Annotated in this window: 23 protein-coding genes; 16 read left to right on the top strand and 7 right to left on the bottom strand. The window is 74.4% G+C overall.

Annotated elements, in window-relative coordinates; all coding sequences use genetic code 11:
* Positions 1 to 192: 192 nt before the first annotated feature.
* Positions 193 to 978 (top strand): glucosamine-6-phosphate deaminase, encoded by a 786-nt coding sequence (nagB, locus tag BM237_RS23660; RefSeq protein WP_093851759.1) that lies wholly within the window; start codon positions 193 to 195, stop codon positions 976 to 978.
* A 183-nt stretch (positions 979 to 1,161) separates the two neighbouring features.
* On the opposite strand, the gene BM237_RS23655 is transcribed toward nagB, so the two are convergent.
* From BM237_RS23655 to BM237_RS23630, 6 genes are all read right to left on the bottom strand, one after another.
* The gene (locus tag BM237_RS23655; protein WP_093851758.1) at positions 1,162 to 1,866 is read right to left on the bottom strand and encodes an N-acetylmannosamine-6-phosphate 2-epimerase; all 705 of its coding nucleotides are present in this window, start codon (positions 1,864 to 1,866) and stop codon (positions 1,162 to 1,164) included.
* Positions 1,863 to 2,819: an ROK family protein gene (locus BM237_RS23650; RefSeq protein ID WP_093851757.1), complete on the bottom strand. Its 957-nt coding sequence runs from the start codon at positions 2,817 to 2,819 to the stop codon at positions 1,863 to 1,865. Before BM237_RS23650 ends, BM237_RS23655 begins: the two co-directional genes overlap by 4 nt.
* A complete protein-coding gene (locus BM237_RS23645) occupies positions 2,816 to 3,775 on the bottom strand; it encodes a dihydrodipicolinate synthase family protein (RefSeq protein ID WP_093851756.1) in 960 nt (319 codons plus the stop codon). The genes BM237_RS23650 and BM237_RS23645 overlap by 4 nt, the downstream gene beginning before the upstream one ends.
* A gap of 84 nt (positions 3,776 to 3,859) precedes the next feature.
* Positions 3,860 to 5,359, bottom strand: a complete 1,500-nt coding sequence (locus BM237_RS23640; protein WP_093851755.1) for an exo-alpha-sialidase — start codon at positions 5,357 to 5,359, stop codon at positions 3,860 to 3,862.
* Between the two features lie 25 nt (positions 5,360 to 5,384).
* Positions 5,385 to 6,407 carry an acetylxylan esterase gene (locus BM237_RS23635; RefSeq protein ID WP_093851754.1) on the bottom strand — a complete coding sequence of 341 codons (1,023 nt, stop codon included), beginning with the start codon at positions 6,405 to 6,407 and terminating at the stop codon, positions 5,385 to 5,387.
* Between the two features lie 229 nt (positions 6,408 to 6,636).
* Positions 6,637 to 7,407: a FadR/GntR family transcriptional regulator gene (locus BM237_RS23630; RefSeq protein ID WP_425443735.1), complete on the bottom strand. Its 771-nt coding sequence runs from the start codon at positions 7,405 to 7,407 to the stop codon at positions 6,637 to 6,639.
* A 164-nt stretch (positions 7,408 to 7,571) separates the two neighbouring features.
* On the opposite strand from BM237_RS23630, the gene BM237_RS23625 reads away from it, so the two are divergent.
* The 8 genes from BM237_RS23625 (at position 7,572) to BM237_RS23590 (ending at position 18,874) form a co-directional block, all read left to right on the top strand.
* Positions 7,572 to 9,125, top strand: a complete 1,554-nt coding sequence (locus BM237_RS23625; RefSeq protein ID WP_093851752.1) for an ABC transporter substrate-binding protein — start codon at positions 7,572 to 7,574, stop codon at positions 9,123 to 9,125.
* Positions 9,126 to 9,203: 78 nt separating this feature from the next.
* The gene (locus BM237_RS23620) at positions 9,204 to 10,154 is read left to right on the top strand and encodes an ABC transporter permease (RefSeq protein WP_093851751.1); all 951 of its coding nucleotides are present in this window, start codon (positions 9,204 to 9,206) and stop codon (positions 10,152 to 10,154) included.
* Positions 10,154 to 12,136 (top strand): dipeptide/oligopeptide/nickel ABC transporter permease/ATP-binding protein, encoded by a 1,983-nt coding sequence (locus BM237_RS23615; protein WP_093851750.1) that lies wholly within the window; start codon positions 10,154 to 10,156, stop codon positions 12,134 to 12,136. Before BM237_RS23620 ends, BM237_RS23615 begins: the two co-directional genes overlap by 1 nt.
* Entirely contained in the window at positions 12,133 to 13,167 is a 1,035-nt protein-coding gene (locus tag BM237_RS23610; protein ID WP_093851749.1) for an oligopeptide/dipeptide ABC transporter ATP-binding protein, read from the top strand. The genes BM237_RS23615 and BM237_RS23610 overlap by 4 nt, the downstream gene beginning before the upstream one ends.
* Before the next feature lie 49 nt (positions 13,168 to 13,216).
* A complete protein-coding gene (locus BM237_RS23605; protein ID WP_093851748.1) occupies positions 13,217 to 15,004 on the top strand; it encodes a sigma-70 family RNA polymerase sigma factor in 1,788 nt (595 codons plus the stop codon).
* Positions 15,005 to 15,130: 126 nt separating this feature from the next.
* Positions 15,131 to 16,498, top strand: a complete 1,368-nt coding sequence (locus BM237_RS28830) for an LAETG motif-containing sortase-dependent surface protein (protein WP_107415253.1) — start codon at positions 15,131 to 15,133, stop codon at positions 16,496 to 16,498.
* Positions 16,499 to 16,566: 68 nt separating this feature from the next.
* A complete protein-coding gene (locus BM237_RS23595; protein ID WP_093851747.1) occupies positions 16,567 to 17,511 on the top strand; it encodes an RNA polymerase sigma-70 factor in 945 nt (314 codons plus the stop codon).
* Positions 17,512 to 17,662: 151 nt separating this feature from the next.
* On the top strand, positions 17,663 to 18,874 hold the full coding sequence (locus tag BM237_RS23590) for an NAD(P)/FAD-dependent oxidoreductase (RefSeq protein WP_093851746.1): 1,212 nt from the start codon (positions 17,663 to 17,665) through the stop codon (positions 18,872 to 18,874).
* A gap of 64 nt (positions 18,875 to 18,938) precedes the next feature.
* On the opposite strand, the gene BM237_RS23585 is transcribed toward BM237_RS23590, so the two are convergent.
* The gene (locus BM237_RS23585; RefSeq protein WP_093851745.1) at positions 18,939 to 19,511 is read right to left on the bottom strand and encodes a pyridoxamine 5'-phosphate oxidase family protein; all 573 of its coding nucleotides are present in this window, start codon (positions 19,509 to 19,511) and stop codon (positions 18,939 to 18,941) included.
* Positions 19,512 to 19,752: 241 nt separating this feature from the next.
* Here BM237_RS23585 and BM237_RS23580 point away from each other — a divergent pair, with 241 nt between their 5' ends.
* The 7 genes from BM237_RS23580 to BM237_RS23550 form a co-directional block, all read left to right on the top strand.
* Complete coding sequence (locus BM237_RS23580; protein ID WP_093851744.1) at positions 19,753 to 20,397, top strand: dihydrofolate reductase family protein; 645 nt, start codon at positions 19,753 to 19,755, stop codon at positions 20,395 to 20,397.
* A 169-nt stretch (positions 20,398 to 20,566) separates the two neighbouring features.
* Positions 20,567 to 21,367, top strand: coding sequence for a VOC family protein (locus BM237_RS23575; RefSeq protein ID WP_093851743.1), 801 nt, complete (start codon positions 20,567 to 20,569; stop codon positions 21,365 to 21,367).
* A gap of 1,430 nt (positions 21,368 to 22,797) precedes the next feature.
* Positions 22,798 to 24,600 (top strand): fatty acyl-AMP ligase, encoded by a 1,803-nt coding sequence (locus BM237_RS23570; protein ID WP_245793982.1) that lies wholly within the window; start codon positions 22,798 to 22,800, stop codon positions 24,598 to 24,600.
* 168 nt (positions 24,601 to 24,768) lie between these two features.
* Entirely contained in the window at positions 24,769 to 25,023 is a 255-nt protein-coding gene (locus BM237_RS23565) for an acyl carrier protein (protein ID WP_093851742.1), read from the top strand.
* Between the two features lie 116 nt (positions 25,024 to 25,139).
* Positions 25,140 to 44,051: a non-ribosomal peptide synthetase gene (locus tag BM237_RS23560; RefSeq protein WP_093851741.1), complete on the top strand. Its 18,912-nt coding sequence runs from the start codon at positions 25,140 to 25,142 to the stop codon at positions 44,049 to 44,051.
* Positions 44,048 to 50,473 (top strand): non-ribosomal peptide synthetase, encoded by a 6,426-nt coding sequence (locus tag BM237_RS23555; protein WP_093851740.1) that lies wholly within the window; start codon positions 44,048 to 44,050, stop codon positions 50,471 to 50,473. Before BM237_RS23560 ends, BM237_RS23555 begins: the two co-directional genes overlap by 4 nt.
* A partial coding sequence (locus BM237_RS23550; RefSeq protein WP_139238160.1) for a non-ribosomal peptide synthetase occupies positions 50,473 to 57,671 on the top strand: 7,199 nt, incomplete at its 3' end. The genes BM237_RS23555 and BM237_RS23550, both read left to right, overlap by 1 nt.

Below are 57,671 nucleotides of genomic sequence, written 5' to 3'. Positions count from 1 at the left end.
GCCGCCGTGTCCGGCCGAAGCCCCGGGCGGTCCCACCGGGGGCGGTGGCCCGCCCGCCGCGGACGGCGATGCCGTGCGTCCACCGCCCGGTTCCGCGGGTGCGGCGGGGTGCGGCGGGGTACGGGGCGGAGCCGCCCCCCTGCTATGGTGGTCTATACCACTGATGTTCACTCTTGGATCGGCAGGCCCAGCGTGGAAGTTGTCATCGTTCCGGACGCCGACGCAGGCGGGGAGATCATCGCCGAGGCCATGGCCGGCCTCCTGCGGCGCAAGCCCGAGGCGCTGCTCGGTGTGGCCACGGGCTCGACACCGCTGCCCGTCTACCGGGCGCTGGCCGCCAAGGCCGCCGCGGGCGATGTGGACGTCTCGCGCGCCCGGATCTGCCAGCTCGACGAGTACGTCGGCCTGCCGGCCGGACACCCCGAGTCCTACCGCTCGGTGGTACTGCGCGAGGTGGTGGAGCCGCTCGGGCTGGACGAGGCGTCCTTCATGGGGCCCGACGGCTCCGCGGGGGACGTCCCGGCGGCCTGCGCGAGGTACGAGAGGGAGCTGGCCGAGGCCGGCGGTGTGGACCTCCAGCTGCTCGGCATCGGGACCGACGGGCACATAGGCTTCAACGAGCCGTGCTCCTCGCTGGCCTCCCGCACCCGCATCAAGACGCTCACCCGGCAGACCCGCGCCGACAACGCCCGCTTCTTCGGCGGCGACATCGACCAGGTGCCGCACCACGTCATCACCCAGGGCATCGGCACCATCCTGGAAGCCCGTCATCTGGTGCTGCTCGCCACCGGCGAGAACAAGGCGGAGGCCGTCGCGCAGACCGTCGAGGGGCCGCTGTCCGCGATGGTCCCGGCCTCCGCGCTGCAGACGCATCCCCACGCCACGGTCGTGGTGGACGAGGCGGCCGCGTCCGGGCTGAAGCTCGCGGACTACTTCCGCGCCACCTACGAGGCCAAGCCGCACTGGCAGGGACTCTGACGGCCGTGACCGGTTCCGCGCCCCCGGTGCGTCCGCGCGGACGCACCGGGGGCGCGGAACCGGTCACGGAAGCCGCACGCCGTGCGGCCCCGGCCGGAGGGGAGGGTCCGGCCGGAGGGGAGGGTCCGGCCGGGGCCTGCGAAGGACCGCCGAAGGTCCGCTCCCGGCGCCCGGAACTTCCGGTCAGCCCGCGAGCCCGTCGGCGAAGCGCCTGGTCAGCGCGGTCGGCGCCGTGATGGCGGTGCCCACGACGACGCTCAGCGCGCCCGCCGCGAGCGCCTCGGCGGCCTGCTGCGGTGTGGCGATACGCCCTTCGGCGACCACCGGGGTGTCAACCGAGGCGGCGAGTTCGGCGACGAGCCGCAGGTCCGGCGCGGTCTGCCGGGGCGATCCCGCCACATAGCCCGACAGGGTGGTAGACACCAGATCGGCCCCCTGCGCGGCCGCTTCCCGCCCCTCGTCCAGGGTCGAGACATCGGCCATGACCAGGGCGCCCGCGCCGTGGACGGCCGCGACGAGTTCGGCGAAGGTGCTGCCGTCGGGGCGCGGCCGGGCGGTGGCGTCGGCCGCGACGATCGCGGCTCCCGCCTCGGCGACGGCGAGCGCGTGGCGCACGCCCGGGGTGATGTAGACACCGGTGTCGCCGTCCTTCCACAGCCCGATCACCGGCAGGCCGACGGCCGCGACGGTGGCCGCGACGACCTCCGGTCCGTTGACGCGTACGGCCGCGGCGCCGCCGGCCCGCGCCGCGCGGGCCATGCGCACGAGGGTGCCGGTGTGGCGCATCGGGTCGCCGGGCGGCGCCTGGCACGACACGATCAGACGGCCCTGGAGGGAGGCGATCAGGTCGTGGGGCCGGGGCCGGGGCCGGGGCGCGGGCGAGGTCATGGCGTGGCTCCAGAGGTGCGGGGAGGGTGCAGGGGCAGCGTGCGGGTCAGCTCGGCGGCCCCGAGGACCGCCGCGTCGTCCCCTCCGCCCGGCGGGACCGGACGCAGTGCGCGAAGCGGGGGCATGAGTTCGGCGGCGAAGGCCGCGCACAGGACGTCCCAGTACAGCGCCCCGATACGGGGCACTCCTCCGCCGACGACGACGCGGTGCGCTCCCAGCGCGTTGGCGAGGCCGCCCAGAACGCGGCCGGCCGCCCGGGCGCCTGTGGTGATGGCCGAGACCGCGTGCGGGTCCTGGCGGGCCGCGCGCTCGGCCACGGTCTCCAGACGGCCGGCCGGGCTGCCGCTCAGCCGTGTGTACTGGGCGGTGATGGCCGGCCCGGCGGCGATCGCCTCGAGATGGCCGGTGGCTCCGCAGGTGCAGGGCAGCCCGTCCGCCTCGGGGCTCGGCAGATGGCCGAGGTGCCCGGCGATTCCGGCGGCGCCGTGCAGCACCCGTCCCGAGGCGGCGACGGCGCCGCCGACGCCGGTGCCGACGGCCGCGTAGACCAGGGTGGGGCCCCCGCCACCGCCGTCCATGGCGGCGAGTTCCGCGGCGGCGGCGGCCCGTACGTCGTTGTCGCAGGCCACGGGGAGCCCGGTGCGGGTGGCGAGGCCGCCGGCCAGGGCGGTCCCGGCCCAGCCGCGAAGGGTGTCCGTGGCGCTGACGACGGTCCCGGAGGCGGGATCGATCACTCCGGCCGCGGCGACGCCGATCGCGGCGGCGTCCTGTGTCCGGACGGCGCGGGAGGCCTCGGCCAGCGCGTCCAGCACCGCCTCGGGGCCCAGGGCCGCCGGGGTGGGCAGGGTGTGCCGGGCCAGGACGGTGCCGTCGCCCGCGACGAGGGCGGCGGCGATCTTCGTGCCGCCCAGGTCGAGGCCGATCACCGGGGCGCCGGGATGCGGTGCCGTCATCGGGTCTGGAGCAGTCCGGCCTCGCGCAGCCGCTGCTCGACGAGGGCGACCGACGCGTCGCTGAGCTGGATCTGCGGGGCGGCGGTGGTGCCGTGGGCGAACACCCCGAGCAGCCGCAGCGCGTGCTTGAACGCGCCGATGGCCGAGGAGTTGCGGCCCATCTCCTCCTCGGGGCCCGCCTCGACCATGCCGAACAGCTTCACCAGCCGCTCCTGCTCCCCGGCGGCGCGCTCGAAGTCTCCGTCCCGCGCGGCCTCGTAGAGGCGCACGTATCCGGCGGGGTCGACGTTGCCGAGGCCGGGCACGACGCCGTCGGCGCCGGCCAGCACAGCGGCGTCCACGGTCAGTTCGGATCCGGTGAGGACGCTGAAGGAGGGGGCCGGGCCCTCGGCCCGGCCGTGGCGTCCGCCGAGTTCGACGAGGAGTCTGCGCAGGGAGCCCTCGTCACCGCTGCTGTCCTTGAGGCCGGCGAGCGTGCCGTCCTCGGCCAGTTCGCGTACCAGGGGGACGGAGAGCTTGCTGTGCACGGAGACCGGGAGGTCGTAGGCGTACAGGGGCAGGCCGGCGCGGGCGCGGACGGTGCGGAAGTGGCGGGCGATCTCGGCGGGGTGGGTCCGGGCGTAGAAGGGCGCGGTCGCCACCAGTGCGTCGGCGCCGGCCGCGCGGGCGGTCTCCGCGTGGGCGAGCACACGGGGCGTGGTCATGTCGATGACACCGGCGAGCACGGGGACGCGTCCCGCGACGGCCTCGATGACCGTCTCCAGGGCCACCGCCCGCTGCCGGTCGGTGAGGAAGGCGACCTCGCTGCTGGAGCCGAGGGCGAACAGGCCGTGCACCCCGCCGTCCAGGAGGTGTTCGACGAGCCGGGCGAGCGAGGCGGTGTCGACCTCGCCCGATGCGTCCAGGGGGGTGCAGACGGGCGGCACGACGCCGCGCAGGGGCAGGGACGAGGACATATAGGGGCTCCTGGGTGATGCGGTGCTCGGCAGGGAGGGGACGGGCCGCCCGCACGGGCGTCGTGCGGGCGGCCCGGGTCGGGCCTAGGGCGCGGTGACGGTGAGCGTGCCGTCACCGTAGGACCGCTGCCAGCCGCGTACGAGGTAGGTGGCGGTCGTCGGCACGGCGCCCGCGGTGGCGTCGGCGGGAACGGTGACGGGGATCCTCATGTTCGCGCCCTGGCCGGGCCTGAGCGCGGGCACGGTCACGCTCGGGGCGCTCCAGCCGGCCGGCAGCTTCAGGGAGACCGTGCCGGAGGGCAGGTCCACGTCGTTCTGGCTGACGACGCGGACGGTGACCTCGGTGGTCCTCCCCGCGGGCAGGGAGGCGGGCGGGGTGACGGTGACCGGGGCGCAGACGCCCGCCAGCCACCGCAGGTCCAGGGACGAGTAGGTGATGTGCCGGTAGTTGTCGCGCTCCCACAGCAGGCCCACCCGGGGGTTGGCCGCGGTGCCGTCGCTGAGCGGGGTGAGTGTGGAGTAGGCGGCCGAGCCGGCCTCGACGGTCTTGCGCACCGGCCAGTTCCGCCCGTTGTCGCAGGAGAGGCGGACGGTGAGGTTGCTGCGGCTGCCCGTGGTGGCCGTATTGCTGAACATCAGCCAGGAGGCGCGCGGGTGGGAGGCGGGCACGTCCGGCGCGAAGCGCATGATCGAGCCGTTGTTGGCGGGATCGGGCAGTTCGGTGTCCTGCTGGAAGGGGGTGTAGGTGACGCCGCCGTCGGTGGAGTAGGCCACCGTGCGGTACGGCCTGGAGCGGTTGTTGAGCATGACGCGGCCGTCGGACAGCTCCACGGTCTTGTTCTCGTCGCCGCCGGGTCCGACAGGGGTGCCCATCCTCCAGGTGTCGCCGTGGTCGTCGCTGTAGGCGCTGACGGCGTAGTTGGCGCCGTTGTGGCGGATGGCGTACTGCTGGATCAGCCGGCCCGCGTACCTGCCGTGGCGCAGTTGGATGCCCTCGCCGGAGGCCGCGAACATGCCGGCCCAGGCCGGGTTCTTGATCTCGGCGGTGATCCGTTCGTGCTTCCAGGTCAGGCCGTCGTCGTCGGAGTAGCTGTAGTCGGCCTGGAGTACGTTCGGGTCGCTCTCGTCGTTGCCGGTCGCCGAGCCGAAGAAGCCCTGGTTCACGGAGGCCGCGTAGAAGAGGAAGATCCGCCCGGTCTGCCGGTCGACGAGGAGGCTGGGGTCGCCGTATCCCTTGGGGGCGGGGTCCTTGCGTACGACCTGCTGGGGCTGCCAGGTGGCTCCGCCGTCGGTGCTGCGGCGCAGGACGATGCCGAGGTTGCCGGGCAGGTCGGCGAGGGTGGGGCGGGCGTCGTAGGCGGCGATCAGGGTGCCCTTGACCGTCGTGGTCAGGGCGGGGATGCGGTAGTGGGGGGAGCCGGTGCCCGCGGTGGCGATGTCCTGCGAGACGAGGGCGCCGGAAGCGAGGACGGTCTGCTGGTCGCCGGCCTGCCGGCCCGCGGTGTGCGCGGCGGGCGTGCCGGCGGCCAGCAGGGCCAGAGCGGTGACTGCGGTGGCGGTGGCCAGAGTGGCTCTGCGCTGCATGAACGGGCCTCTTCTCAGGTGGGGGTCAGACGGGCTGGGGAGCGTGCAGGGTGGAGGGACCGGACTCGTCCGGAAGGCGAGGCGGGGAGAGCAGTTCCCGAACCCAGGCGAGTTGTTCGCGCCGGTGGTGGCCGCCGCCGCCCTCGTGGCCGTTGAACTCGTAGACGCGCAGGTCCTTGGGGCCGCCGTAGCGGTGGTAGGCGGCGAAGCAGGTGGAGGGCGGGCAGATCTCGTCCATCATGGCGATGGAGAAGAGCGACGGGGCGGTGGCGCGGGCGGCCAGCAGGGCCGCGTCGACGTAGGAGAGTGTGGTGAAGACGGCCTCGGCGCGGTCGCGGTGCAGGCGCAGGTACTCCGCGATCTCGGTGTAGGGCGGTGCGCCGGCGATCGTCGCCCCGCGCCGGATGTCGCACAGGAACGGGACGTCGGGCATCACGCCCGCCAGGCCCGGCACGAGCCCGGCCACCGCGAGACTGATGCCGCCGCCCTGGCTGACGCCGGTCACGACGGTCCGGTCCGGATCGACGGCCGGATGTGCGCGGGCGGCCTCGGTGAAGCGCACGGCGTCGGTGAACACGCGCCGGTAGTAGTGGTCGTGGGGGTCGCCCACGCCGCGGGTCAGGAAGCCGGGGACGTCGCCGTTCAGGGAGGCCGTGTCGGGGGTGTCGCCGCCGGCCGTGGACCAGCCCTGGCCGCGGGTGTCCATGATGAAGTGCGCGTAGCCGGCGTTCGCCCAGAGCACCTGCTCGTGCGGCAGGCCGCGTCCGCGTCCGTAGCCGAGGAACTCCACCACGCAGCCCAGCGGGCCGCCGGCCCCGGCCGGCAGGTGCAGCCAGCCCCGGACGGGCTCGCCCGCGAAACCGGGCACGGTCATGTCGTAGGTCGTCACCTGCGTCAGACCGGTGTCCACGGGTGTGTAGCGGGGGGCGCCGCCGGCCGCCCGGGCCGTTCGCAGGGTCTGGTCCCAGAACGCGTCGAGGTCGGCGGGTTCTTCGAGGTCGGGCCGGAGCGCGAGGCATTCGGCGAGGGTGAGGTCCGTCAGTGGCATGGAGGGGCCCCGGTGGGTGAGGCGTGCGCGCGGCGCAGCGCGGGAGGTGTGGAAGGGGGGATGTCGATCTCCGACAACAGACGTCTGATGTCTGTCGTCCTGGGACCTTAGAGATCCGGGGGAGGGCCGTCAAGTACTCGGCCCGCCCGCCGGATGGAGCCGGACGTTCCGTACGGCACAAAGGAGGCGACCCCGGCGTGGGGCCGCCTCCTTTGGGGGAGCGAGCGGGTCAGCGGCGGGCGCGGGCCTCCGCGATGCGCTGCCGCACGGGTGCGTAGTGCTCGCTCAGCGCGGCCGCGAACTCCACCGGGTCCCGGTCCCGCACGGCGTCCACGATGCGCTGGTGGTTGGCGATGGTGGCCGCCTCGTGCTCGTGGGTGAAGACGTCGAGGTGCGGCGCGACGATGACGTAGACGTCCCAGAACGCCGCGGAGAGCTGCCCGATCAGGTCGTTGCCGAGGGGGGCGACGAGCAGGGTGTGGAAGGCCCGGTCGGCCTCGATGAAGCCGTGCCCCTCCCCGGCGCCGGCCCTGCGCATCTCGTCGACGAGCGCCGCGAGGCGGTCGGCCTGTTCGTCGCTCAGGGACCGCACGAGCCGCTCCGCCATGCCGCGCTCGAACAGCTCGCGCACCTCGATGAGGTCGGACATCACCTGGAAGTCGTCGTCGGGGCTGAGCAGGCCGCGGAAGGCCAGGCTCTCCACCAGGGCGGACAGGCTCAGCCGGCCGACGTAGGTGCCGTGGCCGTGCCGCACCTCGACGATGTCGAGCGCGGTGAGGATCCTGATCGCCTCCCGCACGCTGGAGCGGCTGGCGCCGAGCGCCTCGCACAGGGCGGGCTCGGTCGGCAGCGGATCCCCCGGGCGCAGCTGGTTGCGCAGGATGTAGGACTTGATGCCGTCCACGACCTCCTGTCGCAGTGGTTGTCGCGCCACCTTCGGCTCCGGTGTCGCACTTCGGATCCCACCTTGTCCCACCGCCACCTCTTGACCCCTCTCCATTGCCGGGCTACGTTCCCACGCTATCAAGCATCAGACATCAGACGTCTGATGCATCTCGGTGGGGTACATTCACGCCCACCTCTTCCCATAACGCCCATCATGTCTCCCGCCTGGAGGAACTCTTGTCCGCGCGCAGTGCATCAGGCGTCGATCGCCGCACCTTCATGAGATACACCGGCGCCATCGGTGTGGCGACCGCGATCACCGCGGGCCTGTCCGCCTGCGGCGGCCCCGGCAGCACCGGAAGCGAGTCCGGCGGTTCCGGCAGCGGCACCGACACCATCGAAGCCGGCCTCTCCTACCCCCTCTCCACGGGCTTCGACCCGATGATCACCTCCGGCGCCACACCGTACGCCGCCAACATGCACATATTCGAGGGGCTGGTGGACCTCGACCCGGTCACGCTGGCCGCGCGGCCGACGCTGGCCACCGAGATGCCCAAGAAGATCAACGCGACCACCTACCGGGCCACCCTGCGCAAGGGAGCCACCTTCCACGACGGTTCGCCGGTCACCGCGGACGACGTGGTGTTCAGCTTCGAGCGCGTCCTCGACCCGGAGAACGCCTCGCTGATGGCACAGTTCGTGCCCTTCATCGACCAGGTCAAGGCGGTCGACGCCACGACGGTCGAGTTCAAGCTGAAGCACCCCTTCGCACTCTTCCCGTCGCGCATATCCGTGGTGCGCGTCGTGCCGAAGAAGATCGTCGAAGCCGACGCCAAGGCCTTCGACGCCGAGCCGGTCGGTTCGGGCCCGTACCGCTTCGTGTCGGCGGTCCGCGAGGACAAGATCGTCATGAAGGCGTACGACAAGTACAACGGGCCGCACCCGGCCAAGGCCAAGAAGATGGTCTGGCACCTGATGTCCGACCCGTCCGCCCGGGTCAGCGCGCTCAAGTCCGGTCGCGTGCAGGCCATCGAGGACGTGCCCTACATCGACATCGAGGGCTTCACCGGCAAGGACAAGGTCGAGTCGGTCCAGTCCTTCGGTCTGCTCTTCCTGATGTTCAACTGCAAGGACAAGCGCTTCGCCGACAAGCGGGTCCGCCAGGCACTGCACTACGCCCTCGACACCGAGAAGATCATCTCCACAGCTCTGCTGGGCAACGCCTCGCCCGCCACCGGATACGTGCCGACCACGCACCCGGACTACCACAAGGCCGCCACCGTCTACGGCCACGACCCGGCCAAGGCGAAGAAGCTGCTGAAGGAGGCGGGCGTGGACAAGCTCTCCTTCACCCTGCTGCTCACGGACACCGGCTGGGTCAAGGACATCGCGCCGCTGATCAAGGAGAGCTGGGCGGCGGTCGGCATCGACGCCAGGCTGGACATCGCCCAGTCCCCCGCCCAGTACTCCAAGATCGACAAGGGGGACTTCGACGCCCTGGCAGCGCCGGGCGACCCGTCGGTCTTCGGCAACGACGCCGATCTGCTGCTGCGCTGGTTCTACTACGGCTTCTGGCCCGAGAAGCGCTACGGCTGGGCCGGTTCCGGCGCCTACGGGAAGACCAGGTCGCTGCTCGACAAGGCCGCTTCGGAGGCCGACGCCGCCAAGCGCAAGGAACTGTGGGGCCAGATCACCGACCTGGTCGCCGAGGAGGCGGCCCTGTACCCGGTGCTGCACCGCAAGCTGCCCACCGCCTGGCGGGAGGGGACGCTGCCGGGCTTCAAGCCGCTGCCCACCACCGGTCTGTCCTTCATCGAAGTCGGCCGCGCCTGAGCCCGTACGCCCGTCCCCGGGCAACCGCCGCTGCCCGGCAGGCAGCGGCGGCCGGCCCCGATCCCTAGGAACCTCACGATGGTTGCATTCCTCCGGCTCGCGCTGCGCCGCCTGGCGATGATGCCGGTGATGGTGCTCGGCATCGCGCTGCTGGTCTTCGTGGTGCTGCAGTTCTCACCGGCCGACCCCGCGTACAACGCGCTCGGCGACAGCGCGAGCCCCGAGGCGCGTGCCGCGTTCGCCGAGGCGCACGGTCTCAACGACCCGCTGCCGGTGCGCTACGTCGCCTTCCTGGCCAATCTGGTGCAGGGAGACCTCGGTGTCACCGTGCCGCCCAGCCAGCCCGTCGCCGACCGGATCGCCACCGCCTTCCCGCTGACCCTGCAGCTGACGATACTCGGACTCACGCTGGCCGTCGTGCTGGCCCTGGTCTTCGGCGTCGTCAGCGCCATGTACCGGGACCGCTGGCCCGACCAGGTGTTCCGGGTGCTGTCGATGGCCGGGATCGCCCTGCCCTCGTTCTGGCTCGGTGTGCTGCTCATCCAGCAGTTCGCGCTGAACATCCCGATCTTCCCGACCGGTGGCTACGTCAATCCGGCCGACTCCTTCACCGGCTGGCTGATGAGCCTCGCACTCCCGGCGTTCGCGCTCGCCGTGCCCGTCGCCGCGTCGCTGGCCCGCCTGGTGCGCACCTCGATGGTGGCCGAACTCGACCGCGACTACGTGCGCACCGCCCACGGCAGCGGCCTGCCGCCCTTCCTGATCACCCGGTCGGTGCTGCGCAACGCCCTGGTCACCCCGCTGACCGTGCTCGGCGTCAAGGTCGGCTACCTGCTCAGCGGCGCCGTGGTCATCGAGGCGATCTTCGACCTGCCCGGCATGGGCAAGCTGATCCTCGAGGGTGTCACCGGAGGCGACGTCGCGCTCGTCCAGGGCACCGTGCTCTTCATCGCGGTGGCCTTCCTCGTGGTCAACGTCGTCGTCGACCTGCTCTACCTGCTCGTCAACCCGCGCATCAGGACGGTGTGATGTTCGCCCCACGCTCCCTCGCCGAGCGGCTGTCCCGGCCCGGCACCCGCCTGCGCCGTCTGCCCGTGCCCTCCCGGGTCGCCCTCGCGGTGCTCCTCGTGGTCGTGCTGGGCGCGGTGCTCGCCCCGCTGCTCACCCAGGATCCGCTCACCACCGGCACCCCCGCCCAGCCGCCGGGCGCCGACCACTGGTTCGGCACCGACCGGGCCGGCCGCGACGTGTTCGCCCGGGTCGTGCACGGTGCGCGCTACTCCCTCGTCATCGGTCTCGGCGCGACCTTCCTCGCGCTGGTCATCGGCTCGGTCCTGGGCGCCCTGGCGGCCACCTCGCGCAAGCTCGCCGACGAGTCGGTGATGCGCACGCTCGACATCGTGATGTCGTTCCCGCCGATCGCGCTGGCCGCCGTGCTCGTCGCCGTGTTCGGGCCCAGCATCCCGGTCATCATCTTCACCATCGCCTTCGTCTACTCGCCCTCGCTCGCTCGTGTCGTACGGGCCAACGTGCTGGAGCAGTACGGCGAGGACTACGTCGCCGCGGAGAAAGTCGTCGGCGCCCGCCGCGGCTACATCGTGGCCCGGCACGTCGCCATCAACTGCGCGGCGCCGGTCATGGTGTTCGCGACGGTCATGGTGGCCGACTCCATCATCTTCGAGGCGAGTCTGTCCTTCATCGGCGCCGGTGTGCAGGACCCCGACCCGAGCTGGGGCAGCGTCCTGGCCTACGGCCGGCAGATCCTGCTGTCCGGCGGCTGGTGGGCGACCCTCTTCCCCGGCCTGTGCCTGCTGGTCACGGTGCTCGCCCTGAACGTCCTGTCCGAGGGGATGACGGACGCCGCGGCGTCCCCGGGCAAGACCCGTGCCGATGACGGCGAATCCGGCGGGAAGGCCGCCGCGCCCACCGCCGTCGAGGCGGACACCGATGCCGGTGTGGACACCGCGCTCGCCGAGCTCGCCGTCCGGCTCGAGGCCATGGAACCCACCGTTCCGCCGCTTCCCGAGGACACCCCCGAACTGCTCGCCGTGCGCGACCTGACGATCCGTTTCCCCGACCGATACGGGGACACCCGCGTCATCGACGGCATCTCCTTCACCGTCCGGGAGGGCGAGACCCTCGGTCTGGTCGGCGAGTCGGGCTGCGGCAAGTCGATCACGAGCCTCGCGATCATGGGCCTGCTCGCCCGCAACGCCGAGGCCGACGGCGAGATCCTCTACCGGGGCCGCGACCTGCTGACGCTGTCGCCGAAGGAGCGCCGCGCGCTCATGGGCCCGGAGATCGCCATGGTCTACCAGGACGCCATGTCCTCCCTCAACCCGTCCGTGCTGATCGGCACGCAGCTCAAGTGGCTCACCTCCCGCGGCGGCACCCGCACCCCCGCCGAACTGCTGGAACTGGTCGGTCTGTCACCCGAGCGCACGCTGCGCAGCTACCCCCACGAGCTCTCCGGCGGCCAGCGCCAGCGAGTGCTGATCGCCATGGCGCTGTCCCGCAGCCCGCGTCTGCTCATCGCCGACGAGCCGACGACCGCGCTCGACGTCACCGTGCAGGCCCAGATCGTCGAGCTGCTGGTCGCGCTGCGTGAGGAGTTCGGTTTCGCGATGGTCCTCGTATCGCACGACCTGGCCCTGGTCGGCGACCTCGCCCACCGGGTCGCGGTGATGTACGCCGGTCAGGTCGCCGAGGCCGGAGACACCCGCTCCCTGCTGACCGACCCGGCGCACCACTACAGCCGGGGACTGCTCGGCTCCGTGGTCTCGCTGGAGGCGGGCGCCGGGCGGCTGCACCAGATCCGCGGTGTCGTGCCCGCGCCGAGAGCGTTCGGCCCCGGCTGCCGGTTCGCCTCCCGGTGTGCCGCAGCCACCGGCCTGTGCGCCACCACCCCGCCGCCCGCGGCCGACCGCGACACCGGGCGGGACCACCTGTTCGCCTGCCACCATCCGGCGCCCGCGCACCGGCCGGCCCAGCCACTGGAAAGCGCCCGATGACCGCCCCGGAGGACACCACCATGGAACCGCTCGTCCGGCTCGAACACATCCACGTACGACACAAGGCCCGCAGCGGCGGCATCCTGCGCCGGGACGCGGTGCACGCGCTGACCGACGCCTGTCTGGAGGTCCGGCGCGGCGAGATCCTCGGCCTGGTCGGCGAGTCGGGCTGCGGCAAGTCCACCCTGGCCCGGGTGGTCACCGGGCTGCAGCGCCCGACGGAGGGCTGTGTGCACTTCAAGGGCCAGGATCTGTGGAAGATGCCCGCCGCCGAGCGCCGTACCCGTTTCGGCGCCTCGATCGGCGTGATCTTCCAGGACCCCTCCACCGCCCTGAACCCGAGGCTGACCGTGCACCGGATCCTGCGCGACCCGCTGGACGTGCACGCCCGGGGGACGCGGGCCGAGCGCGAGCGGCGCGTCGAGGAACTCCTCGACCTGGTCGGCCTGCCCGGACACACCCTCCAGGCGCTGCCCGGCCAGCTCTCCGGCGGCCAGCGTCAGCGCGTGGCCATCGCCCGCGCCCTCGCCCTGGAACCGGAGCTGATCGTCGCCGACGAACCCACCAGCGCCCTGGACGTGTCGGTGCGCGCCCAGATCCTCAACCTCCTGGTGGACCTGCGGTCCCGGCTCGGGCTCGGCATGGTCTTCATCTCCCACGACGTGCAGACGGTGCGCTACCTGGCGGACCGCATCGCGGTGCTGTACCTGGGCCGCATCGTCGAGGAGGGAGGGGCCGCGCAGGTCACCGGCGACTCCCGCCACCCGTACACCGAGGCCCTGCTCTCCGCCACGCCGAGTCTGCTGGAACACCCGGAGCGGATCGTCCTGCACGGTCCGGTGCCCTCGGCGACCAACCCGCCCTCCGGGTGCCCGTTCCGCACCCGCTGCTGGAAGGCGGACGACGCGTGCGCCACCGCCTTCCCGGCGGCGACGGACGGCCCCGGCGGACACCGCTGGCACTGCGTACACCCCCAGCCGGGCGCGGACACCGCGCAGCCCCTGTCGGGGGCGGCCGCGCACGGTGGCTGACCGGGGCCGCCCGGGGCCGCCCGGGCAGGTGGCCGTGTACGGTCCGCGCATGACATCGACGGCGGCGAACGGCGGCTTCGGCGCTCCGGCGGACCCCGCCGGAGCGCCGGCGGAGCCCTCCGACGCGGAACTCACCGCGGCGGTACGGCGGACGGGCGACGAGAGCGCCCTGGCCGAGCTGTACCGCCGCCACCACTCCGCGGTGCTGGCCTACGCCCGTACCTTCGCCCGCGACGCGCACACCGCGGAGGACCTGGCCTCCGAGGCGTTCACCCGGACCATCCAGGCCGTCCGGTCCGGCCACGGTCCGACGCAGGCATGGCGCCCGTATCTCCTGGGCGTCGTACGCCACACCGCCGGGGACTGGGCCGCCTCGGCCCGCCGCACGGAACTCTCCGCCGACTTCGACCGGCGGCTCGACGAACTCCACGCGGCGCGCGGCGCGTACGCCCAGAGCGCCGAGGAGCGGACGATCCGCCGGGAGGACGGCAGCATGGTGCTGCGCGGCTTCCGTTCCCTGCCGGAGCGCTGGCAGGCGGTGCTGTGGCACAGCGTCGTCGAGGGCGAACCCGCGGCGAGGACCGGCGCGATCCTCGGCGTCAGTCCCAGCGGCGTGGCCTCCCTCACCGCCCGCGCCCGCGAGGGGCTGCGGGAGGCGTTCCTCAGCGCGCACGCCGAGTCGGCGGGACGCAGCCAGGAGTGCCGCCGCTACGGCACGCTCCTGGGATCCGCCGTACGCCGCCCCGGCCGCCGCATGCCCCGGCATCTGCGGCGGCACCTCGACGACTGCGACGGCTGCCGGCGCGCGCTGGCCGAACTGACCGACATCGACCAGCGGCTGAGGGCCGTACTGCCCGCCGCGCTGCTGCTGTGGGGCGCGCCCGCCTATCTCACCGCCCGGCTCGCCGAAGGCGCCGCGGCCGGTGGTACGGGGGCGGCTCCCCCTTCCGGCTCCTCCGGCTCCTCCGGCTCCTCCGGCTCCTCCGGCTCCTCCGGCTCCTCCGGCTCCTCCGGCTCCTCCGGCTCCTCCGGCTCCTCCGGGTCCGGCGCCCCGCATGAGCCCGTCACCGCGCCGCCGCCGGCCACGGCCGCGTCCCCCTGGGGCATCACGGCCGCGGCCGTGGCCGTGACGGCCGCCGTCGCAGGCGGCCTCCTGCTGCTCCCCGGCGGGGACGAACCCGCGAGGACGGCGCCCGCCCCGGCCGCCTCCGCTCCCTCCGACTCGCCCGACGCCACCGTGCCGGAGCCCGCCTCCCCGTCCACCGTGCCGCCGAGCGCCTCCGCCGCCCCCTCGCCGTCCGGCGCCTCCGCGACACCGGGCGCGCGGGCGGTGCCCGGCGCCGCGGCGCCGGGCCCGGCGGCCGAGGACCGCACCCGGCTGCGACCGGCGTCCACCGGGCGGTGCATGGAGATCCCCGGCGGCAGCGCGGCCACCGGTGTCCAGGCCCGGGAGGCCGCCTGCGACGGCGGGGAGCACCAGCAGTGGGACCTGCTCCGTCCGGGCGGCGACGGCCGGGTGCAGCTGCGCAACACCGGCACCGGGATGTGCCTGGCCAACCAGGGCACGCAGATCGACGACGCGCCGGTCACACAGGCCGTCTGCGATCCTTCCGACACCCGCCAGCTGTGGGGTCTCTACGCTCCGGAAGGGTCGGGCGAGGCGCGGTTCGTCCAGGCCGGCGGCACGATGTACCTGGGCCTGGACGACTGGGCGAACGCCGCGGACGGAAAGCCCCACACCGACGAAATCGCCACCAACCACCACTACTACGGCTCGCCGTCCTTCGCCTTCCTCTACGACGGCGCCCTCTTCGACGGGAAGTTCGCGGGCGGCTGACCGGGCGGCCTCCTCTCCCACCTGCCCGAACGACACCCGGGTAAAGTATCGGCAAAGTCGCGGGACGGATCCGGGACAGCCCACTCCTCAGGAGTGAGAAGTTCCCCCGGACCCGAAAGGCTCCCCATGCACACGCGCATCCGCGCCGCCGCCGTCGCCGCCGCCACCGGCGCCGCCCTGGCCACCGCCTTCGCCACCGGCACCGCCCACGCCGCGGACCCGGTCACCGGCGAGCGCAGGACCCTCGTGGTCGTCGTCGGCTTCCAGGACGCGAAGTTCCCGGACACCGACCTGGTCAAGGAGTACGCGGCGAGCAGCTACTTCGGCGGGCGCAAGTCCCTCGCCGGCTACTTCGACAAGGTCTCGCAGGGCGCCTTCACCTATGTACCGGCCGTACCGGAGAAGGTCGTCGGCCCGTACGAACTCGACCTCACGCAGAAGCCCTGCAACGCCGGCCAGGTCAACTCGGCGACACAGAAGGCACTGGAAGCCGACGGGTACGTCAGGGGCGAGGACTACGACAGCCTCTCCGTCGTCCAGCCGGGCAAGGGCAGCGACTGCAACTGGTCCGGCCTCGGTTCGATGCCCGGCCCCTACACCTGGGTCAGTCTGGTCGGCCAGGAGATCGGAGAGGACCTGCTCGTCCACGAGTTCGGCCACAACCAGGGCTTCGCCCACCACCTCCGCGAGAAGTGCGCCGGCGGCGACCTGGGCGACTGCACCACCGGCGGAACCAGCGGCAAGACCCCGATGGGAGGGGGCGGCGCCGGCGTCGGTTTCACGGCGCCCGAGCTCATCAGCAGAGGATGGCTGCCCGACGGCCAGGCGGTCACGGTGGAGAGGTCCGCCACCTACGAGCTGGCCCCGCTCTACGGAGCGAAGGACGGGGTGCGCGCGCTCGACATACCGATGGGCGAGGACCGCCTGGTCATCGAGTACCGCCATGAGGACGCGAGTTACACCAACCGGTACGGCACGCTCGATGCCGGGGTCGAGGGCGTCCACGCCTACCGGGTGCCCAAGGGCTCCTACACCGCCTCCCGCCTCATCGACACCACCGAGGAGGACGGCGGCGGCGACACCGACGCCATCACGCGGCTGACCGACACCGCCCACCGGATCGACGTGGAGGTCAGGGCGTCGGGCGGCGGGTCCGCCACGGTGGCCGTGAGCCTGAACGGCACCCCGGCTCCGTCCGGCGTGGCCACCGCTCCCGGGAAGGGCGCCGAGGCCCCGGTCCCGCAGCAGCGCTCCGGAGAGGGCGAGCCGGTCTCGGAGGACGGCACCGACGCCGACGCCGGCACCCCCGCCGACTCCGGCAGCGGGAACGGCGACGGTGACGGGACCCGAGCCGCCGCGGCCGCCGCTCAGGACGGAGAGAACCTGGCCGACACCGGCGGCGACTTCGCGACGCCGTTCGTCGCCGCGGGCGGCGCCGCACTCGTCGTGCTCGGAGCCGCGGTCGTCCTCCGCGTCCGCCGCAACCGCGCCTGACACCCCCGCTCGCCGGGCCGGGCGACCGGTCGCCCGGCCCGGCCCGGCCCGGCACTAGGATCCGGGCCATGCCGCTGACCGTGAAGGACGTGGACCGCTTCGAGGCCGCCAGGCCCCGTCTGGAGGCCATCGCCTACCGCCTCCTCGGCTCCGCGAGCGAGGCCGAGGACGCCGTGCAGGAGACCTTTCTGCGCTGGCAGGCCGCCGACGTCGGGCGCATCGAGGTTCCCGAGGCCTGGCTGACGAAGGTGCTCACCAACCTGTGCCTCAACCAGCTCACCTCGGCCCGTGCGCGGCGCGAGACCTACGTGGGCCAGTGGCTCCCCGAGCCGCTGCTCGAAGGTGACCCGATGCTCGGCCCGGCCGACACCGCCGAGCAGCGCGAGTCGGTCTCGTACGCGGTCCTCGCCCTCATGGAGCGGCTGTCCCCCCAGGAGCGGGCGGTGTACGTGCTGCGGGAGGCCTTCGGCTACCCGCACCGGGAGATCGCCGGGATCCTCGGTGTCAGCGAGGCGGCCAGCCAGCAGATCCTCCACCGCGCCAGGAAGCACATCGCGGACGGCAGGGCCCGTACCGAGGTCGACGAGGCCGCCGCCCGGCGGGTCGTCGAGGAGTTCCTGGCGGCCGCCGCCGACGGGAGGACCGAGCCGCTGGTGCGGCTGCTCACCGCCGACGCCGTCTCGGTCGGCGACGGCGGCGGGAAGGTCCCGGCCCGCCCCAGGCCGGTCGAGGGCGCTCTCGCGGTCGCGAAGTTCATGCGGGGGCTGTTCAAGCCCGCACGGGCCAAGCGCGCCCTGGTCGGGGGGTCGCCCGGTCTCCACGTCACGACCGCCAACGGCGGACCCGCCGTCGTGGCGGTCGTGGGCGGCCGGGTCGTCGGCGTCGTGTGCCTGGAGGTCACTGCCGAGGGCATCGCCGCGATCCGCAGCCAGGCCAACCCCGACAAGCTCGGGCGTGCGACCGAGGTGTGGGCGACCACCGACCACGGAGAGCCCCTGTTCCACGCCTTCTGACCACGAGACGAGGCCCCCGGCCCCGCCGCCGGGGGCCTCCGGTCCAGGTGTGACCTGCCTCACTCCCCGTTCCTGTCAGGAAACGGCTCGCTCCCCGGTTCAAGGGGCGAAACCGCGCAGAAGACGGACCGCGCAGACAGGAGCCAGGGAAATGAAGCACCGCATCATCGTCCTCGGAGCCGGGTACACCGGAGCCGCCGCGGCCGGCCGCCTCGCCAGGCGACTGCACCGTGACGAGGTCGCCATCACCCTCGTCAACGCCGACCCCGACTTCGTCGAACGCGTCCGGCTGCACCAGCTCGCGGTCGGCCAGGACCTCAGGGACCGGCCGCTCGTCGAGATGTTCGCGGGCACCGGCGTCGAGCTGGTGACGGCGAAGGTCACCGGCGTCGACGCCGACCGCAAGGCCGTGACCGTCGCGGGCACCGTCGCAGGCACCGGCGCGGACGTCCGGGAGCTGGAGTACGACACCCTGGTGTACGCCCTCGGCAGTGGCTGGAACGACCAGGACGTCCCCGGTGCCGCCGAGCACGCCTTCGAGGTCGCGAGCCGGCCCGGGGCGCTCCGGCTGCGCGAGCGCCTGGCCGGTCTGGCCGCCGGGCAGCCCGTGGTCGTCGTCGGCGGCGGCCTCACCGGCCTGGAGACCGCGACCGAGATCGCCGAGGCCCGCCCGGACCTCGCGGTCGCCCTCGCCGTCCGCGGCGGGCTCGGCGACGACCTCTCGGACAAGGGACGCGGCCACCTGAGGAAGGTCTTCGGCGGGCTCGGCATCACCGTGCACGAGCACACGGCCGTCACCGGGGTCGAGGCCGACCGCGTCACCACCGCAGGCGGAGAGGCCATCCCGGCCGCGGTCACCGTGTGGGCCACCGGTTTCGCGGTCCACCCCGTCGCAGGGGCCACCACCCTGGAGACCACCGGCACGGGCCAGATCGTGGTCGACGCGACCATGCGCTCGGTCTCGCACCCCGAGGTGTACGCCGTCGGCGACGCCGCCATGGCGACGGGCCCCGGGGAGAAGCCGCTGCGGATGTCGTGTGCCTCGGGCAACCCCACCGCCTGGCAGGCCGCCGACGCCATCGCCGCGCGCCTGACCGGCGGGAAGCTCCCGAGGATCCCGATCCGCTACTTCAACCAGTGCGTCTCGCTGGGCCGCCGGGAAGGACTGATCCAGTACGTCACCGCCGACGACCGGGCCACCGGCACGGCTCTGACCGGCCGACTCGCCGCCGTCTACAAGGAACTGGTCTGCAAGGGCGCGGCCTGGGCCGTCGCCAACCCGACCCTCGGCCTGCCGGTCCGCCGCCGCCGTGTCGTACGGGAGACGGCCCGGACGGGCCCGTCCGCCCGGGTGTCGGCCTGACCGGCACGGTGGGGCGGGCGCCCGCGATACGGGGCGCCCGCCCCACCGCCGGTACGGGGCCCCCTCACCCCCGCCCGAGAGGCCGGGCGCGGCCCGTGCCCCAGGTCAGGACGGAACCAGCCGGGGCGAGCTTCGAGTCGTCGGGCGCGTAGACGGTCATCCAGTGCGGACGCAGCCGGTAGTAGACCACCTCCTCGTCCCAGTCGAAGGCGTCCTCGCCGTAGAAGTCCTTGAAGTACGAGAGCAGGTCCGGCCAGTCCGCGGCCGGTTCGCCGCCGTGGGGGTTGAGGATCTCCACCGTGCCGTGGGCGAACACCCCCAGGTCCTCGCCCCGCATGTGCGCGGCGCTGAGGGCGGGCCGCGCGGCGAGGTGACGGGCCTTGGCTGCGCCGCGTGCCGTGCCGAAGTGCCACTTCCCGTGCAGGAAGTGCCCGTCCGCGCCGCTGATGCGCGGCTCGCACTTCGCCGTCACGGTGGCCAGGGAGAGGGTGCACATGCCGGTGAGGACCTGGGTGAGCCGCTTTGCGGTCAGTGTGCGCTCGGTGTTGATGATCGAGCGGAGGTGCGGGGTGGAGCGGGAGAGCGAGGAGTCGAGAAGAGCCTGGAGCTCTTCGAGCTCTTCCGGTGTTTCGCGCATGGGGATCCTTGTCTGCCGGTGGGACTTCGGCCCGCGTCCACCGTCGACGCCGGCCGGTGAGGCCATGATCGACCCGAAACTCGACATCTTCTGTCGGGTTTTACCGGCTCCATCACCCGCCACTCGCCACCCACTCGTCACCCGCCTCCGCCGGAACCGGGCGGCGACCGGCGGGGCGGGTGGCGATGAGTTTCTCCGGCCCGGAGAGTCAAACCACCGTCCGACACCACGGGAGGAACGCATGACCCAACTGCTGAGGGTCCAGAACTTCAACGTCTCCAGCGACGGCATCGGCGCCGGAGAGGACCAGAGCCTCGAGAGTCCGTTCGGGCTCGCCGGAGCCGAGAGCCTGTTCGCCTGGGCCGGCGCCACGGCGAGCTGGCCCGGACGCACCGGTCCCGGAGGGAGCCGGGGCCTGGACGACTACTTCACGCGGGACTACGCCCACAACATCGGCGCCGAGATCATGGGCCGCAACAAGTTCGGCCCCCAGCGCGGGCCCTGGCAGGACCATCAGTGGCGCGGTTGGTGGGGGGAGGAGCCCCCGTTCCACACCCCGGTGTTCGTCATGACCCACCACGAGCGTCCTTCGTTCACGCTCTCCGACACCACGTTCCACTTCGTCGACGGCTCCCCGTCCGAGGTCCTGAAACAGGCGCGGGAGGCGGCGCGGGGCGGGGACGTCCGGCTCGGCGGCGGGGTCACCACCATCCGGCAGTTCCTCGACGCCGACCTCGTCGACACCATGCACATCGCGGTCTCGCCGGTGAGGTTCGGATCCGGTCTGCGGCTCTGGGAGTCCCCCGACGAACTGCTCGACCGGTTCCACCTGGAGACCGTGCCCAGCCCGAGCGGGGTGACGCACCACCTGTTCTGGCGGAAGTGACGAATCTCGGGACGGGCACGGGGGGCGGCACCGGCGCCTCCCGTGACGGACACCCGGCAGCCGCGGTGGCGGCAGACCGCCGCCGCCACCCGAACGACCGGGCCGGCGGGCGAGTGCCGGTGCCGGGTGCCACGCTGATGTCGTACAGGACTCGTGAAAGGGAAGCGCCGTGACCACCACCGACCTCGTCCCCGGCTCCCCCTGCATGCTCGACCTGGGCACCCCCGACGTCCGGGCCGCCGCGGCCTTCTACGGCGCGGTGTTCGGCTGGGACTACGAGCCCATGGGGGAGGAGGGTGAGGGTGCCGGGGGCGGGATGCTCCGGAAGGACGGCAGGACCGTGGCCGGGCTCGGCAGGCTGACCGAGGAGGGCGCGCGCTCGGCGTGGATGATCTACTACCGCGTCGCCGACGCGGACGCCACGACCCGGGCCGTCGAGCGGGCGGGCGGCACCGTGCGCGTGGCGCCGACGGACCTGGGGGAGTGGGGCCGGATGGCGCAGTACAGCGATCAGCTGGGCGGTCAGTTCGCCGTCTGGCAGCCGGGGGAGAGCGCCGGCGTCGAACTGACGGGCCGGCCGGGCTCACTGCTGTGGACCGAGCTGTACACCAGCGACACCGCGGCGGCGAAGGAGTTCTACGGGGACGTCTTCGGCTGGCGGTTCAGTGACGTGGATCTGTCGGACGGCGCGGGCACGTACTCCGTCATCACGCCCGCCGGGCTTCCCGAGGAGCGTGCGCAGGGCGGCGTCATGGGGTTGCGTACCGAGGACCTCTCCCTGGCGAACGGACGGCCCTACTGGCATCCGGTCTTCCAGGTCACCGACTGCGACGCCGCGGTCGCCGCGGTCACCGGGAACGGCGGAAGCGTGCAGATGGGACCGCAGGACGCAAAGGGCGTCGGCCGGATGGCCGTCTGCCTCGACCCGTCGGACGCGGACTTCGTCGTACTCGCCCCGGACCCGGGCTGAGCCCGTGCCCGCACAGCCGGCGGGATGACACGCGCGGCTGTGCGCGCCCGCCGCCGCGCGGCCGGAACGGACAGGCCACCGCAGGGTCGCCGGACGCACACCGGTGCCGGTGCCGGCCGCCGGAGGAATCGCGTGGACGGCAGTGCGACAGTCGCGGCTCCGAGTGCGCAGAACATGATCGAGGACCGGAATCGCACTGGACGTCGCCCGGGGCGGTATCGCTGATTCCGGTACGTGCGGTGTGTTGATTCCCGCGGCCGAGAGACTCGTGTGCGCCACCTGTACGCCACTCTGTTCTTCCCCGCGCTTCACGGAAAAGGGTTTCGCGGAAGAGGGGGGATATTTTGACCGGATAATTCGCTTCCTTCCTCGGTGATTTCAGTGGCCTGGACATGAGGAAATTTCCTCCGGGTGTGCGTGGGGGCCGCTTCCCGCGGGGTTTCCGCATTCGGCCGGTTTGAGCCGGGAGCACCGAGTGGTCTGTCCGCCGGGCCCGGTGTGGCCGAGACCGGGTGCGCGGGGCGGCCGGAATCTTCCGGCGGCGCGGCGAATCCGGCGCGCGGGACCGCCGGAGCTGTCCGGCGGAAGGCTGTGGGGCCGGGTGGGCCGGGTACCGGGTGGGCCGGGTAGGGGTGCGGAAGCCGTCTTGGGTCGCCACCGGCGTGGCAATGACCGGGTGCGGGCCGGCGCGTGGCACGTTCAGGCCTTTCCGGGCCGGGCGGCCGGTGGCCTCGCCCGCGCCATCCGCCGCGCCATCCGCCGTCCTCGCGCGGCGGATGGCCGCTCCCCGGCCCGCCGCGTCCACCCCACGGCCGTCCCGGCAGCCCGGGAGTTCCGGCTCGATAACCGCCGCGGAGAAAGCCTGACTCGTAAGAGCATTCTGATTGTCTTGTCAAGACCCACTTCGCCCGACGCCCTCTTGCGATGGCCTCGAAGATGTGCATGGGCGATTATTCGAACATCGCTGCGGCCGCTGAAATCGGAAACGGACAAAGAGGTTTTATCATGGTTTACGGCGCAGCCGCTGATGAATTGTAAATATTTGACGCGAAGGCTTGCGGGGAGGATCGGATCACAATCTGTTCGGCTGCGGACTCTAATCAAAACGGGTTCGGGTCTGTATGCTTGCTGCCATCGGCCCTCTTTCTGTGTGGGCATATATAGGGCTTGGAGCTCTTGTCAAGAGGGCAAAGTGCGTGCGCGACCTGTGGAAGAACTTCCTATGGGGAAGGTCGGCGAAGGATGCACAACCAGGAAGGCCTGCGGCGCGCAGGCGCTCGATCGACAGGCGGAAGGCCGTCGGAAGGGCTCTTCCGGACCCGGGCGGGGCGCGGCGATGCCTCCGTGGCACCGGAGAACCGGAGGAGCGCGGGCCCGCGCCCCGGTGGAGTGGACGCCCGCCGGGGCGGTGAGGGGGGACAGTGGAGCCTGTGAACGGAGTGGGGGCCGCGGAGGACGTGCTGGCGGGCCCTCATCTGGTGGCCGCGATCTCGGCGACGGCCGAGTCCGACCCCGAGCGCAAGGCGGTCGGCCTGGTGCGGGATCCCGAGCACGAGGGGGAGGAGGCGCTGCGGAGCTACTCCTGGCTCGACGGCAGGGCCCGCCGCATCGCCGTCCTTCTCCGCAGGGCGGGCCTGGGCGCAGGATCACGGGTGCTGTTGCTTTTCCCGCAGTCCGCGGAGTTCGCCGCAGCCTACGCGGGATGCCTCTACGGAGGCATGGTCGCAGTCCCCGCGCCGCTGCCCACGGGAACTTCCCTGGAGACTACGCGCGTTGCGGGCATCGCCCGGGACGCCGACGCGGGCGCCGTCCTCACCGTCTCCGACACCGAGGCCGAGGTCAGGCAGTGGGCGGCCGGGGCCGGGCTGGACGATCTGCCACTGCTGTCCGTCGACGAACTGCCCGACGACGCCGAGCCGGAGCAGTGGCGAAGACCCGAGATCCGGGCCGACACCGTGGCGGTGCTCCAGTACACCTCCGGCTCGACCGGCGACCCCAAGGGCGTCGTCGTCACCCACGGCGCGCTCGCCGACAACGTGCGGAGCCTGCTCTCCGGCTTCGGTCTGGGGGCCGCCCCCCGGCTGGGCGGCTGGCTGCCGATGTACCACGACATGGGGTTGTTCGGGCTGCTGAGCCCGGCGCTGTTCAGCGGCGGTGCCGCCGTGCTGATGAGTGGTGGCGCCTTCCTGCGCCGGCCGCACCTGTGGCTCGTACTGATCGACCGCTTCGGCCTGACCTTCTCCGCCGCACCCGACTTCGCCTACAACTACTGCGTGCGGCGGGTGAAGCCCGAGCAGATCGACCGCCTCGACCTGTCGCGCTGGCGCTGGGCCGCCAACGGCTCGGAACCGATCCGGGCCGGGACACTCCGCGCCTTCACCAAGGAGTTCGCCCCCGCGGGGCTGCCCCCTGACGCCATGACCCCCTGCTACGGACTGGCCGAGGCCACCTTGCTGGTGTCCCTGTCCACGGGTGAGCCGCGCACCCGGCGGGTGGACGCCGCGGAACTGGAGAACCACCGCTTCGTCGAGGCGGCGGCGGGGCACCCGGCGCGCGAGGTCGTCTCCTGCGGCCGGCCCCCGGCACTGGAGGTCTCCGTGGTCGATCCCGTGACCGGGGAGCCCGTCTCGGGCGTTGCGGTGGGCGAGATCCGGGTGAGGGGCGCGAGTGTGGCAGCCGGGTACTGGCGGAAACCGGAGGCGACCGCCGAGACGTTCGCCGTGGCCGAGGACGGCTCGGGGCCGTGGCTGCGCACCGGTGACCTCGGCATCCTGTACGAGGGCGAGCTGTACGTGACCGGCCGTACCAAGGAACTCCTCATCGTGCACGGCCGCAACATCTACCCGCACGACGTCGAGCACGGGCTGCGCGTCCACCACGGTGAACTCGGCATGACCGGGGCGGTCTTCACCGTCCCCGCGGAAGAGGGCGAGGCCGTCGTGGTCACGCACGAGGTGGCCCCGTCCGTCCAGGGCGACCGCTGCACCGAACTGGTGACGGCGATGCGGGCGACGCTGGCGCGCGAGTTCGGCCTGGCCCCGGTGGGCGTGGTGCTGGTGCGCCGCGGCGGCATCCCGCGTACCAGCAGCGGCAAGGTACAGCGCCGCCTGGCCGCCCGGCTCTTCCGGGCCGGTGAACTCCTCCGCGTCCACGCCGACCCCGGCGCGCACCGGCTCATGGCGGCGTTCCGGGAAGGCGATCCACTCCGTGGCGCCTCCGCCCCCACCGCATGACGACGCCATCGTTCTGATCCGCTCACCGTGTCGGGAAGCTCCCCGGACCCCGGACCCCGGGGAACCCGGAAGCACCGGTCGGCCCCGGAACAGGGCGCCGGCCGTCCGGACCGCCTCCCCGGCGGCCGACGGTCGTCCCTCATACCGAAGACGAAGGTCGTAAACCTCATGTCCCCGTCCCCGTCCCCCGATCACCTACGGCAGTGGCTGCGCGAACAGTGTGCGGACTGCCTCGGCGTTCCCCCGGAATCCCTCGCCACCGACATCCCCCTCACCGATTACGGCATGACCTCCGTGACCGGGACCGCCCTGTGCGGCATGGTCGAGGATCATCTGGACGTCGAGTGCGACCTGGGCCTGCTCTGGCAGGAGCAGACGATCGACGCGATCACCTCCCGGCTGGCCTCACGCGCCGAACGCTGACGCCCGGCCCCGGCCCCGTCACATCACGCGCACGCACGCGCCGAGCTCCCGTGCGTGCGAGCGCCGCCGCGCGACCGGGCGCGCCGACAGACTTTCAGACCTAGGGCAGGAGAAGCATGCTGGAGCCCCCGGTAGACCGCGTGGCCGCCACCTCGGCCCAGTCCGGGATCTGGACCGCACAGCGTCTGCGATCGGACGACGGACTCTACACCTGCGGCCTCTACCTCGAACTCGACCACGTGGTGGAGGAGATACTGGGCGAGGCGGTTCGCCGGGCGGTCGCCGACACCGAGGCGCTGCGCACCGCCTTCCGGGAGGACGGGGACGGCGCACTGGAGCAACTCGTGCTCACCCGGCCGCCGAGCACGCAGACAGGGCTGTCCAGGCTGGACCTCCGCGGCCGCGGCCACCCGCGCTCCGAGGCCCTGGACTGGATGGACCGCCGACAGGCGGAGCCGTGGGACCTCGCCGCCGGTGACACCTGCCGGCACACCCTGATACTCCTCGGCGACCACCGCGGCATCCTGCATCTGCGCTACCACCACCTCGCCCTCGACGGGTTCGGCGCCGCGCTCTACCTGGACAGACTCGCGGCGGTGTACCGCACGCTGCGCGCCGGCCAGGAGCCGCCCCCCTGCACCTTCGCGTCGTTGGCCCGCCTCGCCGAGGAGGACCGCGACTACCGGCGCTCCGCCCGCCACCGCGCGGACGCCGACCACTGGCGGAGGCGGCTCGGCGACCTCCCGTCCCCCACGAGCGTCGCCGGCGCCGCCGCACCCGGTGCGTCCGGTACGTACGCCGCGTCCGACGCGCTGCGGTGCTCGGTGCACGTCTGTGCCGCCGACACCGCCGCGCTGGGCCTGAGAGTGGAGAAGAGCGGCAGCACCTGGTCGGTGTTCGCCACCGCGGCGGTGGCCGCCTTCCTGAGCCGCCACGTGCCCGGGGAGGACCTCGTCCTCGGGTTCCCGGTCGCCGCCAGGGTCACGCCCGCCGCGGTGCGCACCCCCGGGATGCTGGCGAACGTCGTGCCGCTCCGGCTCAGGGTGAGGCAGGGGATGCCGTTCGCCTCGCTGCTGGAGCGGACCGCGGCCGAGCTCGGCACCGTGCTGCGGCATCAACGTCACCGCACCGAGGACATCAGCCGTGCGCTCGGGCTCTCCCCGCACACCGCCTCACTGACTCCGACGCTGGTCAACGTCATGGCCTTCGCCCCGGTGCTCGACTTCGGCGACTGCCTGTCGCCGGTGCACGAGCTGTCGGCCGGGCCGGTCGAGGACCTGGCGGTCAATCTGCTCGGCGCTCCGGGGGACGGGCGGCGGCTGACGATCACCGTCACCGCCAACCCCCGGCTCCACTCGAAGGAGGCGGTGGCGTCGCTGGCCGGGCGGCTGGCGGATTTCCTGACGCGCACGGGCGAGAACGCCGACGCCCCGATCGGCCGAGCGCGCCTGCTCGACGCGCCGGAGGAGGCCAGGGCCCTGGCCTCCGGGCGGAGCCCGAGACGGGACCTCCCCGCCCGGACCCTGCCCGAACTCTTCGCCCGGCAGGCCGCCCGCACCCCCGGCGCCCCGGCGGTCGAATCGGACCGGGAGGTCTGGACGTACGCCCGGCTCGACGCGCGCGCCGACCGGGTGGCCCGGCGGCTGGCCGCCCGGGGCGTGGGGCCCGAGAGCATCGTCGCCCTCGCGGTGCCGCGGGGGGTGGAACTGGCGGCACTGGTGCTCGGAGTCCAGCGGGCCGGGGGCGCCTACCTCCCCGTCGACCCGGAGTATCCGGCGGAGCGCATCGAGTTCCTGCTGCGCGACGCCCGTCCCGCCCTGGTGGTCGGCGAGGCCGGAAGGGGGCTTTCGGACACCGGCTGCCCGTGGGTGTCGAGCGGCGACCTCCTCGGCGACGGAGCGTGGCACGAGGAGGCGGAGGCGCCCCCGGCCGGAGAGCTTCCGGCGGAGCTGCCCGCGTACGTCGTCTACACCTCCGGCTCGACCGGGCGCCCCAAGGGAGTCGTGGTCACTCACGCCGGCATCGCCGCACTGGCGGCCGAGCAGACCGACCGCTACGGGCTGGGCCCCGGTTCCAGGGTGGCGCAGCTCGCGGCCCTCGGGTTCGATGTCGCGGTCGCCGAACTCGCGATGGCGCTGACGTCGGGGAGCTGTCTCGTCATCCCGCCGCACGGACTCGCCGGCGAGGAACTGGCCGGTTTCCTGCGCACCCGGCGCGTCACGACGGCCCTCGCACCGCCCACCGTGCTGGCCACGGTGCCGCCCGGCGATTTCCCCGACCTGGCCGTCCTGGTCACCGGCGGTGAGCAGCCTCCGCCCGCGCTGATCGCCCGATGGGCGCCCGGTCGTTCGATGTTCAACGTCTATGGGCCCACCGAGGCGACCGTCCAGGCCACCTCCGGACGCTGCGCGGCGGGCGGCGACCGGGCGCCGGACATCGGGAACACCGAGGCCGGTGTGGACGCCTACGTCCTGGACGCCGCGCTCAGACCCGTTCCCGACGGGGTGACGGGAGAGCTGTACCTGCGTGGTGCGGGACTGGCACGCGGCTATCTGCGCCGCCCCGGCCTCACCGCCGCACGCTTCGTCGCCGACCCCTACGGCGGAGCGGGCGAGAGGATGTACCGCACCGGGGACCTGGTGCGCCGGGTACGGGGAGAGGGCCGTGCCGTGCTGGAGTTCGCCGGCCGGGCGGACGACCAGGTGAAGATACGGGGCTTCCGGGTGGAGCCGGGCGAGGTCGAGGCGGCCCTCACCGAACTCGACGGGGTCGCGCAGGCGCTGGTGACCGTGCGCGAGGAGCGGCCGGGCGACCGCAGGCTCGTCGCCTACCTGGTGCCCGAACCCGCCGGCCGGGACCGTCCCGCGGAGGAGCCCGACGTGGAACGGTGGCGCAGGCTGATCGCCGCCCGGCTCCCCGCCCACCTGGTCCCCTCGGCACTGGTGGCGCTGGCGGAGATCCCGCGCACGGCCAACGGCAAGGTGGACCGCACGGCGCTGCCCGCCCCCGGCGCCGCGCCCCTGCCCGCGGGACGGGAACCGCGCGACGCCCGCGAGGAGGCCCTGTGCGAGCTGTTCGCGCAGGTGCTGGGCGTCGAACGGGTCTGCGCCGACCACGACTTCTTCGCACTGGGCGGCGACTCCCTGCTGGCCGCCCGGCTGGCGAGCCGCATCCGCGACAGGCTGGGGAGGGCGGTCACGGTACGGGAGGTCTTCCGGGCCCCGACCGTCGCCCGGCTGGCGGAGGAGCTCGGCGGCCGGGCGGAGAGGGGCAGCCGCGTCCGCCCGGTCCGCCCGAGGCCGGACCGGGTACCGCTGTCGTCCGCGCAACGCCGGCTGTGGTTCATCGACGAACTCCAGGGAGCCTCGGCCGCCTACAACATCCCGACCACCCTGCGCTTCGACGGGCCGCTGGACGTCCCCGCGCTGCACGCCGCGCTCGGCGACGTGGTGGACCGGCACGAGGCGCTGCGGACCACCGTCCGGCCCGCCGCGGAAGGCGCCGCCGGCGCGGAGGCCGTGCCCGAACAGCACATCGCACCCCCCGGCGGCCACCGCCCCGGGCTGCCGGTGCGCGACGTCGCGCCCGAGGAACTCGCCGGGGAACTGCGCGCCGCCGCGGGCCACGTCTTCGACCTCACCGAGGACCTGCCGCTACGCGCCCGGCTCTACCGGACCGGCGAGCGGGAACACGTACTGCTGCTGCTCGTCCACCACATCGCCGCCGACGGGGCGTCGATGGGACCGCTGGTCGGGGACCTGGCCGCGGCCTACGCGGCCAGGCTCGCCGGGCGGGCCCCCGGCCTCCCGGAGCCGGAGGTGACGTACGCCGACTTCGCCCTGTGGGAGCACGGGAACGAGGAGCGCGCCGCCGCCTTGGCCGAGGGACTCGACCACTGGCGCCGGGCCCTGGCCGGGCTGCCGGACCACATACGGCTTCCCGCCGACCGGCCCCGGTCGCGGGAACCGCTCCGCCGGGGCGCGGCGGCGCGGTTCGAGGTGCCGCCCGAGCTCTACGCCCGGCTGGAAGAGCTGGCCAGGAGCGTACGGGCCACTCCCTTCATGGTGCTGCAGACCGCGGTCGCCCTCCTGCTGAGCCGCATGGGGGCCGGCTCGGACATCCCGCTGGGCACGCCGGTGGCCGGCCGCGGCGACGAGGCGCTCGACGATGTCGTCGGCTGCTTCGTCAACACCGTGGTCCTGCGCACCGACGTCTCGGGAACCCCGTCCGTCGCCGAACTGCTGGCACGGACGCGGGACGGCGACCTCGCGGCCCTCGCCCACCAGGACGTGCCGTTCGACCGGGTCGTGGACGCGGTCAACCCCGTGCGCTCCACCGCACGACACCCCCTCTTCCAGGTCATGCTGGTCCTCAACGGCACGGAGCGGCGCCGGGCACGGGCCCGGTTCCCCGGGCTGGAGACCCGGATCGGGGCGGTGGAGTCCGGCGAGACGAAGTTCGACCTCTCCTGGCACTTCACGCACCCGGGCGAGCGGGGGCAGGCGCTGGAGGGAGCGCTGGTGTACGCGGCCGACATGTTCGACGCCGCCACCGCGCACCGGCTCACCGAGCGGCTGCTCGGCGTGCTGACCGCGATGGCCGACGGCCCCGACCGGCCGATCGGGGCCGTCGACGTCCTCAGCGCCGCCGAACACCGCACGGTGCGCGAGTGGGGCACGGCAAGGGCCCGCGGCCACCGCGCCGGGCCGGTGGCGGAGAGAATCGCCGCCCGGGCGGCCCTCGTTCCGGAGGCCACCGCGGTGGCCGAGCCCGGCCGGGTGTGGACGTACGCCGAACTCGACGCCCGTGCCAACCGGCTGGCGCGGGCCCTGGCCGCCCGGGGCGTGGGGGCCGAGGACCTCGTCGCCGTGCTTCTGCCGCGCGGAGCGGATCTGGTCGCCACCCTGCTCGGGGTGCTGCGGGCCGGCGCCGCCTACCTCCCGCTCGACACCGGGCACCCGGTCGACCGCAACCGGTGGGCCGTCTCGGACTCCGCTCCGGCGACGGCCGTGACCGACGGCGCGCACCTGGGCGCGCTCCCCGCGGGGACCGGACACGCCGTGCTGGTGCTGGGGGAGGAGGACACCGAGGCCGAACTCGCCGGTCACGACCCCACCGTGCCGGACGCGACGGACCTCGCCCGGCCGGTGACCGGGAAAAACGCCGCCTACACGATCTACACCTCGGGTTCGACGGGCCGCCCCAAGGCCGTCGTCGTACAGCGGGACTCGCTGGACGCGTTCGTCGAGCGGACCGTCGAGACCTACGGGGAGGCGCTTCGAGGCACCTGTCTGCTGCATTCACCGGTCGCCTTCGACCTCACGGTCGCCACCGTCTACGGGCCGCTGGCCGCGGGCGGGCGGATACGGGTGGGAGAACTCGACGAGGCCGGGATCGCGCAGTGGGAGGAGGAGTGTCCGGACTTCCTCAAGGCCACGCCCTCCCACCTGGCGCTGCTGGAGGAGTTCGGCGGCTCCGCGGCCCCCGGGACGGTCGTCCTGGCGGGCGAGCCGCTGCTGGGCGCGCGGCTGGACCGCTGGCGGGGCGGCCGCCCCGGCACCACCGTCTTCAACAGCTACGGGCCGACGGAGACCACCGTCAACTGCCTGGAGTTCAGGATCGCCCCGGGGACGGGGACCGGCACGGGCCCGGGGCCCGTGCCGGTCGGCCGCCCGGTGGCGGGCGCCCGGGTGCACCTGCTCGACGACCGTCTCCACCCGGTCGCCCCGGGCGTGACGGGCGAGCTGTACGTCTGCGGGCCCGGGGTCGCCCGCGGGTACCGCGGCAGGGCGGCGGCCACCGCGGAGCGGTTCGTGGCCTGCCCGTCCGGGGAACCGGGGGAGCGGATGTACCGCACCGGCGACCTGATGCGGTGGACCGCGGACGGCGAACTGGTCTACGAGGGCCGGGCCGACGCCCAGCTGAAGGTGCGCGGCTTCCGGGTGGAGCCGGGCGAGGTGGAGGCCGCGCTGCTGGAACTGCCCGGCGTGCGCGAGGCGGCCGTGGTCCTCACCGGGGGCACGGGCGGCGGCCCCGGGGCCGCGGACACCCCCGCCGCCCCCGCCCGCCTGGTCGGCTACACGGTCGGCGGAGGGCCCGACCCGGCCGCCCTCCTGGAGCGGCTGCGCTCCCGGCTGCCCGGGTACATGGTGCCCGCCACGCTCGTGGAACTGGACCGCCTGCCGCTCACCCCCAACGGCAAGCTGGACCACCGGGCTCTGCCGGCGCCCGACTTCGGCCGGCGCCCGGAGCGCCGGGCGCCGCGCGGAGCGCGGGAGGAGCTGCTGTGCGCGCTCTTCGCCGAAGTGCTCGGACTGCCCGGGGCCGGACCGGAGGACGGCTTCTTCGCGCTCGGCGGCGACAGCATCGTCAGCATCCAGCTCGTCGGCCGCGCCCGCAGGGCCGGACTGCGCTTCACCGTGCGCGACGTCTTCGAGCACCCCACGGTCGCCGAGCTGGCGACCGTGGCCCGGGACGCCGGTCCGGCCGGGGACGAGGATGTCCGGCCCGAGCCGGAGCGGCTCGCCCCCAGCGGGCCGCTGCCGTACGTCCCCGCCGCCGCACGGCTCGTCGCCAGGACCGGGTCGCTCCGCACCCGCGGCGCCGACCGGTTCAACCAGTCGATGGTCCTCACCACTCCCGCGAAGGCCGGCCCGGACGACGTCCGGCGCGTGCTGCAGGCGCTGATCGACCACCACGGAGCGCTGCGGCTGCGGGCCGCCGCGGACCGGAGCGGCTCGCCGGACGGCCTGGTGGTGGGCGAGCCGGGCTCTGTCGCGGCCGCGGACCTGCTGTGGCACCGCGACGCCGCGGACCTGCCGGAGACGGCGCTGCGGGAAGCGGTGGAGCAGGAGGCCCGGCGCGCCCGGGACGGTCTCGACCCGAGCGCGGGCGCCGTGCTGCGGGCCGCATGGCTGGACCGCGGTCCGCAGCGAGGCGGCCTGCTGGTGCTGGTGGCCCACCACCTCTGTGTGGACGGCGTCTCCTGGCGGATCCTGCTGGACGACATCCGTCAGCTCTGGGACACGTCCGCCGCCCCCGCCGCGCGGACGTCCCCGCTGCCGGAGGGCACCTCCCTGCGGGAGTGGGCCACCCGCGCCGCCGCGTTGGCCGCCGGGCCCGCCGTGACCGGCAGTCTCCCCCACTGGCGGGAGACCCTGACGGGCCTGGAGGACCCGGACGGCGAGGTGGCCGCCCTCAAGGTGCGGCTCGACCCCGACGCCGACACCCACGGCTCGGCGCGCGAGACCGAGCACAGACTGCCGGCCGGCCTGACCGACGCGCTCGTTGGCACCGCTGCGGCGGCGCTCCGCGCGGAGACCGGGGAACTGCTGCTGGCCGGTTACGCGCTGGCCGCCTCCCGGGTGCTGGGCGACCGGCCCGTGTTCGTCGTGGAGACCGAGAGCCACGGCCGGCAGGACGCGCTCCTGCCGGAAGTGGACCTGTCCCGCACCGTCGGCTGGTTCACCTCCGTCCATCCGGTGCGGCTGCGGCCCGGTGCCGGGGCCGCGCGGCTGCTGAAGGACACCAAGGAGCGGCTGCGCACCGTGCCGGACGCCGGGCTGGGCCACGACCTGCTGCGCCACGGCGGCGCGGGACCGTCCCCCGGTGAGGGCGGCCCCGCACTGCCCCGCCCTCAGTTCGGCTTCAACTACCTCGGGCGGGTGGCCGTTGCCTCCGCCGTCGCCTCCGCCGCGGACGGCGCCGGCGGAGGCGGGGCGTGGGCCGTCGCGGGCCACAGCGTCGCCCCGCAGCCACCGGAGCTCCCGCTGGCGCACGAGGTGGAACTGACCGTCCTTCTGGAGGACGGCCCCGGGGGGCCCGTACTGGCGGCGCGCTGGAACGCCTCCGCCCGCTCGATGTCCGAGGCGCGGCTGACCGAGCTGGCGCGGGAGTGGGAGGCGGCGCTGCACGAGCTCGTGGCACTGTCCGGCACCCCCGAGGGCAGCGGCCTGATCCCCTCGGAGACCGGCGCCGGCGGTCTGGAGCAGCACGAGATCGAGGAGTGCGAGGCGGCGGCGGACTTCCGGGTGGCCGACCTGCTCGGACTCGGACCCGCCCAGGAGGGCCTGCTCTTCCACAGCACCTTCGACGACGAGGCGGAGGACGTCTACGTCGGTCAGCTGGTTCTGGAGATCGACGGAGAGCTGTCGGCCGTCCGCCTGCGGGACGCCGCCCAGCGGGTCGTCGACCGGCACCAGGCACTGCGCTCGGCCTTCCTCCAGCGCCGCTCCGGCGAGTGGGTGCAGGCGGTCGCCGCACGGGTGCCCGCCGACTGGGAGGAGCACGACCTGACGGGACCGGCCGAGGAGGAGCGGCAGCGGCGGCTGGAGGACCTGCTCGTCGAGCAGCGCGCCCGCCGGTTCGATCTCTCCAGGCCGCCGCTCGTGCGGTTCCTGCTCGTGCGGACCGCGGCGGACCGGCACGTCCTGGCCCTGACCAACCATCACCTGGTGCTGGACGGCTGGTCGCTGCCGCTGGTGGTGCGCGACCTCATGGCGCTGTACGGGGCGGACGGCGGCGACTGCCTGCCCCCCGCCCGGCCGTACCGCGACTACCTGGCCTGGCTCGGCGGACAGGACCGCGAAGCGGCCCGGGAGGTGTGGGCACGGGCGCTCGCCGGGCTCGAACCCTCGCTGATCGCCCCGAACGCCCCGCGCGGCGGCGCGGCGCCCCTCCCGCACCACCGCGCCATGAACCCGGAGGTCGTCTCCCGCCTCACCGGCTGGGCCAGGCGGCACGGCGTCACGCTCAACTCGGCGATCGAGACGGCCTGGGCCCTTGTGCTGGGCCGCCTCACCGGCCGGGACGACGTGAGCTTCGGCATCGCGGTCTCCGGCCGGCCCACCGACCTGCCCGGCTCCGCGGAGGTCGTCGGCCTGCTGATGAACACCGTGCCGGTGCGCGTCGTCCTGGACCCCGGCGAGCCGCTGGACGCACTGGTGCGGCGCGTGCAGCGGGAGCAGGCCGGACTGCTGGACCACCAGTTCGTCCCGCTGGCGGAGGTGCAGCGCCGGCTGGGGACGGGCGACATCTTCGACACCACGCTCGTCTTCGAGAACTACCCGCTGGACCCCGCCGCCGGCCTCCTCGACGGTGAGGGGGGCGACGGGCTCGCACTGCGCGACGCGCACGGCCACGACAGCAACCACTACCCGCTCAGCGTCACCGTCGGCCCCGCCCCAGGCTTCCGGCTCCGCTTCACCTACCGTCCCGACCTGTTCACCCGGGAGTGGGTCGACGACCTGGCGGCGCGGTTCGAGCAGGTGCTCGACACCATGGCGACCTCCGGCGCCACCCCGGCGGGACGGCTGGACGTGCTGCTCCCGCACGAGCACGCCACGCTGCTGGGCGACTGGGCGCGCGGGGAGGCGACGAGCGGGCGGGAGTGCCCCGTCGCCCTCTTCGAGGAACAGGCCGCCCGCACCCCGGACGCCCTCGCGCTGGTCGAGGGCGGTACGGGAGGACTCCGCCTGACCTACGCCGAGTTCGACGCGCGCGCCAACCGCATGGCGCGTTTCCTCATCGCCCGCGGGATCGGGGCCGAGGACCTGGTCGGCCTGGTCTTCCCGCGCGGCGCCGACCTGCTCACCGGGCTGTGGGGGGCGCTCAAGGCCGGTGCGGCGTATCTGCCGGTGGACGTGGACTACCCGGCCGAACGGATCGGGCTGCTCCTGTCCGACGGCGCCCCCGCCCTCGTACTGACCACCTCCGCCCACGCCCACCTGGTGCCCAGGGTGCCGGGGCGGCGGATCCTCTGCGTCGACCTGCCCGCAACCGCGGACGAACTGGCCCGGACCCCGGGCGGACCGGTGACGGACCGGGAGCGCCCGCGCCCGGTCGGACACGACACCCTCGCCTACGTCCTCTACACCTCCGGCTCCACCGGCCGTCCCAAAGGGGTGGCGATCGGCCGCGGTTCGCTGGCCGCGCACGCCGTCCGGTCCCGCGACCGCTACCCGGACGCCGCCGGGGTGTCGCTGCTGCACTCACCGGTGGCGTTCGACCTCACGGTGACGGCCCTGTTCACCACGCTGATCTCCGGCGGGACCCTGCTGCTGGCGGAACTCGACGAACACGTGCAGGAAGCCGGCGTCACCTTCGTGAAGGGCACGCCCTCCCACGTCGCGCTCCTGGACGAGCTGCCCGGCGTCCTCGGCGCCGCCGGCGAGCGCCCCGGCACTCTCGTGCTCGGCGGCGAGCCGCTCACCGGCGAGATGCTGGAGCGCTGGCGCGCCCGCCACCGGGAGGCCGCGGTCTTCAACGACTACGGGCCGTCGGAGACCAGCGTCAACTGCTCCGACCTGTTCCTCGGCCCCGGCGAGGAGGTGCCGGCCGGCCTGCTGCCGATCGGCCGGCCGCTGCCCGGCAACCACATGTTCGTGCTCGACCACCTGCTCCAGCCCGTGCCGGTCGGCGTCGTCGGCGAGATATACGTCTCCGGCGTCGGCGTGGCCCGCGGCTACCACGGGAGGCCGGGCCTGACCGCCGAGCGCTTCCTGCCCTGCCCGTTCGACACACCGGGTGAGCGGATGTACCGCACCGGGGACCTGGGCCGCTGGCGGCCCGACGGGATCATGGAGTGCCTGGGCCGTACCGACGACCAGGTCAAGGTGCGCGGCTTCCGGGTGGAGCTGGGCGAGGTGGAGACCGCTCTCGCCGGCCGCGCCGGCGTCGCCCGGGCCACCGTCGTCGTGCGCGAGGACGAGCCGGGGGACAGGAGGCTGACGGGGTACGTGGTGCCCGAGGAAGGGGCGGAGGCGGACTTCGACACGGCCGCCGCGCTGCGCGACCTCGCCGCGGAACTGCCGGAGTACATGGTCCCGGCCGCGATCGTGGTCCTGGCGGAGTTGCCGCGCACCGAGAACGGCAAGCTGGACCGCAGGGCGCTGCCCGCGCCCGCGTACGGCGCCCGATCCACCGGACGGGCGCCGCGCACCGCCGCCGAGAGAGCCCTGTGCACGCTGTTCGCGGAGGTCCTGGGCGTGCCCGAGGCCACCGTGGACGACGACTTCTTCGCCCTGGGCGGCCACTCGCTGCTGGCCGTCCGCCTCGCGGGCCGCATCCGGGCCGAGCTCGGTCTGCGGCTGGACATCCGCACGATCTTCGACCGCCGCACCGTCGCGGACCTCCTGGCCGACCCGCAGATCGCCGCGCAGCTGACGGGCGGCGGGGAACCGGTGGAACCGGCGGAGCCCGCTCCGTACCGGGAACCCCCGGCCGCGGGGCCCGCCGGCCCCGGTGCCCGGCCGGCGCCGGAGCGTCTGCCCCTGTCCCACGCCCAGCGCAGGCTGTGGTTCCTCAACCGCTACGACAAGGAGGCCGGCGGCTACCACATCAGCGTCGCGCTGCGGCTGACCGGAGACCTCGACGCCGGCGCCCTGCACGCCGCGCTGGGCGACCTGGCCGCCCGGCACGAGAGCCTGCGCACGGTCTTCCGCGAGGACGAGGAGGGGCCGTACCAGATCGTCCTGCCCGCGAGGCCCCCCTCCGCGCCGGCCGCCGTCCCCGCGTCCGCGGAGGAACTCGACGGACTGGTGCGCGAAGCCGTCCGCCTGCCCTTCGACCTCGCCGAGGACGTTCCGATGCGGCACGTCCTGTTCGCGCTCCCGGGCAGCGAGCACGTCCTGCTCCTGGTCATCCACCACATCGCCGCCGACGGCTGGTCGATGGGGCCGCTGGCCCGGGACCTGGCCACCGCCTACCGGGCCCGCGCGGCCGGTGGCGAACCCCGGTGGGCGACGCCCGCCGCGAGCCACACCGACCACGTGCTCCGGCAGCACCGCGCGCCGGGCTCCGGGGAGGGCGCGGACGACCCGGCGGCCCGCCGGCTCGCCCACTGGACCGAGGAACTGCGCGGCCTGCCCGACGAACTTCCGCTCCCCTACGACCGGCCGCGGCCGACGGCGCCCCCCGCACACGCCGAACGGGTCGACTTCCGGATCGACGCCGCACTGCACCGGGGGATCCTGGCGCTGGCCGCCCGCGGCCGGGCCACCGGGTTCATGGTCCTGCACGCCGCCCTGGCCGCCCTGCTGACCAGGCTCGGAGCCGGCACCGACGTCCCCGTGGGCACCCCGTCGGCCGGCCGCGACCGGCCCGAGACCGCCGACCTCGTCGGCTTCCTCGTCAACACCCTGGTCCTGCGCACGGACACCTCGGGCGACCCGACCTTCGAGGAACTGCTGGAGCGGGTGCGCGAGACCGACCTGAAGGCGTACACCCACCAGGACGTGCCGTTCGAACGGCTGGTGGAGGCGGTCAACCCCGCCCGCTCGCCCGGCAGGCACCCGCTCGTGCAGACGATGCTCACCCTCGACAACGCGGCCCGGGGAGCGCTGGACCACCTCCTGGACCTGCCGGGCCTGCGCGTGGAACCGCTGCCGACCGCCGAGGGCACCGCGCACACCGACCTCGACCTGACCTTCACCGAGCCCGGCGGTGCCCCGTCCACAGGTGGAACAGGACTCGACGGAACCCTGCGGTACCGCCCCGACCTGTTCGACCGCGCGACCGCGAAGGCCCTGGCGGAGCGGCTCGTGGCGGTGCTGCGCGCGGTGACGCACGAGCCCGGCCTGCGGCTGGGACAGCTCGACGTCATCACCGGGGAGGAACGCCGGCTGCTGGCGGAGGCCGAAGCCGCCGCCCGGCGGGCACGGACCGGATCCACCGTCACCGACCTGCCCGCGCTGTTCGCCGCCCAGGCCGGACGAACCCCCTTCGCCCCCGCCCTCACCGCGGGCGGGACGACCATGGACTACGCCGAGCTGGACGACCGGTCCAACCGTCTGGCCCGCATGCTGCTGGAACTCGGCGCGGGACCGGAGGACTTCGTAGCCCTGGCCATACCCCGCTCGGCGGACCTGGTGCCGGCCATGCTCGCCGTGCTGAAATCGGGCGCCGCCTACCTCGCGCTCGACCCCGACCACCCGGCCGAGCGCACCTCCTACATCCTCCGCGACAGCCGGCCGGTCGCGGTGCTCTCCACCCGTGCGGGACGGGCCGCCCTGCACGACACGCTCGGCGGGGCGGTCGGCGAGGCGCCCTGGCTGCTCCTCGACTCGCCCGGGACCGAGGCCGCGGCGGCCGGGCTGTCGGCGGCACCGGTCACCGACGCCGACCGCCGTGCGCCCCTGCTCCCCGACCACCCCGCCTACACCATCTACACCTCGGGCTCGACCGGACGGCCCAAGGCCGTGGTCGTCAGCCACGCCAACGTCGCGCGACTGCTGGGAGCCTGCCGTTCGGCCATGGACTTCGGGCAGGAGGACGTCTGGACGCTCTTCCACTCCAGCGCCTTCGACTTCTCCGTGTGGGAGATATGGGGCGCCCTGGCGTACGGCGGCCGGCTGGTCGTCGTGCCGCACGACGTGGCCCGGTCCCCCGGGGACTTCCTGCGGCTGCTGCACCGCGAACGCGTCACGGTGCTCAGCCAGACACCCTCCGCCTTCCTCCAGCTCCTGCGGGCGGAGACCGAGCAGAGCGTTCCCGCGGAGTTCACCGCGGCGCTGCGGTACGTCGTCTTCGGTGGCGAGGCACTGGACACCGCTCAGCTCGCCCCCTGGCGGGATCGGCCGGTCCGCCTGGTGAACATGTACGGAATCACCGAGACGACCGTGCACGTCACCCACCTGGAGCTGGACGACGCCGCGCTGGAACGCGGCGGCAGCCCCATCGGCCTCCCCCTGGACGACCTGTGCGCGCACGTGCTCGACGAGCGGCTGCGGCCCGTGCCGTCGGGCGTCGTCGGCGAGCTGTACGTCGCCGGCCCCGGCCTGGCCCGCGGCTACCGGCAGCGCCCCGGGCTGACGGCCGCCCGCTTCGTCGCCGACCCGTTCGAGACCGGCGGGCGGATGTACCGGACCGGTGACCTGGTCAGACGTGACCCGGGCGGCGGCCTGCACTACGTCGGCCGGTCCGACGCCCAGGTCAAACTGCGCGGTTACCGCATCGAGCTGGGGGAGATCGAGGCAGCGGCGCGGCGCCACCCGGGCGTCGGCCAGGCCGCCGCGGCGGTCCACGGGGACGGGCCGGACGACCGGTACCTGGTCTGCTACACGGTGCCGGACAAGGACACCGGACCCGAGCCGCACGAGATACGCGCCCACCTGGCCGGCGCACTGCCCGGCTACATGGTCCCCGCCGCCGTGGTGACGCTGCCCGCACTGCCGCTGACCCCGAACGGCAAGCTGGACCGCAGGGCGCTGCCCGCCCCGGACCGGACGGCGCTCGCAGGCGGCGGTGCGCCGTCCGGTCCGCGGGAGGAGGCCCTCTGCGCGGCCTTCTGCGACGTCCTCCACCTGGAGGAGGTCGGCCGGGACGCCGACTTCTTCGCCCTGGGCGGGCACTCCCTGTCGGCGGTCCGGCTCATCAGCCGGATCCGGTCGGTGCTGGGGGTGGAGATCGGCATCCGCGCGCTCTTCGAGGCGCCCACGCCCGCCGCGCTGGCCCGGCGGCTGGACACCGCCGGGACCGGACGGCCCCGCCTGGTGCCGCAGCGACGACCGCGCCGTGTCCCGCTCTCCTCCGCCCAGCGGCGGCTGTGGTTCCTCGGAGAACTGGAGGGACCCGGCGCGACCTACAACATCCCGCTCACCCTGCGGCTGCGCGGCACCCTGGACGTCGGGGCCCTGCACGCCGCGCTGGCGGACGTGGTGGCCCGGCACGAGGCCCTGCGCACGGTCTTCCCGGCCGAGAACGGCGTCCCCCACCAGCATGTGGTCGAGCCCGGTGAGGCCGCGCCCGAGCCGGCCGTCGTGGACATCGCCGAGGAGGACCTGCCGGCCGCCCTCGCCGAGGCGTGCGACCACGCGTTCACGCTGACCGAGGACCTGCCGCTGCGTGCGGTGCTGCTGCGCACCGGACCCGGCGACCACGTGCTCTCCCTGGTGCTGCACCACATCGCCGGCGACGGCTGGTCGCTCGCGCCGCTCGCCCGCGACCTGAGCACCGCCTACGCCGCGCGGCTCGAAGGACGCGCCCCGCAGTGGCGGCCGCTGCCGGTGCAGTACTCCGACTTCACCCTGTGGAAGGAGCGGCTGCTCGGCGACGCGGACGATCCCGGCAGCCTCTTCGCACGCCAGCTCGCCTTCTGGCGCGACGCGCTGGAGGGGGCACCGGAGCAGATCGAGCTGCCCACCGACCGGCCGCGTCCGGCGATGGAGAGCCACCGCGGCGCGATCCACCGCTTCACCCTGCCGGCCCGGCTGCGGGACCGGCTGCGCACGCTGGCGCACTCCCGGCAGGCGACCTTGTTCATGGTGCTGCAGGCGGGTCTCGCGGCGCTGTTCGCCAGACTGGGGGCCGGCCGGGACATCGTCCTGGGCACCCCGGTCGCCGGCCGCGGCGACGAGGCGGTCGACGACCTCGTCGGCTTCTTCGTCAACACCCTGGCGCTGCGCACCGACCTCAGCGGCGACCCCACCTTCGAGCAACTGCTGGACCGGGTGCGGGAGGCCGACCTGTCCGCCTTCGCCCACCAGGACATACCGTTCGAGCAACTGGTGGAGTCGCTCAACCCCACCCGCTCCCTCTCCCGGCACCCCGTCTTCCAGGTGCTGCTGGCCCTTCAGAACAACGAGCGCGGCGAGGCCGTCATGCCGGGCCTGGAGGTCACCGTGGAGCGCCCCGCCAAGGCAGCGGCCAAGTACGACCTCTTCGTGAATCTGGTCGAGTCCCGCGACCCGGCCGGCGCGACCGTCGTCGAGGGCGCCGTCGAGTACGCCACCGACCTCTTCGACGCCGACACCGTCGCGCGGCTGACCGAGCGCTACCACGACCTGCTGCTGGCGGTCGCCGAGGAGCCCGGGACGCGGCTCAGCCGCGTCCCGGTGCTGAGCGGGGCCGAACGCGGCGCGCTGGCGGCCGAGTGGGGCGCCACCGCCGCGGACCCGGCCGAGGACGCCGCCGCGCTCTTTTGCGCCCGCGCCGCGGCGACACCGGACGCGGTGGCGGTCCGCTGCGCGGAGGAGAGCCTCACATACGCCGAACTCGACGAGCGGGCCCACCGGGTGGCAGGGGAGCTGGCCGCCCGCGGCGCCGGCCCCGAACAGCGGGTCGCGGTGTGCCTTCCGCGCACCGCCGACCTGGTGGCCTGCCTGCTCGGCGTCCTGCGGACCGGCGCCGCCTACGTGCCGCTGGACCCGGAGTACCCGGACGAGCGCATCGCCGCGGTCCTGGCCGACACCCGTCCGGTGGCGCTGCTCACCACGGCGGACAGCCGCCCCGCGATCACCGCGGCCGCGGCCGCGTGCGGCGCCGCCACCCTCCTGGCGGCCGACGCCGCACGGGCCACCGCCGAGCCCCCGCCCACGGTTCCCGCACCGCTGCCGGACCAGGCCGCTTACGTGCTGCACACCTCGGGGTCCACGGGCCGCCCCAAGGGCGTGGTCGTCAGCCGCGGCAACCTCGCCAACCTGCTGGCCGACATGCGGGAACGGCTGCGCTTCGCCGCCGGGGACCGGCTGGTGGCCGTCACCACGGTCGGCTTCGACATCGCCGCCCTGGAACTGTTCCTGCCTCTGACCAGCGGCGCGGAGCTGATACTGGCCGACCGCGACACCGCACGGGACCCGCGGGCGCTGGCGGAACTGCTCACCCGAAGCGGTGCCACCACCCTCCAGGCCACCCCGAGCACCTGGCAGATGCTGGTCGAGACCGCGCCCGACGCACTGCGCGGGCTGCGCAAGCTGGTGGGCGGCGAGGCGCTCCCCGCCTCCCTGGCGTCCCGGCTGCGCGAACCGGACGGCGAACTGGTCAACGTCTACGGGCCCACCGAGACCACCATCTGGTCCACCGCCGCCCGCCTCGACCGTGCCGCCCGGGGGGCTCCGCCGATCGGCAGGGCGCTGCGCAACACCCGGGCCTACGTCCTGGACGAGTGGCTCGGCCCGGTCCCCGACGGCGTCCCCGGCGAGCTCTACCTGGCCGGCGCCGGCGTGGCCCGCGGTTATCTGGGCCGCGGCGGTCTGACCGCGGAGCGCTTCGTCGCCGACCCCTTCGACGGGCCCGGCGGCCGGATGTACCGCACGGGAGATCTCGTGCGCAGACGCAAGGACGGGGAGCTGGAATTCCTCGGGCGCACCGACCACCAGGTCAAGGTGCGGGGTTTCCGCATCGAGCCGGGTGAGATCGAGGCGGCCCTCGGTGCGCACCGGGACGTCTCCGGAGCGGTCGTGGTCGCCCGCGCCCCCTCCGTACCGGACGGCGCCGCCGCCGGCCCGCACCGGCGGCTCGTGGCCTACGTGGTCCCCGAGCCCCACCGGGCCGAGCGCGACACGGACCGGGAGCAGAACCGGCTCGACGAGTGGCAGGAGGCGTACGACACCCTCTACGGCGGATCCGAACCGGCCCCCCTGGGACAGGACTTCGGGATCTGGCGGAGCAGCCACACCGGGGAGCCCATCCCGCTGGAGGAGATGCTCCAGTGGCGGGCGGCCACGGTGGACCGCATCCGGGCACTGCGGCCCGCGCGGCTGCTGGAGATCGGGGTGGGCACCGGCCTGCTGCTGTCGGAGCTGGCACCGGAATGCGTCGCCTACCACGGGACCGACCTGTCCGCGCAGGTGATCGAAACCCTGCGCGAGCAGGTCGGGGCCGAACCGGCGCTGAGGGACAGAACGGAACTGCACGCCCGCCCGGCGCACGACTTCACCGGCCTGCGCCGGGGCTTCTACGACACCATCGTGCTCAACTCCGTCATCCAGTACTTCCCCGGCGCCGGCTACCTCTCCCGGGTGCTGCGCGGCGCGCTCGAACTGCTGGGGCCCGGCGGGCGGCTCTTCGTCGGAGATGTGCGCAGCCTGGCGCTGCTGCGGACCTTCCGCGCCTCGGTGGAGATCGGCAACGCCGCCGCGGGCGACACACCGGGCCGGGTGCTGGCGTCCGCCGGCCACAGGACGGCCGCGGAGAAGGAACTCGCCGTGGACCCCGGTTACTTCGCACGGCTGCGCCGGGAGGCCGGTGAACCGCTCGTCCTGGACGTACGGGTCCGGCGGGGGCGGCCGCGCAACGAACTGACGCGGTACCGCTACGACGTCCTGCTGGTGAAGCCGGCCGAGTCCGCGACCGGTTCCGGGCCCGCCGGCCGGCCCCCGGCCACCGAGGTGCCCTGGGCGGAGGCCGGCGACCGCGCCTGGCTGGCCGAGCTCTGCGCGGCGCGCCGCGGCGCGCTGCGCGTCACCGGGATCCCCAACGCCCGCGTACGGCGCGAGACGGCCGCCCTGGCCGCACTGGAGGACGGGCGGCCGGTCACCGCGGCGCAGCGGCTGCTGGACGGACCCGCCGACGGCATGGACCCGGAGGACCTGTACGAGGTGGCGGCGGCGGCCGGACGCACCGCGTGGGTGCACTGGTCGGCCGCGGGGCCCGCGGACACCGTGGACCTGGTGCTGGACCCGCCGGACGGGGAGGTCCCCGCCGAAAGCGGCGCCGCGCGGGTGGCACCACCGGCCGAGCTGTGGCCGTACGAGCCGGATCCGGACCGGCCGTGGACGAACGACCCGTCGGCCCCGCAGCGCGACCGGGAACTGGCCGCCGAACTGCGCGAGCATCTGGCCGGACGGCTGCCGGACTACATGGTGCCCTCGGCCGTCGTCGTCCTCGACGCCTTCCCGCTGACCGCCAACGGGAAGGTGGACCGGGCCGCGCTGCCCGACCCCGACCCGGCCGGCGCGGCCGGGAACCGGCCTCCGGAGACCCCCCGGGAGGAACTGCTCTGCCGGCTCTTCGCCGAACTGCTGGGGCTGAGCAGGGTGGGCACCGAGGACAGCTTCTTCGGCCTGGGCGGCGACAGCATCCTCTCCGTCCGGCTCGTCGGCCGCGCACGCGAGCAGGGGCTGCCGCTGACCACCCGTGACGTCTTCGAGCACCACACCGTGGCGGCGCTGGCGAGGGCGCTGGAGGGCAGGGAGCAGGAGCGGGACACCCCGGAGCACGACGGAGCCGAGCCCGGCGCACGGCCCATCAGCGCCGAGGAGCTCGCGGAACTGGAGGAGGAGTTCGGCACGGAGTGGGAGGAGACCCAGTGAGCGGACCCAAGCACATGGTCGAGGAGGTTCTGCCGGTCACACCCCTCCAGGAGGGGCTGCTCTTCCACGCCGTCTTCGACGAGGAGGTCCCCGACGCCTACGTCAGCCGACTGGTTCTCGCACTCTCCGGCGACCTGGACGCCGACCGGATGAGGAAAGCCGCCCGGGCACTGGTGGGACGGCATCCGGCGCTGCGCTCCGCCTTCCGGCAGCGGCGTTCGGGGGAGTGGTTCCAACTCGTCGTCTCCCGCCCCGCGCTGTCCTGGGAGGAGCTGGACCTGCGGTCCACCGGCGGCCCGGAGGAGGCGGACAAACACCTGGAGGCGCTCCTGGACGAGCGTCACCGGACCGGGTTCGACCTCGGCCGGCCGCCCCTGCTGCGCTTCCTGCTCGCCAGGACCGGGAAGGACAGCCACCGGCTGGCGGTGACCTACCACCACATCATCCTCGACGGCTGGTCGATGCCCATCCTGATGAGGGACCTGGCCGCGCTGTACGGCAGCGGAGGTGATCCCCTCGGGCTTTTGCCGGCCCGCCCGCACCGCGACCACCTCGACTGGCTGGCCCGGCGCCCGCCCGAGCGGAGCGCGGGGGCCTGGCGGCAGGCCCTGGCGGGGCTGCCCGGGCCCACGCTGATGGCACCGGGCGCGGACCGCAACGGCCCACCGCCGCGGCAGGTGTGGACGCGGCTGACCGAACGGGACACCCGGGCGCTCACCGAGTGGGCGCGCGCCCGCGGCGTGACGGTGAACTCGGCCGTGCAGGCCGCCTGGGCGACGGTGCTCGGCCGCCTCACGGGCCGCGACGACGTCGTCTTCGGGACGACCGTGTCGGGCCGGCCGGCGGAGCTGCCCGGGGCCGAGGACATGGTCGGTTTCTTCATCAACACGGTGCCGCTGCGCGTGCGGCTGCGGCCGCACGAGCCGGTCGGCGACCTCGTCGTCCGAGTCCAGCGCGAGCAGACCGCCCTGATGGAGCACCAGCACGTCAGACTCTCCGACGTTCAGCGCTGGTCGGGGCACGCCGAGCTCTTCGACACCACCATGGCGTTCGAGAACTACCCCGTCGACGACCTCGCCGCCGCCAGTTCCTTCGGCCACGCCGGCCTGCGCGTCGAGGGGGGATCCGGGATCACCACGACCCACTTCCCCCTCTCCCTCTACGCGCTGCCCGGGCCGGCGCTCCGCCTGCGGCTGGACCACCGGCCCGACGCGGTGGACGGCGACACCGCACGGCGCGCGGCGGACCTGCTGGAACACGCCCTGGCCGCCGTCCACGGGGCTCCCTCCACCGCGACCGCCGCGGTCGCCCCCGCTGCGCGGCCGGCACCGCGGGCGCACGACGCCGGCGCCCTCCCGGAGGTATCCCCGGCTCCACCGGTCTCCCCGGCTCCACCGGCCACGATCGTGGAGGAGTTCGAGGCGCAGGTGGCCAGGGCGCCCCGCGCCCCGGCCGTCCTGGCCGGTGGCCGGGAACTCACCTACGCCGAACTCGACGCCCGGGCGAACCGGCTGGCGCGGCTGTTGCGCGAACGCGGGGTCGGCCCCGAGAGCCGGGTCGCCCTCACCGTCTCCCGGAACGAGTGGCTGCCCGTCGCCGTCCTCGGCATCCTCAAGGCGGGCGGCTGTTACGTGCCCGTGAACGCCTCGCTGCCGGAGGAACGCGCCGCGTTCATGCTCCGGGACACCGCACCGGTCTGCCTGCTCACCGACCCCGAGGCCGCGGCCGCCCGGCCCGGTGCCACCGGCCCGCGGGGTCCGCGGGGAGCCGCCCGGGACGGCGTCGACCGCGTCGTCCTGACCGGAGAACTGCTCGAACGGTACGACCCGGCCGCGCTGACCGACGCCGAGCGGGCCGGGCCGCTGCTGCCGGGCCACATCGCCTACGTCATCCACACGTCCGGGTCCAGCGGCCTGCCCAAGGCGGTGGCCGTCGAACACGCCCAGGTGGCCGCACTGCTGTCCTGGGCCGTCACCGGCATCGGCCCCGACCGGCTGCGCCGCACCGTGGCCGCCACTTCGGAGAGCTTCGACGTGTCGGTCTTCGACACCCTCGTCCCGCTGCTCGTGGGCGGCCGCATCGAGATCGTGGAGGACACGCTGGCCGTCGCCGACCGGGACGGCGGCGAACCCTCCCTGCTGAACGCCGTCCCCTCGGCGATGCAGGCGCTGCTGGAACGCGGTGTCCCGCTCGCCGTCGACACCGTCCTGTGCGCCGGCGAGCGCTTCCCCGCCTCCCTGGCCCAGTCCCTGCGCGCCGCCTGCCCGCGGGCCCGGATCGGCAACCTCTACGGCCCGACCGAGACGACCGTGTTCGTGGCCGCCAAGTTCCTGGACGGCACCGAGGACGGCGCACCGTCCATCGGCCGACCGCTGCCCGGGGCGCGGATCCACGTACTCGACCCCTGGCTCCGCCCGGTGCCCGAGGGAGTGGTCGGCGAACTCCACATCGCCGGGGACTTCGTCACCCGCGGCTACTGGAGGCGCCCGGCGACGACGGCCGAGCGATACGTCGCGGACCCCTTCGGCGCTCCGGGCGGGCGGATGTACCGCACCGGCGACCTCGGACGCCTGCTTCCCGGCGGGGAGATCGACGTGGTCGGCCGGGCCGACGGCCAGGTGAAGGTGCGCGGCCACCGTGTGGAGCTGGGCGAGGTGGAGGCCGCGCTCGCCTCCCATCCGGACGTCCGGCAGGCGGCGGCCGCCGTGCACGACGGAGGTCCCGCCGGCCCGCGTCTGGTGGGCTACGCGGTGCCCGGCGACACGGTTCCCGACACCGGCGCGGTACTCGAGCACCTGCGGACGAAGGTGCCCTCGTACATGGTGCCCTCCGCCCTGGTGGTGCTGGACGGGCTGCCGCTGACGGGAAACGGCAAGCTGGACCGGGCGGCGCTGCCGCCCCCGCCGGACCGGAGCGCCGCGACGCGCTCGCGCGCTCCCCGCGGTCCGCACGAGACGGTCCTGCTCTCCCTGTTCGCCGAGGTGCTCGGGGTGCGACCGGCCGGCATCGACGACGACTTCTTCGCGCTGGGCGGCCACTCGCTGCTCGCCACCCGGCTGGTCAGCAGGGTGCGCACCACCCTCGGTGCCGAGCTGAGGGTGCGGGACCTCTTCGAGCGTCCCACGGTGGCGGCGCTGGGCGCCGGGATCGCACGGGCCGGGACGGCCCGGCCGCCGGTCTCCCGGGTCCAGGAGAGGCCCGCCCGCATCCCGCTGTCACTGGCCCAGCGGCGGCTGTGGTTCCTGCACCGGCTGCAGGGCGGCAGCGCCGCGTACCACATCCCGCTCGCGCTCCGTCTCACCGGACACCTCGACACGGCCGCGCTGCGCGGCGCCATCACCGACGTGGTGGCCGGGCACGGAAGCCTGCGCACCTCGTTCCACGAGGACGCCGAAGGCCCCCACCAGGTCGTCCGGGAGGCCTCGGAGGCGGCCGGCCTGCTCACGCTGGTCCCGGAACGGGTCGGCGACCCGCTCCGCGCGGCGGACGAGGCGGTGGCCGAACCCTTCGACCTGACGGACGGCCTCCCCCTGCGATGCAGGCTGTTCACCCGGACCGGACCGCCGCGCGACCCGGCGGACCCGCACACGGGCGGGGGACCGGGGGAGCATCTGCTGCTCCTGGTGGCGCACCACATCGCGGCCGACGGATGGTCGCTGCGGATCATCGCGCGCGACCTGGCCGCCGCGTACGCCGCCCGCGTGGGCGGCGAACGGTTCGCGCCCGCGGCACCACCCGTCGACTACGTCGACCACACCCTGTGGCAGCACCGGGTGCTCGGCGGCCCCGACGAGGAGGACGGCCCGCTCGGCGAGCAGCTCGCCTACTGGCGGCGGCAGCTCGCCGCGCTGCCGGAGGAACTCGCACTGCCCACCGACCGGCCGCGCCCGGCGGTCTCCTCGCACCGCGGCGAGGAGACGGACTTCACCGTTCCCGCCGCGACGGCCGCGCGCATCCGGGCGCTGGCGGGGACCACCGGCACCACGCCCTTCATGGTCCTCCAGGCCGCGCTGGCGGTCCTGCTGTACCGGATGGGCGCGGGGACGGACATCCCCGTGGGCACCCCGGTCGCCGGGCGCACGGACGGCGCGGTGGAGGACATCGTCGGACTCTTCGTCAACACCCTGGTCCTGCGCACCGACCTGAGCCGGGCGCCCACCTTCGCACAGGTCCTGGAGCGCGTGCGCAGGACGGCCCTGGACGCCTACGCCCACCAGGACGTGCCGTTCGAACGGCTGGTGGAGGTGCTCGCCCCCGAGCGGTCCCTGGCCCGCCATCCGCTGTTCCAGGTCTCCCTCGCCCTGCAGAACCTCGACGACGCGTCGCCACCGGTGGGCGACCTGCCCGGACTGACCGCCGAGGCCGTCCGCACGGGACGGGGCAGCGCCAAGTTCGACCTGTCCTTCGTGATCTCCCCGGGCGGTCCCGGGAACGGCGACATGCCCGGCGTGCTCACCTACAGCACCGACCTCTTCGACCGCGGGACCGCGCGGGGGCTGGTGGACCGGCTGCTGCGGGTGCTGGAGGAGGTGCTCGCCTCCCCCGCCACCCCGGTGAGGAAGGTGAGCGTGCTCCTCCCCGGCGAGGCGGGGCAGGCCCTGGAGCACGGCCGCGGCCCCCGCGCCACGGGAACCGCGGACGAGCCGCTCGCCCGCTTCGGGAAACGGGTGGCGGCCGACCCCGGCGCCACGGCGCTGCGGTGGGACGGCGGCCGGCTCACCTACGCCGAGCTGGACCGGAGGGCGAACGCGGTGGCCCGGGTGCTCCTCGGGCGCGGCATCGGCCCCGAGGACGTGGTCGCGGTGGTCGCCCCCCGCCGCCCGGAAGTGGTGGCCGCGCTGCTGGGAGTGCTCAAGTCCGGCGCCGCCTACCTGCCGGTGGACGAGGCCTGGCCGGCCGAGCGGCGGCAGCGGGTGACGGCGGACGCCGGGGTACGCCTGCTGCTGGCCCCGGGGAGCACCGGCGACGCCCGGGCTGCCTTCGCCCCGCCCGCCGGAGCGGGCACGGAGGTGCTCGGCCTGGCGGACCCGGCGTTCGAGGCCGCCGACGGCTCCGCCCTCCCGGCGGTGCGGACCCACCCGCGCGCGCTCGCCTACGTCATCCACACCTCGGGATCCACCGGCCGCCCCAAGGGCGTCGCGGTGGAGCGCGGGGCGCTGGCCGACTACGTGGAAGGAGCCGTCCGCCGCTACCCGGACGCGGCGGGGACGGCCCTGCTGCACTCGCCGCTGACCTTCGACCTCAGCGGTACCGCCCTGTTCACCCCCCTGGCCGCGGGAGGCTGCGTGGTACTGGGGGAGATGGACCGTGAGGCGGAGGGGAGCGGGGCGACGTTCGTCAAGGCGACGCCGTCCCACCTGCCGCTGCTGGAGAGGCACCCGGGCCTGCCGGCACGGTCCGGCACCCTGGTGCTGGGCGGTGAGGCGCTCGACGGGCGTGCCCTGCGCGACTGGCGGGCCGCCCACCCGCACACCACGATCGTCAACGCCTACGGTCCCACGGAACTCACCGTCAACTGCGCCGAGCACCGCCTGCCTCCCGGAGCGCCCCTGCCCGGGGGACCGGTGCCGATCGGCCGCCCGTACGCCGGGGTGCGCGCGATGGTGCTGGACGAGGGGCTCTCCCCCGTGCCCCCCGGCGTGGCCGGGGAACTGTACGTCGCCGGGCCGGGTCTGGCCCGCGGCTACCTGGGGCAGTACGGCCTGACCGCGGAGCGGTTCGTGGCCTGTCCGTTCGGGGAGCCGGGGGAGCGGATGTACCGCACCGGCGACCTGGCCCGCCGCCTGCCGGACGGCGGGCTGGAGTACGCCGGCCGCGCGGACGAACAGGTGAAGCTGCGCGGCTTCCGGATCGAACTCGCCGAGGTGGCGCAGGCCCTGGCCGCGGCGGAGCCGGTCGCCCGGGCGGTCGCCGTCGTCCGGGAGGACCGCCCCGGGGACCGGCGGCTGACCGGCTACGTGGTCCCGGCCGCGGGGGCCCTCCCGCGGGAGGACGAGCTGAGGCACGCGGTGGCGGCGGTGCTGCCCGAGTACATGGTGCCCTCGGCCGTGGTCGTCCTCGACGAGCTGCCCACCACACCGCACGGCAAGCTGGACCGGCGCGCGCTGCCCGCTCCCGAGCACCGCTCCCGGGGCGGCGGCCGGCCGCCGCGCGACGAGCGCGAGCGGACCCTGTGCCGGATCTACGCCGAGGTGCTCGGCGTGCCCGAGGTCGGTGTCGAGGACGACTTCTTCGCGCTGGGCGGCCACTCGCTGCTCGCCACCCGGCTGGTCAACCGGATCAGGTCGGAACTCGCCGACGAGCTGGACGTACGGGCCGTGTTCGAGGCGCGTACGGTCGCCGCCCTGGCCGCCCGGCTGCGGACCAGCCGTACTAACGCCCGCCCCGCGTTGCGACGGATGTCGCGGTCGGAGAACTCGTGATGTTTCCTCTTTCCCTTGCCCAGCAGCGCCTGTGGTTCCTCCAGCAGATGGAGGGGCCCAGCGCCACGTACAACATCCCCACGGCCCTGCGGATGACCGGCGCGCTGAACGTCGCCGCGCTGCGCGAGGCGCTGCACGACGTCGTGCGGCGCCACGAGACGCTCCGCACGGTCTTCCCCGACACCGAGGACGGCGCCCGGCAGCACGTCCTGCCGGTGGACGAGGCCGCCGTGGAGCTGAGAGTCACCGCGACCACCCGGGCCGGGCTGCCGGCCGTTCTGGCCGAGGAGGCCGGCCACGCCTTCGACCTGGCCCGCGAGGCACCTCTGAGGGCACGGCTCCTCGCGCTCGGCGAGCGGGAGCACGTGCTGTGCCTGGTGCTCCACCACATAGCGGGCGACGGCTGGTCGCGGGCCCCGCTCGCCCGCGACCTCACCACCGCCTACGCCGCCCGCAGCGAGGGCCGCGCGCCGCAGTGGGAGGAACTCCCCGTCCAGTACACCGACTACACCCTCTGGCAGCGGGAGCTGCTCGGCTCCGAGGAGGACCCCGAGAGCCTGCTCAGCCGCCAGACGGCCTACTGGCAGCGGAGGCTCGACGGTCTGCCGGAGGCCGTCGACCTCCCCCTCGACCGCCCCCGCCCGCCGATCGCCGGCCACCGTGGCGACACCGTGCCGATCAGCCTGTCGCCACGGCTGCACGAGCGCGTCCTCGCGGTGGCCCGCCGCCACGGCGCGAGCACGTTCATGGTGGTGCAGGCGGCGCTGGCCGGCCTGCTCTCCCGGCTCGGTGCGGGGACGGACATCCCACTGGGCACGCCGGTGGCCGGACGCACCGACGAGGCGCTCGAAGGGCTCATCGGCTTCTTCGTCAACACCCTGGTGCTGCGCACCGACACCTCGGGCAACCCGACCTTCGACGAACTGGTCGCCAGAGCCCGCGAAACCTCCCTGGACGCCTACGCCCATCAGGACGTGCCGTTCGAACGGCTGGTGGAGGTGCTCGCCCCGGAACGCTCCCTGTCCCGCCACCCGCTGTTCCAGGTGAGTCTGAGCCTCCAGCACGCCACCGCGCAGGAGACCGGCCTGGCCGGTCTGGAGATCGCTCCGCTGGACACGGGCTGGCGGGCGGCCAAGTTCGACCTGTCCTTCGACCTCCTGGAGCGGTACACCCCCGACGGCCGCCCGGACGGCATCGCCGGCACCATCGAGTACTCCACCGACGTCTTCGACGCCGACACCGTCCGCGGGATCGGGGAGCGCCTCGTCCGCTTCCTCAAGACCGCGGCGCACGCCCCCGGCGCGCGCCTGCTCTCCGTGGACCTGCTCTCCGCCGGAGAACGGCGGCGCCTGCTGACGGAGTTCGCCACGACGGCGCCCGGCGCCGACGGGACGGGCGAGAGCCCGGAACCGGTCTGCGAGGCCTTCGCGCGGCAGGCCGCCGCCACACCGGAGGCCCTGGCGGTCGTCGGCGGCGACACCGCGCTCACCTTCGCCGAGGCAGACGCCCGGATCTCCCGCCTGGCCCGGCTGCTGATCTCGCGCGGAGCCGGCCCCGAGACCCGGGTGGCCGTCTGCCTGGGCCGGAGCGCCCTGTGGCCGCAGGCCGTACTGGCGGTGCTGCGGAGCGGTGCCGCCTACGTACCGCTGGACCCGCACTCCCCGGCCGAGCGGCTGGCCGCCGTCGAGCGCGATGTCACCCCCCTCCTGGTGCTCGCCGAACGGGACACCGAGGCGGTGGCCGCCCGTCTCCGGAGCCCGGTACTGGTCCTGGACGACCCGGGGACGGAGGCCGAGACCGAGGCACAGGACGCGGCCCCGGTCACCGACGCCGACCGCACGGCGCCCCTTCGGCCCGGCAACGCGGCGTACGTCATCCACACCTCGGGCTCCACCGGCCGGCCCAAGGGAGTCGTGGTCGACCACCACGCCCTGGCGAGGCTGCTCGACGCGCACCGCCGGGTCACCTTCTCCCGAGTCCGCCCCTCCGGGCCGGGGCCCGCCCGTGCCGCCCACGTCTCGTCCTTCTCCTTCGACGCCTCCTGGGACCCGCTGCTCGCGATGGTGGCCGGACACGAGCTGCACATGATCGACGAGGATCTGCGGTTCGACCCGCCGGGCGTGGTCGCCTACTTCCGGGACCACCGCATCGACTACGTAGACCTCACCCCCACCTACTTCCGCGGGCTGCTCGACGCCGGACTGCTCCGGGAACCCGGCCACCGCCCGTCGCTGATCGCCCTGGGCGGCGAGGCGATGGACGGCGATCTGTGGGAACGACTGCGTGCCGCCGCCCCCCAAGTGAGGGCCATGAACACCTACGGCCCCACCGAGACGGCCGTCGACGCGGTGGTGACCGAACTGGGGGACCTGAAGCGGGACACCATCGGGCGGCCCGTACCGCGGTGGCGGGCCTACGTGCTCGACGCCGGGCTGCGACCGGTCCCGCCCGGCGTGCTGGGCGAGCTGTACCTGGCCGGGCCCGGAGTGGCCCGCGGCTACCTGGGGCAGTACGGCCTGACCGCCGAGCGGTTCGTGGCCTGTCCGTTCGGGGAGCCGGGGGAGCGGATGTACCGCACCGGCGATCTGGCGCGGTGGCTCGACGACGGCAATCTGGTCTACGCCGGGCGCGGGGACGAGCAGGTCAAGATCCGCGGCTTCCGGATCGAGCCCGGCGAGGTGGAGGCCGCCCTGCGGGAGCTGGAGGGCGTCGCACAGGCCGTCGTGGCCGTCCGCGAGGACACTCCGGGGACACGCAGGCTGGTGGGGTACGTCGTCGGAGCCGACGGCGCCGACCCCGAACCGCTCCGCCCCGCCGAGGCGCTGGCCCGCCTGCGTGACCGGCTGCCCGGCCATCTGGTGCCGTCCGCGCTCGTACGCCTCGACGAGCTGCCCGTCAACGCCAACGGCAAACTGGACCGCGGCGCGCTGCCGGCGCCCGACCCCGCGGCCTTCCCCGCCGGCCGGCAGCCGCGCAACGACCTGGAGCGGGACCTGTGCGCGCTGTTCGCGGACGTCCTGGGCACCGGGAGCGTCGGCATCGACGACGACTTCTTCGTCCGGGGCGGCGACAGCATCCTCTCCATCCAGCTGGTCGGCAGTGCCCGCCGGGCAGGCCTGGAGTTCAGGGTCCGGCAGGTCTTCGAGCTGCGGACCCCCGCGGGTCTGGCCACCGTGGCACGCCGGGCCGGGGCGGAGCGCCGGGAGGACCCCGGCGCCGCCGTCGGGCCGCTTCCGCCGCTGCCCGTGGTCGCCGAGACCCTGGAGGCCGGCGGGCCGGTCGGCGGGTACAACCAGTCGGTCGTCCTCGCCTCACCGCCGGACGCCGCACCCGGCGACATGCGCGACGCGCTCCAGGCGCTGCTGGACCGGCACGACGCGCTGCGGATCCACGCGTCCCCGGCGACGGACCCGGACCGCCCCTGGCACCTGAGGGTGGAGGAGGCGGGCACGGTCAGGGCGGAGCGGTGCCTGCGCCGGGTCGACGCGGCCGGCATGTCCGAGGAGGAGCTGGCGCGGGCGGTGACCGCCGAGGCCGTCGCGGCCCGGGAGGCCCTCGACCCCCTCGCCGGGGCGCTCGTCAGGGCCGTCTGGCTCGACCGGGGCGGGCGGCCGGGCCGGCTGGTGCTGGTGATCCACCACCTCGCCGTCGACGGCGTCTCCTGGCGCATTCTGCTGGGCGACCTCCGTGAGGCGTGGCGGGAACTGCGGGAAGGCCGCCGCCCGGAGCTGCCCCGTACGGGCACCTCGCTGCGCGCCTGGGCCGCACAGCTCACCGCTCTGGCCGCCGACCCGGCCCTCACCGGCCAACTCGGCCACTGGACGGACACACTCGCCGACGCCGGGTTCGAGGCGGGCCACCGCCCGCTGGACCGCGCCCGGGACACCGTGGCCACCTCCGCCGTCCTCAGCGGCGAACTGCCGGAGTCCGTCACCGCCGCACTGCTCGGTCCGGCCCCGGCCGCCTTCCACGCCGGGGTCAACGACCTGCTGCTGACCGCCTTCGCCCTGGCCGTCGACCACTGGCGGGGCGGCCGGGGCGCGCCGGTCCTGGTGGACCTGGAGAGCCACGGCCGGACGGAGGAGGCGGTCAAGGGAGCCGACCTGTCCCGTACGGTCGGCTGGTTCACCAGCGTGTACCCGGTGCGGCTGGCCGCCGGGCCGGTCACGGCCGCCGACCTCACCGGGCGCACCCCGGCCGTCGGCGACGCGATCAAACGGGTCAAGGAGCAGCTGCGGGCGGTCCCCGACGAGGGGCTGGGATACGGCCTGCTGCGCCACCTGAACCCCCAAACGTCCCGCCGCCTGGCGGACCGGGCCCGGGCACGCTTCGGCTTCAACTACCTCGGCCGGTTCGCCGCCGAGCAGAGCGGCGGCGAGGACGGCTGGCGGCTGCTCGGCAGCGGTCCGGCGGGCCAGCACCCGGACACCCCGCTCGGCCACGAGGTCGAGGTGAACGCCGTCGCGGTGGAGGGCCCGGACGGGCCGCGGCTGGTCACCCGGTGGACCTACGCCACCGGCCTGCTGACCGAGGAGGAGGTGCGCCGGCTCGCGGACTCCTGGACGCTGGCGCTGCACGCGGTCGCCGGCCACGCCACCGGCACCGGAGCCGGCGGCCTGACCCCCTCCGACGTGGCCGTCCCCGGTCTCGGCCAGGCCGAGATCGAGCAGCTCGAGCGGCGCTGCGGCACCGGGCTGGAGGACGTGCTGCCGGTGGCCCCGCTCCAGGAGGGCCTGCTCTTCCACAGCGTGTACGACCGGCGCTCGCTGGACGTCTACGTCGGGCAGCTCGCCTTCCGCCTGGACGGCGAGGTCGACGAACGCGCGCTGCGGGCGGCCGCGGCGGAGCTGATCGCCCGCCACACCAGCCTGCGGACGGGCTTCCACCAGCGGGAGTCGGGCCAGTGGGTGCAGACCGTGGCCGCCGCGGTGGAGCTGCCGTGGCGCTCGTACGACCTGCGCACCCCGCGGGACACGCCCGGGGACGCCGAATCCGGGAGGCGGCTGGAGGAGCTGATCGCGGCCGAGCGCACGGAGCGGTTCGACCTCGGCCGCCCGCCGCTCATCCGCTTCCTCCTGGTCCGTACCGCCTTTGAGCGGTACCAGTTCGTGATCACCACTCACCACACGGTCGTGGACGGCTGGTCCGTTCCCATCCTGCTGCGCGAACTGCTCGCGCTCTACGGCGGCACCCCGCTGCCGGACGCCCCCGGCCACCGCGTGTACGCCGACTGGCTCGCCGACCGCGACCTCCGGGCGGCCGAGGAGGCGTGGACACGCGCGCTGGACGGTGTGGACGGGCCCACCCTGGTCGCTCCCGGCGCCCCACGCGTCGGGGAGATCCCCGAGTCGGTGCGGCTGAACCTCCCCGAGGACGTCTCCGCACTGCTGCGGACGCGGGCCCGGGAAGCCGGCGTCACCCTCAACTCCGTGGTGCAGGCCGTCTGGGCGATCGTCGTCGCACAGGAGACCGGCCGCGACGACGTCACCTTCGGCATCACCGTCTCCGGCCGTCCCGCCGAACTCCCGGGCGCCGAAAGCCTGGTCGGCATGCTGGTCAACAAGATCCCGCTGCGCGTCCGGCTCCGCCCCGCCGAACCGCTGCTGGAACTGGTCCGGCGGCTGGAGAAGGAACAGCTGGAACTGCTGGAGCACCAGCACGTCCCGCTGACCACCCTGCACCGCTGGAGCGGACTGCCCGAACTCTTCGACACCACCATGGTGTTCGAGAACTACCCGGCGGAGATCACCGCGCGGGAGACGCCCTTCCGCGCGTCGGGCACGGCCAGCTACAGCCGCAACCACTACCCGGCCACCCTGGTCGGCTCGATGCGCGGGACCGAGTTGACCGTCCGCATCGACTACCGCCCCGACCTCTTCGGCGAGGACTGGGCCCGCTCCCTGGGCCTGAGGGTCGTCACCGCGCTGGCCGAGGCCGCCCACCGCCCCGCCGCCCCGGTCGGCACCCTGGACCTCCTCGGCGCCGAGGAGCGAGCCCGGCTGCTGGACGACTGGGGTACCGGAGCGGAGCCGCGGGACGCCCGGCGCGGCTACGTGGAGATGTTCGAGGAGCAGGCCGCCCGGACCCCGCACGCCACGGCGGTCACCTCGTCCGCCGGCACGCTGACCTACGCCGAACTGGACCGGCAGGCGAACGGCGTCGCCCGGTGGCTGGCCGAACGCACCGCGGACGCCGGCGGCGCCGAGGTCTACGTGGGCGTGCTGGCCCCGCGCCGACCGGAGGTGCTCGCCGTCCTGCTCGGCGTTCTGAAGTCCGGCGCCGCCTACGTCCCGCTGGACGAGGCCTGGCCGGCCGAACGCACCCGCGGGGTACTGGAGGACTGCCGCCCCGCGTTCGTGGTGGCCCCCGCCGGCAGCCGGACCGACGGAGCCGGAAAGGCCGGGGCGAAGGTGCTCACCGTGGACCCGGCCGCCCTCGCCTCCCGTGGGGCGGACGCGCCGACCGACGCCGAGCGGGTGCGCCCCCTGGCGCCCCGCGGCGCCGCGTACGCCATCTACACCTCCGGTTCCACCGGCCGGCCCAAGGGCGTGGTGATCGACCACAGCGCCCTGGGCGCGTACGTCGCCGGTGCCCGCGTACGCCACCGTGACGCGGCCGGGACCTCGCTGGCCCACACGTCGCTCGCCTTCGACCTCACCGTCACCACCCTGCTCACCCCGCTCGCCGCGGGGGGCGCCGTACGGCTGGGCGAGCTGGACGAATCCGCCCAGGAGGCCGGGGCCACCCTGGTCAAGGCGACGCCCTCGCACCTGCCCATGCTGCGGGAACTGCCCGGGATCCTGCCGGACGGGGGCACCCTGATCCTCGGTGGCGAGGCGCTGACCGGCGGGCAGCTGCGCCCGTGGCTCGAACGGCACCCCGCCGCGCGGGTCGTCAACGCCTACGGACCGACGGAACTCACGGTCAACTGCACCGAGTACCCGCTGCCGCAGGGGGAGCCGGTCGGCGACGGACCGGTGCCCATCGGACGTCCGTTCGCCGGTGTGCGCGCCTACGTGCTCGGCTCCGGCCTGCTTCCGGTCCCCGCCGGGGCCGCCGGCGAACTGTACGTGTCGGGAACGGGCGTGGCCCGCGGCTATCTGGGGCGGCCGGGGATGACCGCGGAGCGGTTTTTGGCCTGTCCGTTCGGGGGGCCGGGTGAGCGGATGTACCGCACCGGCGATCTGGTCCGCTGGCG

The organism is Streptomyces mangrovi, assembly GCF_900114215.1.
In the GTDB taxonomy this organism is placed as follows: Bacteria; Actinomycetota; Actinomycetes; order Streptomycetales; family Streptomycetaceae; genus Streptomyces; species Streptomyces barkulensis.
This window is presented reverse-complemented; position numbering and strand designations above follow the sequence as displayed.

Coding starts and splice junctions, on each gene's coding strand:
- BM237_RS23655 (WP_093851758.1), bottom strand. CDS start 1,866: ATGACCTCGCCCGCGCCCCGGCCCCGGCCCCGGCCCCACGACCTGATC.
- BM237_RS23650 (WP_093851757.1), bottom strand. CDS start 2,819: ATGACGGCACCGCATCCCGGCGCCCCGGTGATCGGCCTCGACCTGGGC.
- BM237_RS23645 (WP_093851756.1), bottom strand. CDS start 3,775: ATGTCCTCGTCCCTGCCCCTGCGCGGCGTCGTGCCGCCCGTCTGCACC.
- BM237_RS23640 (WP_093851755.1), bottom strand. CDS start 5,359: ATGCAGCGCAGAGCCACTCTGGCCACCGCCACCGCAGTCACCGCTCTG.
- BM237_RS23635 (WP_093851754.1), bottom strand. CDS start 6,407: ATGCCACTGACGGACCTCACCCTCGCCGAATGCCTCGCGCTCCGGCCC.
- BM237_RS23630 (WP_425443735.1), bottom strand. CDS start 7,407: ATGGAGAGGGGTCAAGAGGTGGCGGTGGGACAAGGTGGGATCCGAAGT.
- BM237_RS23625 (WP_093851752.1), top strand. CDS start 7,572: ATGAGATACACCGGCGCCATCGGTGTGGCGACCGCGATCACCGCGGGC.
- BM237_RS23620 (WP_093851751.1), top strand. CDS start 9,204: ATGGTTGCATTCCTCCGGCTCGCGCTGCGCCGCCTGGCGATGATGCCG.
- BM237_RS23615 (WP_093851750.1), top strand. CDS start 10,154: ATGTTCGCCCCACGCTCCCTCGCCGAGCGGCTGTCCCGGCCCGGCACC.
- BM237_RS23610 (WP_093851749.1), top strand. CDS start 12,133: ATGACCGCCCCGGAGGACACCACCATGGAACCGCTCGTCCGGCTCGAA.
- BM237_RS23605 (WP_093851748.1), top strand. CDS start 13,217: ATGACATCGACGGCGGCGAACGGCGGCTTCGGCGCTCCGGCGGACCCC.
- BM237_RS28830 (WP_107415253.1), top strand. CDS start 15,131: ATGCACACGCGCATCCGCGCCGCCGCCGTCGCCGCCGCCACCGGCGCC.
- BM237_RS23595 (WP_093851747.1), top strand. CDS start 16,567: ATGCCGCTGACCGTGAAGGACGTGGACCGCTTCGAGGCCGCCAGGCCC.
- BM237_RS23590 (WP_093851746.1), top strand. CDS start 17,663: ATGAAGCACCGCATCATCGTCCTCGGAGCCGGGTACACCGGAGCCGCC.
- BM237_RS23585 (WP_093851745.1), bottom strand. CDS start 19,511: ATGCGCGAAACACCGGAAGAGCTCGAAGAGCTCCAGGCTCTTCTCGAC.
- BM237_RS23580 (WP_093851744.1), top strand. CDS start 19,753: ATGACCCAACTGCTGAGGGTCCAGAACTTCAACGTCTCCAGCGACGGC.
- BM237_RS23565 (WP_093851742.1), top strand. CDS start 24,769: ATGTCCCCGTCCCCGTCCCCCGATCACCTACGGCAGTGGCTGCGCGAA.
- BM237_RS23560 (WP_093851741.1), top strand. CDS start 25,140: ATGCTGGAGCCCCCGGTAGACCGCGTGGCCGCCACCTCGGCCCAGTCC.